The following is a 55,336-nucleotide window of genomic DNA, read 5'->3' as shown; positions in this document are numbered from 1 at the left end:
TCCCGGCCGTGCTGCGCGATGTTGCTTTCGAACCAGCCGAAGGCGCGACCGGCGAGTGCGGTGGTCTCGGCTTCGCCGTCGCTGGCGGCGCTGTCGAGGATCTGCCCGAAGCCTCGGCGCATCTGCTGGAAGAAGTCGAACGGCTGACTGGCCATGGCCCTGCCTCCCAAGGGTCGCTGAGCCCGACAGCCTAGGGATGTGCAGGGCCCGCGCATTGACCCGCATCAATGCGCCCCGGCCGCAGATCAGTCCGAAGTGATCATCACTTCGGGGTGCGCGTCGGGCTCTTCGAGGTGCATTCCGTCCTCGTCGGTGAGGCCTTCGTCGATCATGCAGATGTCGCCCTCGTCGATGACGAGTTCGAGGCGCGTGAGGCTCTGGCCCTTGGCGGGGCCGATGAAGCAGGCACCGGTCTCGATGTCGAAGAGGTCGCCGTGCGCCTTGCACTGGAGGAAGTTGCCTTCCTCGTCGAGAAAATCACCCTGACCGCCATCGAGCGGCTTGCCGTCGTGCGGGCAGGCGTTTTCGTAGGCGTGGAACTGCCCGCCCTTGCGGGTGACGAGGATCGGCCAGGGCACCATCGCGCCCTCGACCTGGCGGGCGAGGACGAAGCGGCGCACGTCTTCCTCCTGCACCTCGCGGGCTTCGCAGATCACGAAGAGATCGGGCATGTCAGTCTCCTTTCGGGGGTTGGGAACGCTGGGGGCACGCGGATCGCGCGCGCGGTGGGGGGGGGCAAAGCCGAGGGGGTGTCGCAAAGCCGACGCGAATGTCGCGCTCGAACCCCGATACACGGGCACAATCGCGACAAGGTCCATGCATTTCTCCTCGGGGGCGAGGTGCCCGCAGGTGTCCATGCAAGAAGCGGACAAGTTGCCCCGGCAAACCGGCCTTTTGCGGCAGGCATGGCAATCCGACCGGTCTTTTCAGGGATTTGGAGGTGAATGGGGGCGTTTCACGAAAGTGTCATCCACGCTTCACATGGCTGTCATGACACGGGCCCAATGCGGCGGCGCACCACAAAACCCACGTAACCGCGACTGACCTCGCTACCTGGAGACTGACCATGACGCGCCTTTCCCGCCGTATTGCAGCGGGCCTCTTTGCCGTGACCTTCGCGGGCACCGCCATCGCCGCGCAAGCTTCGAACATCACCGGAGCCGGTTCGACCTTCGTCTACCCCGTCCTGTCCAAGTGGGCGGCCGACTACAAGACGATGACCGGCGACCAGATCAACTACCAGTCGATCGGTTCGGGCGGCGGCATCGCCCAGATCAAGGCGGGCACCGTCGATTTCGGCGCGACCGACAAGCCGCTCTCGCCCGAGGAACTTGCACAGGCGGGCCTCGCCCAGTTCCCCGTCGCCATCGGCGGCGTCGTGCCGGTCGTCAATATTCAGGGCCTCAAGCCCGGCCAGTTGCGCCTCAGCGGCCCGGTCCTTGCCGATATCTACGACGGCCGGATCAAGACCTGGAACGATCCGCAGATCGCCAGGCTCAACCCCGGCCTGCACCTGCCCTCCGCGCCGATTACCCCAGTGCATCGCTCGGACGGTTCGGGCACGACCTTCAACTTCACGCACTACCTTGGCCAGGTGAACCCTGGATGGAAGGCGAGCGTGGGCGAGGGCACCTCGGTCAACTGGCCCGGCGGCAGCGTCGGGGGCAAGGGCAACGAGGGCGTGGCCACCTACGTCAAGCAGATCCCCAACGCGATCGGCTACGTCGAATACGCCTATGTGCTGCAGAACCACATGACCTACACGCTCATGCGCAACGCCGCCGGGCAGTTCGTCGCGCCCAATACGGCCTCGTTCCAGGCCGCGGCGGCGACCGCCAACTGGGCCAAGTCGAAGGACTTCTTCCTGGTCATGACCAATGCGCCGGGCGCCAAGGCCTATCCGATCACCGCCTCGACTTTCGTGCTCATGTACAAGCACCCCAAGAACCCCGCCAGCTCTGCCGCCGCGCGCACGTTCTTCCGCTGGGCGCTCGAAAAGGGCCAGAAGCAGGCGCTCAGCCTCGACTACGTGCCGCTGCCGGGCCCGCTGGTGAAGCACATCGAGGCCTACAGCGCGGCGAGCTTCAAGTAATCGTGCCGCAGCCGGGCGGGAAAGCGTGTCGCGCAGGCCCCGCCCGGCTCCGGCTCGGACAGCGAAAGCCCGACGGCTCCGGCGCGTTTTCGTGCCGGTGCAGTCGGCATTTCCGGCGTTCGGGACAAATCCCGCACGCATCCCCAACCCAGGAGAGCCTCTCTTGAAAAAGTTCATGTCCACCGCGCTGATCGGCGCCTTCCTGCTGGCCGGTTGCCAGGGCAAGTCCGATGCCGGAAGCGCGGCCATCACCGGTGCGGGCTCGACGTTCGTCTACCCGGTGCTTTCGGCCTGGTCCGCGGACTACCCGCAGGCCAAGGACGTCAAGGTCAACTACCAGTCGATCGGCTCGGGTGGCGGTATCGCGCAGATCAAGGCCGGTACGGTGGACTTCGGCGCGACCGACAAGCCGCTTGCCCCCGAGGAACTCGCCCAGGCGGGGCTCGTGCAGTTCCCGGTGATCGTCGGCGGTGTCGTGCCGGTGGTCCACATCGAGGGCATCGCCAAGGGTCAGGTCAAGCTGAGCGGCCAGGTCCTTGCCGATATCTACGCGGGCAAGGTCACCACCTGGAACGATCCGGCGATCACCGCGCTCAACCCGGGCGTGAAGCTGCCGGGCGCGAAGATCACCGCCGTGCACCGTTCGGACGGCTCGGGCACCACTTTCAACTTCACCCACTACCTCAGCCAGGTCAGTGCAAGCTGGAAGGCGGGCGCGGGCGAGGGGACATCGGTCAAGTGGCCGGGTGGCGTGGGCGGCAAGGGCAACGAGGGCGTCGCGGCCTACGTGAACCAGATCCCCAACTCGATCGGCTATGTCGAATACGCCTATGTCCTGCAGAACGACATGGCCTGGACTTACGTGCAGAACGCGGCCGGCAACTACGTCGCGCCCAGCGCCGAAAGCTTCCAGGCCGCCGCGGCCAGCGCCGACTGGGCCAATTCCAAGGACTTCTACCTGGTGATGACCAATGCACCGGGCGCCAAGGCCTATCCGATCACCGCCTCGACCTTCGTGCTGATGTACAAGCAGCCCAAGGACAAGGAGCATAGCGATGCGGCGCTGAAGTTCTTGCGCTGGGCGCTCGAGAAGGGCCAGCCCCAGGCGGCCAAGCTCGACTACGTACCGCTGCCCGCGCCCGTCGTGAAGCAGATCGAGGCGTACTGGAGCGCGAACATCAAGTGAGCGAGATGACCAGCCTTGCCGCCCCGCACGATGCGGCCCCGGTGCCGACGCAGGAGGCCGGGCCTGCCCCGGCCGCGTCGCCCCCAGCTTCGCGCGCCGCCCTTCCCGAGCGGCTCTATGGTCTGGCGACCGCCGGTGCGGCCTGGCTGGTCCTCCTCATCCTGATCGCGGTAACGCTGTCGATGGCGCTGGGCGGCAAGCTGGCCTTCCAGACGTTCGGACTCGGCTTCGTCACGAGCGCGAACTGGGATGTCGTCAATGGCCAGTTCGGGGCTTTCGTGCCGATCTACGGTACCCTGGTGACCTCGGCGATCGCGCTTGTCATCGCCGTGCCGGTCAGCATCGGCATCGCGCTGTTCCTGACCGACATCGCGCCGGTCTGGTCGCGCCAGCCGATCGCGGTGGCGATCGAACTGCTCGCCGCCGTGCCCAGCATCATCTACGGCATGTGGGGCCTGTTCCTGTTCGCACCCTTCATGGCGAGCCACGTCGAGCCCTGGGTCAACGACACGCTGGGGAGCCTGCCGCTGGTCGGACCGCTCTTTGCCGGGCCCCCGATCGGGATCGGCATGCTGACCGCGGGGATCGTGCTGGGCATCATGATCGTGCCCTTCATCGCCTCGGTCGCGCGCGACGTGCTCAACGCGGTTCCGGCTGCCTTGCGCGAATCCGCCGTGGCGCTGGGCGCCACGCGCTGGGAGATCCTGCGCCACGTGAGCCTGCCCTACACCCGCTCGGCGATCGTGGGCGCGATCTTCCTCGGCCTGGGCCGGGCGCTGGGCGAGACGATGGCGGTGACTTTCGTGCTCGGCAACGCGCACGACCTTTCCGCCTCGCTGCTGATGCCGAGCAACTCGATCGCGGCGGCCATTGCCAACGAATTTACCGAGGCGGATACCGAACTCTACCGCTCCTCGCTGATCGCGCTCGCCTTCCTGCTCTTCATCGTCACCTTCATCGTCCTTTCGCTGGCCAAGCTGATGCTGGCGCGGATGGACCGCAGCCTGGGGCGGACGCATTGACCATGAACTGGACACTCTTTCGCCGCCGCCTGGCGGACCGTATCGCGCTCGTTTGCGCGGCGCTGGCCACCGCTTTCGGCCTGTTCTTCCTGGCCTGGATCCTGTGGACCACGTTCGCCAACGGCGCGGCGGCGATCAGCCCCAGGCTGTTCACCGAAATGACCCCGCCGCCGGGCGCCGACGGGGGGCTTCTCAACGCCTTCTACGGCAGCGCGGTGATGATCGTGCTGGCCATCGCGATCGGCACCCCGATCGGTCTTGCGGCGGGTACCTATCTTGCCGAGCAGGGCCGCCACACCCGGCTTGCGAGCGCGGTGCGCTTCGTCAACGACATCCTGCTCAGTGCACCCTCGATCGTGCTCGGCCTGTTCATTTACGAACTCGTCGTCGTGCCCTCGGGTCACTTCTCGGGCTATGCGGGCAGCCTCGCGCTGGCGCTGATCCTCGTGCCGGTGGTCGTGCGCACCAGCGACGAGGCGCTGCGCCTCGTCCCCGACCGCATGCGCGAGGCCGCTTTCGCGCTCGGCCTGCCGCGCTGGAAGGTCAGCCTCCAGGTGCTCTACAAGGCCGCGCGCAGCGGCGTGATCACCGGTGTGCTGCTGGGCGTCGCGCGCATCAGCGGCGAGACCGCGCCGCTGCTCTTCACCGCGCTCAACAACCAGTTCTGGAGCGCGGACATGAACGCCCCGCTCGCCAACGTGCCGGTGGTCATCTTCCAATACGCCATGAGCCCCTACGACCAGTGGCACGCGCTGGCCTGGGCCGGAGCCCTCATCCTCACCGTTTTCGTGCTCGTCCTCAGCCTGCTCGTCAGGCTGGTCGCACGGGGGAGACATTCATGATTACCACCGATACGCGTCCCCATTTCGGCACCGACGCCGCACAGGGCCTTGCCGCAGCGCCGATCAAGATCGACGTGCGCCATCTCGATTTCCACTACGGGCAGACCCAAGCGCTCCACGGCGTGAATCTCGCGATTCCGGCGCTCGCGGTAACCGCGATCATCGGCCCTTCGGGTTGCGGCAAGTCGACCCTGCTGCGCACGCTCAACCGCATCTACGCGCTCTACCCCGAGCAGCGCGCCGAAGGCGAGATCCTTGTCGACGGGCACAACATCCTCGCGCGCGGGACCGACCTTGCCGACTTGCGCCGCCGTGTGGGCATGGTGTTCCAGAAGCCGACCCCGTTCGCTTCCACGATCCGCGCCAACATCGGCTTCGCGCTCTCGTTCTACGAGAAGCTTTCGAAGTCCGAACTCGCCGACCGCATCGAGGACGCGCTGCGCCAGGCGGCCTTGTGGGACGAGGTGAAGGACAAGCTCGACCAGAGCGCGCTCTCGCTTTCGGGTGGGCAGCAGCAGCGCCTGTGCATCGCGCGCACCATCGCGGTGCGCCCCGAGATCGTGCTGTTCGACGAGCCGACTTCGGCGCTCGACCCGATCTCGACCGCACGCATCGAGGAACTGCTCCAGGAACTGCGCGGGCGCTACACGATCGTGATCGTCACCCACAACATGCAGCAGGCCGCGCGCGTCTCGGACAAGACCGCGTTCTTCCACCTGGGCGAACTGGTCGAGTTCGACGAGACCTCGCGCATCTTCACCAGCCCCGCGGTCTCACGCACGCAGGACTATATCACCGGCCGCTACGGCTGAGGGAGCCCGGCTCATGACTTCGCCCCCCCACACGCTCAAGGCCTTCGACCAGGAGCAGAACGAGCTGCGCGCGCTGATCCGCCGGATGGGCGCACATGCCGAGGCGGCGCTGCGCGGTGCGCTGGCCTGCCTGCTCGAGGCCGACGGCGAGGGCGCGGCCCTGATCGTCGAGCGCGACCACCAGCTCGACGCGCTGGAGACCGAAGCGGAAACGCTGGTCGTCCAGATCATTGCACGCCGCGCGCCGATGGCCGACGACTTGCGCGACCTGATCGCGGCGCACAAGATCGCCGGGATCGTCGAGCGCATCGGCGACTACGCCAAGAACATCGCCAAGCGTGTGGCGATGCTGGAACACGGCGCCGAGGCGCTCCCCACCAGCCTCCTGCCCGAAATGGGCCGGGTGGCGGCCGAGCTTGTCCACGACGCACTCGAAGCCTTCATCGCGCGCGACGCGGCGCTCGCGGCGCAAGTCTGCGCGAGCGACCGGGTGGTCGACGATTACTACGATACGATGCTGCGCACGCTGCTCACCTACATGATGGAGAACCCCCAGAACATCGGGGCGGCGACGCACCTCCTGTTCGTCGCGCGCAACATCGAGCGGATCGGCGATCACGCCACCAACGTGGCCGAGATGGTCTACTTCGCCGCCACCGGCGAGCGGCTCGGCGATCGTCCTCGCGGCAAGGACGGCATGCATTTCTGACGGGCGATTCCGGCGTGTTCCGGCAAAGCGAGGCACTGCCGATCGGGTTCCTGTCATGTCGTGAAAAGACGTTGCGGATCCAGGCCATCCGCGCGGCGTGGCACCATGTCCTGCGCGAGGGTGGTGGTCGGCTTCGCGGGTCTGGCTACTGTCATCAAACCGCCATCTTGGTTTCACGCCACCGTCACGAAGCGCTCCTAACGCCGCTGCACGAGTTCCGACTGACCCGGTTCTCGCACTGACGATTAGGGAAAACAAGAATGAAGACCGCTCTCTTGCTCGGCACTATGCTGGGCACGTTGGCGCTTGGCAGCACACCTGTTCTCGCGCAGGATGCCAGCTCCGACACGACCGCCAAGATCGAAGCCCTCGAGGCCCAGGTCCAGCAACTCACCCAAAGCATCAACGAGCTCAAGACCGCCCAGGCCGCTGCGCCCGTCCCGGCTGCGGCGACGGAACCGGCATCGACGGCTAGCTCCTCGACGCCGGCTACCCCGGCCCCGACGGCTGCCTCCTCGGAGGATGGCAAGCTGCCGGGCTGGCTCGAGGGCACAACGATCGGCGGCAAGGGCTACCTCAACCTCAGCACGATCCACCAGGTGTCGGACGGCACCAAGACCGCGACCAACGGCACGCAGGCCGAACTGAAGCGGTTCTACATCTCGGTCGATCACACGTTCAGCGACATCTTCTCGGCCGATCTCACCACCGACGTGCGCTACGGCTCGAACGGCCTTACCAACGACGACAGTGTCTACGTCAAGAAGGCCTATCTCCAGGCCAGGTTCGCGCCGGAACTCTGGGTGCGCCTGGGCGCGGCGGACCTGCCCTGGGTGCCTTACGTGGAAGGTGTCTACAACTACCGCTTCGTCGAGAACACGCTGATCGACCGCACCAAGTACGGTACTTCGGCGGACTGGGGGGTGCACGTGGGCGGCACGCTTGCCCATGGGCTGGTCGGCTACCAGGTCTCGGCGGTGAGCGGCGAGGGCTACAAGACGCTCGAGCGCAAGACCGACACGATCGATCTCGAAGGCCGTCTCGACGTTCACCCGATCAAGGGCCTGGCGCTTGCCGTGGGCGGCTATGACGGAAAGCTCGGCAAGAGCAATGCGACGCTGGCCGACAGCGCGACGCCCTATCGCGCCAAGCGCTTCGACGCGCTGGCGTCCTATGTCCAGGGGCCGGTCCGTGTCGGTGTCGAGTACTTCTCGGCCTGGGACTGGGCGGTGACGAGCAAGGACCAGACCACGGGCTGGTCGGCCTTCGGCTCCTACGCCGTGAGCCCGAAGCTCGCGCTCTTCGGGCGCTACGACTGGGTCGATCCGACGCGGGATTCGGTGCCGCAGGCCAAGGAGAACTACTATGACTTCGGTGTCGACTACACCGGGGTCAAGAACATCGACATCGCCCTCGTCTACAAGCGCGACGAGGCCGACGACATCGCGATGGCGACGTCGAACGGCACCATCGGGGGAACCGACGAAGGCACCTACGACGAGTTCGGCGTCTGGACGCAGTTCAAGTTCTGAACCCAAGCCCGCTGCCGCATCTTGCCACGCGTGCGCTGTCCCTTGCGGGATGGCGCACGTTTGCGTTGGCGGCGCGCGAAGACGCTCGCTGCCCAAAGGGCACGCCTTCGCGCCAATCACCGGGCTGACCCCCCGGTGTCTGACCTTGGCGGATGCCACGGGCATCCCGCCGCCAACACATCCATGAAGCGCGGGCGGGGCACGCGGCCCGACCCGAAAACTTGCACCACTTCACGTAACATCGATCCCACCCGCCCCTGACGAAAGGAGGGTGGGGTCGCCTGGGCCCTTCCTAGGAAGAGTGGGTTACAAAAATGTGACATTCTTGGCGGTTTTGTTGCGCTTCATTTTCGAGGCGCGTGACAGCCTTCGTTCAGACACGGTAAGTATTCGAGGGTGCAAAGGGCGGCGAAACCGCAACCTGGATTGCCCTACCAATGCTCAAGCTTGGTCATATCGTTCTCACCTCGGGGAACAAGGACCACGTCGATCACATCACCGACACGTTCCTGAATCTGGGCGTCTCGGTGGTCGATCCCGCCAATCTGCTCGACCTTCAGGTCGACGATGCGACCTGGATCTTCATCGACTGGCTACTGCCCGCGATGGCGGGTGTCCTGCTCCTCTCTCTGCTGCGCCAGACCGTGTTCGGGCGCAAGGCGAAAGTGACCATGGTCCTGCCCGAGCACGACGACGCGCTGCGCGCGCGGGCGCTCGAGGCGGGCGCGGACGACTACATCGTCGGTCCGCTCAGCCCCGAGGCGCTTGCCGAACGTATCCGCGTCTACCAGGGGGCGGTCAGCCCGCCCGAAGAGCCGGTGCTCGCGATCGGCAAGATGAAGGTCGACACCAACGCCTATCTCGCGCGCTACGATGGCCGCCCGATCAAGCTCAAGGTGCTGGAATTCCGGTTGCTTGCGCACTTCTTCCGCAACCCCGACCGGGTCTTCACGCGCGCCAACCTGATCAGCGTGCTGGGCAAGGGTGAGGAAGTCCACGCCGAGCGCACCGTTGATGTTTGGATGAGCCGGTTGCGCCTCTCGTTGCAGCGCCAGGAAGTGCCGCTGGTGCCGCGCACGGTGCGCTCGGCGGGCTACATTCTCGATACGCGCTGAGCAGTCCTGCCGCGCGTCAGGCGATGGGGTGGCGCGCGGCGCCTTCCTGGAAGCGGGCAAGCAGCCAGGCGGTTGCCGGGCCCGGCGGAGTGTCGCTGCGGTAGATGCACGAGAGGCGGTAGTCGACGCCGGGATCATCGGGCATCTTGAGCTCGACCAGCGTTCCCGCGGCAAGGTCCGCCTCGATCATCGGGCGCGGCATGTTGCCCCAGCCGATCCCCTCGCGCAAAAGGGCGAGCTTGGCGCCGAGGTCGGCAAGACGCCAGGTGTGCGGGCTGACCACCGCGAATTCGCGCCCCTGCGTCAGCGGCGAGCGGTCGGTCAGCACGAGCTGGACGTGGAGGCGCCCCATGCCCGGGCTGAGGGCTCCGGCCATCGCCAGCGGGTGGTGCGGCGCGGCGACGGGGACAAGTGGCACCGATCCGATCGCCACCGTCTCGATGTCGGGCGTTTCGGCCGCGAGCGGGCCGCTGATCCCGATCTTCGCGGTGCCTTCCAGCACCAGCGCGGTCACCGCGCCGAGCGCCTCGACATGGAGGTTGAGCGTGACCGTCGGGAATTCGAGATAGAAGGCGCGCAAGGCATCGCCCAGCCACTGCGACGGCAGCATGACGTCGATCGCGAGGTCGACTTGCGCCTCCAGCCCCTCGAGCAGCCCCTTCACCCGCGCGCGCAGGCTGTTCATGCCCTGGCCGATCGCACGCGCCTCGGCCAGCACCGCGTTGCCCGCCACGGTCAGGCGCGGCTTGCGGGTGCCCTGGCGCTCGAACAAGGTCAGCCCGAGCTGGGCCTCGAAATTGGCGATGCCATAGGTAATCGCCGAAGTGGCGCGGTTGAGCGCCCGCCCCGCCCCCGCGAAACTGCCGTTCTCGACCACAGCGAGGAAGATCTTCAGCTGGTCGAAGGTGGGGGTGCCCGGTTCGGACATTTCGGATTCCTTGAATAGTCTACGCCAATTTATCCACCTTATCTTCAAAGCGGCGCGCTGCTACACAAATCCTGCGATACCGGCCGCGCCTGCGGCGGGCGCAGCACGGCAAGGAGTAAGCCCGATGGGCCTGTTGATTGACGGCACCTGGCACGACCAGTGGTACGACACCGCCTCTAGCGGCGGGCGCTTCGTGCGCAAGGACAGCGCCTTTCGCCATTGGGTGACGCGCGACGGCGCGCCCGGACCGAGCGGGGAGGGCGGCTTTGCGGCCGAAACCGGACGCTACCACCTCTACGTCAGCCTCGCCTGCCCCTGGGCGCACCGCACGCTGATCATGCGCGCGCTCAAGGGGTTGGAGGAGATGATCTCGATCTCGGTGGTCAACTGGCTGATGCTTGAACAGGGCTGGACCTTCGATCCCGCGCCCGGCGTTATCGCCGATCCGATCCACGGCGCCCACTGCCTGCACGAGGTCTACACCGCCTGCGAGCCCGCCTACACCGGGCGCGTCACGGTGCCGGTGCTGTGGGACCGGAAGACCGGCCGGATCGTCTCGAACGAATCCTCGGAAATCCTGCGCATGTTCGCCTCGGCCTTCGATGCCCTCGGTGCGAAGCCGGGCGACTACTACCCCGAACCGCTGCGCGCCGAGATCGACGCGCTTAACGCGCGCATCTACGAGACCGTCAACAACGGCGTCTACCGTGCGGGCTTCGCCACCACGCAGGAGGCCTATGCCGAGGCGATCGGCCCGCTGTTCGAAAGCCTCGAGTGGCTGGAGGAGCGGCTTTCCTCGCGCCGCTTCCTGATGGGCGAGGCGGTCACCGAGGCCGACATCCGCCTGTTCACGACGCTCGTGCGCTTCGATCCGGTCTATGTCGGCCACTTCAAGTGCAATGTGAAACGCCTTGTCGATTACCCCGGGCTGTGGCGCTACACGCGCGAGATCTACCACCTGCCGGGCGTTGCCGCGACGGTCGACATGCAGCACATCAAGGGCCACTATTACGAGAGCCACCGGGGCATCAATCCCACCGGCATCGTCCCGCTCGGGCCCGAGATCGACTTCTAGGGCTACTGCGTGGGCAGGGCGATGAATTCGAGGTCATCGCCCACCGGCAGCTTCATGCGCTGCTGGCGCCAGTCTTCCTTGGCCTGTTCGAGCCGTTCCCGCGAGGAAGAGACGAAGTTCCAGAACAGGAAGCGTTCGCCGACCGGATCGCCGCCGAGCACCATGACGGTCGAACGCGCGAGCGCGGTCACGTCGACGCCGCCGCCTGCGGCCAGCACGGCCATCTGGCCTGCCGCAAGCACCTGCCCCGCGACTTCGGCGCGGCCCGAGGCGATATAGACCGCGCGCTCGGGATATTCGCCGGTGACCGCGTGGCGCGCGCCCGGTTCCATGTCGAGATGCTGGTAGAACAGCGGCGAATGGGTGGGCACGCGGGCGACGAGGCCATCGGCTCGGCCTGCGATCAGCCGCCCGCTGAGGCCCTTGTCCTGCCATTCGGGCAAGTCCGCGCCCTCGTGGTGGTAGAAGGCGGGCGCGGTCTCCTCGGCCTCGAGGGGCAGCGCCACCCAGGCCTGGATGCCGTGCATCAGCGCCCCGTTGGCGCGCGCGTATTCGAGCCGTTCGCTATGCGTGATGCCACTGCCGGCGACCATCCAGTTGACTTCGCCCGGGCGGATTTCCTGGTGCACGCCCAGGCTGTCGCGATGGGTCAGCGCGCCGCTGTAGAGATAGGTCACCGTCGCAAGACCGATGTGCGGGTGGGGGCGCACGTCCCACTCCTTCGAAAAGCCGGGCGCCAGGTCAAGTGGTCCCATCTGGTCGAAGAAGACGAAGGGCCCGACCATCCGGCGCCTGGCGAAAGGCAGCACGCGGCCGACCTCGAAGCCGCCGCCAAGGTCCCGGATGCGCTTGTCGATGACGAGTTCGATCATGGCCAGTCTCTCCCGATGTGCGGTCCGTGCCCCACCGGCGCAGTATTCACGAGCCGGGTGCGGAGGGCCAGAGCGATCTTTCGCCGCCGCGCTGCGCGCGCGCCTGGGCATGTCCGGCGACCAGTCCGAGGGCGGACAGCGCGCCGCCGGTCATGCCCGCGACGCTGAAGGCGATCACCACCGGTTGGATCTGCTCGGCGAAAGCCGCGCGGTAGCGGGAAAGTTGTGTGTGAAGACGGACCATGGGGACCTCCCTTTCCCGCTCGGATTACGCCTGTGCGGAACTGGGAGGTATCTGTATAATTTGCTGCGAATTATTCAGATATTTCGAAAAGTCGAAGAAGCGGCTAGGCTTTGCGATTGAGCAGCGCGGCGGGCACGACGAGCGTGCTGAAACTGTCGCCCGGCAGGGTCAGGCGCACGCTCTGGCTGCCGAGGGCGATACGACGTTCCTGCGCTTCGGCCAGGTCGTTCATCATCACCACGACAAGGCTGCCGTCGGGGTTGCGAAAGGCGAACTGGAATTCGTAGCCGACCGCGCTCGAGGTCGGCAGGTAGCGGGCACCGGGATGGACGAGCGCGCTGGCGTGCCGAAGGACCCAGTAGTCGTGTGTCAGGCGCCAGCTGCGCGCCTTGGTATCGATCGCGAGGAGCGAATTCTGCGGCCAGCCCGCGCTGCTCTCGCCACCATCGTCGAGCGCCATGTTCCAGTAGGTCCACACGCTCGTCCCATTGCGCAAGTAGTGGAGCATGGTGCGCCAGTTGTAGCGCGCGTAGTTCCAGTCATTGGTGCCAAGGCCGCATTCCTGTTCGGTGCCCCAGATCGGCAGGTCGGGCCAGGTCGTGTGCAAGGTGGGCAGCGCCTCCTTGCCGGCCCATTGAACGCCGAGCCCCTTGACCACGCTGGCCGCGGCGGGATCGGCGAGGACGCGCGCGACGAGATCGGCGTTGCCGCGCTCGAGCGTTCCCAGCAGCACGTCGACCTTGCGCGGCGCCATCTCCCGCCCGAGGTGGGGCAGGAAGCGGGCGAGACCCTCGGGCGTCCACACGCAGGAGACGTAAGGCTGGGCCGAGTTCCACTCGTTCTGCGGCATGACCGCCGAGATCGCGATGCCCTCGCGGGCATAGGCATCGACATAGCGCCCGAAATAGCGCGCATAGGCGGCGAGGTATTCGGGTTTCTGGATGAAGGCGTCCTCGCCCTCGTGGCGGGTGGTCGCCTCGGTAATGGCGTTGGGTACGCGGCCCGGCCAGCCCGGCGCCATCTCGAACGCGGCGTTGGTCTTCATCCAGCGCGGCGGCGTCCAGGGTGAAGCCCATAGCCGCAAGCCCGGTTCGCGCGCCTGCGCGGCCTTGACGAAGGGTATCAGCGTATCGCGATCGGGGCCGAGGTCGAAGTGCTCCATCGCGAAATCGCCGTCGACTTCGTCGTAGCTGTAAGGCGCAAGTGCAAAGTCGCTGGCGCCTAGCGGCAGCCGGCAATGCGAGAGCCGTGCCCCCGCGCCGAACAGGGCGTCGAGCGCGCGACCGCGCTCGGCCTCGTCGAGCACGCCGAGCGCGGTCCAGCCGCGCGCCGAGAAGGCCCCGCCAAAGCCCGCCATCGTCTGCTTGGGCTTGTCGACTTCGACCGCGAAGTGAAGCGCGAAGATGTCGCCATCGGCCGGTGCGAGGACCGGATCGCTCTGGCGCGCCCAGCGCCGGGTTTGCGTCGAGGAGATCAGCGTGGGGCGATCGCCGGGGAGGGCCGTGTGCGCGGTTGTCTCGGCGAAGGCTGAGGTGGCAAGCGAGGTCTGCGCGGTGAACGCGGCGGCGCCCGTGAGCTTGAGGGCGGAACGACGGTCAAGCATCCACGAACTCTCCTGAGAGGCACAGGAGCGCACGCTAATGGTAACGTTTTCAGAAAGCAACCGGTTCGCGAGGCGACGGCTTTGCGGCGTACCGTCTCAGCAGGTCTCGATGCGCCGGGAGTCGAAGTCGCACACGGTGATGCGATCGCGGCCCGACTGCTTGGAGCGGTAGAGCTGCCGGTCGGCCTCCTCGATCCACAAGTCGCCCATGCGCGAGGGTTGGCAACGCGCACTGGCGGCGCCGATGCTCACCGTCACGATCGGGCTGACGCGCGAGCCTTCGTGCGGGATGTTGAGCGACTGGACCTGGAGCCGGATTTCCTGCGCGACCAGTTCGGCGGCGCGCGGATCGGCACCGGGCAGGATGCAGGCGAACTCCTCGCCGCCGTAGCGCGCGGAGAGATCGCTCGCGCGCTTGGCCGCGCGCATCAACGCGGCGGCGATCATCTTGATGCAGCGGTCGCCCGCCGGATGGCCGTAGGTGTCGTTGAACTGCTTGAAGAAGTCGATGTCGAGCATGATGACGCTGAGCCAGTCGCCGTCGCGTGCGAGGCGCTGCGTTTCGCGCGTGAGCGACTGCTGGAGGTAGCGCCGGTTGCTGAGGCCGGTGAGCCCGTCGGTGACCGCCATGCTGGCGAGCTGGTCGCGCAGCCGTTTGAGCTCGACGTGGTTGCCCACGCGCGCGCGCAGGATCGCGGGCTGGATCGGCTTGGTCACGTAGTCAATTGCGCCCATCGAGAGGCCGCGCATCTCGTGGTCGGTGTCGCCCAGCCCGGTGGTGAAGATCACCGGCAGGTCGGCGAGCAGCGGGTCGCCCTTCAACTGACGGCAGACCTCGAAGCCGTCGAGCCCGGGCATCAGCACGTCGAGCAGGATGAGGTCGGGCGGGGCCTCGCGGGCCAGGTCGAGCGCCTGTTGGCCCGAGGTCGCGAAGCAGACCTCGTAGTCGTCCTCGAGCACCGCGTTCATGATCTCGATGTTGGCGATCTCGTCGTCGACGATCAGGATCGTAGGTCGGCTCATCCCGTCACTCCCTCCTGCTGGCTGCGCTGCGGTGCCGGCTCGCGCAGGCTTTCGGCCATGGCGTCGAGACGCGCCAAGGCCCCTTCGTAGTCGAGCTCTTCAAGCGCGCGGCGGACCGGGTGGTCGGCGATCGCGTCCTCGGACAGGCCCGAGGCGCTGGCAAAGCGCGCGAAGGCGGCGCGCGCGCTCAGGCTTCGGCGGCGCACGCGCGCGCGCAAGTCTTCGAAGGCCGCCAGGCGCGCGTCGGGATCACCGGTCGAGAGCGGGCAGGGCGGGGCCTGCGCGGCTTCACGTCCGAGCGTGCGCAAGGCCGTGAGCGCCGGGGCCAGTTCGTGTTCGAGCTGGGAAATGGCCTCGCGCGCCTCAACCGCCTTGCCTTCGGCGAGGAGGCGTTCGATCGTGGCGGCGCAAGCCTGCACCGAAGTCAGTTCGAGCGATCCGGCGACGCCCTTGAGGCTGTGCGCATGGCGCCGGGCATCGGCGAGCCGGCCCTCGGCCAGAAGGCGGCGCAACTCGCCCCCGGCATCGGCATAGATCTCGCCGAAGGACAGCAGCAGCTTGCGCAGCAAGGCGGCCTTGCCGTTGACCCGGACCAGTGCGGCCGGGATGTCGAAGGGAGGAAGCACGGCGGGCAGGGGGCCGGGCGAGGGTGGCGGCGCGAGCGTGCCGGGTGTCGGTTTGTCCTGCGCACACGCGGCCGGCGGCGGCGCCGCCGCAAGCCAGCGCTCGAGCGTGCGCACCAGCGCAAGCGGATCGACCGGCTTGGCGATGTGGTCGTTCATGCCCACCGCGAAGCAGCGCTGGCGCTCTTCCTCGTAGGCGTGCGCGGTCATCGCGATGATGGGCAGCGCATCGCCCGGCCAGCTCTCGCGGATCACGCGGGTGGCGGCAATGCCGTCCATCTCGGGCATCTGCACGTCCATCAGGATGGCGCTGTAAGCCGCGCCCTGCGCCGCCATGCGTGCGCAGGCCTCGCGCCCGTCCTTCGCGCAGTCGACCTCGAGCCCGGCGTCGACGAGCAGGGTCACCGCGATCTCGCGGTTTATCTCGTTGTCCTCGGCAAGCAACAGGCGCCGTCCGCGCAAGTGCGAGGCGACCATCGGCACCCTCCCGGCTTCGGGCGCCGGATCGGGGACGCTCTTCTCGTTGGGCGCGAGGCGCGGCGTGAAGGCGTTCTCGATCGTCTCGAGCAGGATCGTGGGCACGATCGGCTTGGTGAGGATGCCCGCGAATTCGACACCGTGCATCGCGGTGACCAGGTTGTCGGCGCCATAGGCGGTGACGATCAGGAGCCGCGGCGGTTCGCGCCGTGCCGCTTGCGCGGCGGTCTGGATCGCGCTCGCCGTTTCCATCCCGTCGAGCCCAGGCATCTTCCAGTCGAGCAGGACGAGATCGTGCGGCGTGCCACTTTCGTGCGCGCTCGAAACCGCGCTGAGCGCCTCGGCGCCCGAGGCGACCAGTTCGACACCCATGCCCCAGCCGGCGAATATTTCCTGGAGCAACTGGCGCGAGGCAGGGTTGTCGTCCGCGGCAAGGACACGCAGGCGCCGCACGTGTTCGGGTATGGGCGGGGCTTGCTCTGCGCCATCGGGCTCGCGCGCCATCGGCAGGTGGCAGGTGAAGGTGCTGCCTTCGCCGGGGGCGCTCGTCACCGCGATCGTGCCGCCCATCTGTTCGACGATCTGCCGGCAGATGGCGAGGCCCAGTCCCGTGCCGCCGAAACGCCGGGTCGTCGAGCTGTCGGCCTGCGTGAACGAGCTGAACAGGCTCGCCTGCTGTTCGGGGGTCATGCCGATGCCGGTGTCGCTGACGCGAAGGCCAAGCGTTACGCCCTGCGCGTCCTCTCCGACAATCTCGAGCGCGACGCGCACGGTGCCGCCGGGGGCGAACTTGACCGCGTTGCTGATGAGGTTGAGCGCGATCTGGTTGAAACGCACCTCGTCGGCCACCAGCCGGGCGGGAACCTCGCGCGCGACGGAGGCCTCGAGCGAGACGTTCCGCGCCTGCGCGTCGCCCGCGACCAGCTGGAGCTGGTTCTCCAGCGCCACGCGCAGGTCGAAGGGGTGGGCCTCCAGCGTCAGCTTGCACGCCTCGTTCTTCGAAAAATCGAGGATGTCGTTGATGAGGCGCAGCAGCGAGACGCCAGCCTGGCTGATCTTGGTGACGTAATCGGACTGGCGGGTGTCGAGATCGGTGCGCGCAATGAGGTGGCAGAAGCCCAGGATCGCATTCATCGGGGTGCGGATCTCGTGGCTCATGTTGGCGAGGAACAGGCTCTTGGCGCGGTTGGCGTCCTCGGCCTCGCGCGTGCGCGCCTCGAGCGCCTCGTTCTTGGCGAGGATCTCGGCGGCCATGATCCGGTTGTGGTCGAAGCTTTCGACCAGCCGGTTGCTGAGCCACACCAGCGCGGCGGTCTGGAACAGGACGATCCCGGCGTGGAGCAGCACGCGCTCGAAGTTGCCGTCGCTGGGGAAGACGACCGAGGGGAGGAGATAGAGCAGCAGCAGGTGGTGCAGCGATATTGCCGCCGCCGCGGTGAGCGTCGCGCGCCGGTCGCACCACGCGATCGTCAGCGCGAGCATGGCGAAGAAGTACATGTGCATGTCCATCTGCCAGGGATGACCGCGCAGCAGCACCAGGAGGATCGCCGGCTCGCCCATCAGCGCCACGGCCGACAGGAAGCGGGTGGCCGGTGCGATGCCGCGCCGCCACCACATGAGATGGTAGCACAGCGCCAGGCCCGCGCCCGCCAGCATCGCCGGGTAGGCCGGATGCGCCGTAAGCAGCGAGACCACCCCGAGCAGCGGCACATGCATCCACAACAGCCAGACGAGAAAGCGACCGAAATGGTGGCGAAGATCGTCGAGCTCGATGTTCATGGCGTCGGTCCGGCCGCGGACGGGGGGCCGCATTCGAGCCAGGGCGGCACGCGCAGGACGAGGCTGGCCCCTGCCTTTCGCAGCGCGGAAGTGAAGCCGGGCCCGGGCGAGGCGGCGATGACGGTGTTGCGGAAATAGCCGGTCGCGACGAGGCGCCCCCGGGCGCTGCGCACGAGGGTTATCGCCTCGCCGCGTGTCGCCCCGACAGGTGCAATGACGAAGTACTGCCCCGAGGGCGGCGCGCTTGCCAGCCAGGCCACGGCGAGCCCCACGAGCCCGACCGTGAGCAGCGCCAGAGCGGGAAGGAAATCGGCCGCGCAGACCGTTTCCCGCCGATGCGAAGGCTGCGGGCTTGCGCGCATGGCGCCCCCCTTGCGCCGCGAGGCGCCGGGCTGGGCAGTGGAAGGATCGCTTTCTCCCTTTCGAACCATCCGCAATTCTTCGCATCGAATGATGGCGTAAAAGTTAATACCTCTTAAAATCGGATAACTATTTATAGGCGCGCGCTTATTTACGCGCCTTCTTGGGGGTATCGGGAAGGGTTTTGGTAATTTCAGTATTGTGCATGTACTTTGGCAATTGTCGAATTCACACAGTGCCTTGTGCGGAGCCGCCCGCCGACTAGGCCATGGTCGGGATGACGAAGCTCTGGTCGGTCACCGAGCCGCCCGAGGGCCAGCGCTGGGTAACTTTCTTCGTGCGGGTGTAAAAGCGCACGCCGTCCATCCCGTACTGGTCCATGTCGCCGAAGCCCGAACGCTTCCACCCGCCGAAGCTGTGGTAGGCGACCGGCACCGGGATCGGCACGTTGATGCCGACCATGCCCACCTCGACCTCGCTCGCGAAGGTGCGCGCGGCATCGCCGTTGCGGGTGAAGAGCGCGACGCCGTTGCCGTATTGGTGGCGCGAGGCGAGGTCGATCGCCTGCGCCAGCGTCTGCGCACGCACGATCTGGAGGACAGGGCCGAAAATCTCGTCCTGGTAGCTCTTCATTTGCGGGGTAACGTGGTCGAGCAGGGTGGGGCCGAGAAAATAGCCGTTCTCGTAGCCCTGCAGCGTGAAGCCGCGCCCGTCGAGGACGAGTTCGGAGCCTTCGTCCACGGCCAGCTGGATGTAGTCCTCGATCCGTGCCTTGTGCTGGGCCGAGACGACCGGGCCATAATGCGCCTCTTCGTCGCTCGATACCCCGACCTTGAGCTTGGCGATTTCCTCGACGAGCCTGGCGCGCAAGGTTTCGGCGGTCTGCTCGCCCACCGGCACGACGACCGGCAGCGCCATGCAACGCTCGCCCGCCGAGCCGTAGGCCGCGCCCAGGATGTCGGCGACGCACTGGTCGAGGTCGGCATCGGCGAGGACGATGCCGTGGTTCTTGGCGCCACCCATGCACTGCGCGCGCTTGCCCGCTGCCGCGGCGCGCTGGTAGACGTAGTTGGCGATATCGGACGAGCCCACGAAGCTGACTGCCTTGATCTCGGGATGGTCGCAGATCGCATCGACGATCGCCTTGTCACCGTGGACGACATTGAACACGCCCGCCGGGAGCCCGGCCTCGATTGCGAGTTCGGCCAGGCGCACGGGCACCGACGGGTCGCGCTCGGAGGGCTTGAGGATGAAGGCGTTGCCGCAGGCAATCGCGATCGAGGCCATCCACAAGGGGATCATCGCGGGGAAGTTGAAGGGGGTGATGCCCGCCACCACGCCCAGGGGCTGGCGCAAGGAATAGACGTCGATGCCGGGGCCTGCGCCTTGCGTGTATTCGCCTTTCAGCAGGTGCGGGATACCGCAGGCGAACTCGACCACTTCGAGCCCGCGCTGGACGTCGCCCTTGGCGTCGGAGACCACTTTGCCGTGCTCGCTGGCGAGCAGTTCGGCCAGCTCCTGCATGTTGTCCTCGATCAGCGCCTTGAACGCGAACATCACGCGCGCGCGGCGCTGGGGATTGGTTGCGGCCCATTCGCGCTGGGCGATCTTGGCAGCCGCCACCGCCTGATCGAGCGTGGCGGGTTCGGCGAGCTCGACCTCGGCCTGCACTTCGCCGGTGGTGGGGGCGTAGACCGGACCGAACCGGGCCTGCGCCGAATTCTGAGCCGAAACGGCCGCGCCGTCGATGAAATGGCGGATGCGTCGCATGGGATGGTCCTCTTCCTGGTCGTTCGTCCGGGGTCGCCGACTTGCTCTTGGTGATGGGATAGGCCATGCAAATTGGCACAGGAACCCGCTAAATTACCCATGCAGGTGTGCAAATATGTCGACACTCAACTGGGACGACCTTCGTCTTTTCCTTGCCGTGGCGCGCAGTGGGCGCCTGGCGGCGGCCGGGCGCGGCCTCGGGCTTGATCACAGCACGATAGCGCGCAGGCTCTCGGGGCTCGAGGCGGCGGTGGGCAGCCGGCTGTTCGACCGGGGCCCGCGCGGCGTGCAACTCACCGACGCGGGGCAGGGCCTGCTCGACCACGCCGAACGGATCGAGGGTGAGATCGCGGCCGCGGCGGAAAAGCTGGGCGGAGGCGATGCGCGGGTGCGCGGCGCGGTGCGGCTTGCCACACCCGAGGCCTTCGGAACCTACCTCGTCGCGCCGAGCGCCGAGCGTCTCCACCGGGCGCACCCCGAACTGCGGCTCGAACTGGCGCCCGAATCGCAGCGGGTGAGCCTGGCCAACCGCGACGCCGATATCGCGGTCTTCCTCCACCAGCCGACCTCTGGGCCGATCGTGGCGCGCCATCTCACCGATTATCGCCTGGGGCTCTATGCCTCGCACGCCTATCTCGAGCGCCACGGTCCGATCCGCCGCGACGAGCTCGCCCGGCATCCTTTCGCCTGGTACATCGATGCGCGGATCGACATTCCCGAGCTGCGCTTCCTCTCCGAAGTCTCGGCCGATGCGACACCGGTGTTCCGCTCGACCTCGATCAACGCGCAGCACGCGGCGGTTGCGGGAGGCCTGGGCCTGGGCATTCTCCACCTATTCGCCGCCGAGCGCGATCCGGCGCTGGTGCGCGTTCTGCCCGAGGCGGTCGAGATCACGCGCAGCTACTGGCTGGGCTTCCACGCCGACCACCAGCGCCTGCCACGGGTGCGCGCCGTGGTCGATTTTCTCGGCGCGCTCGTCGCGGAGAACCGCGCGCTGTTCTGAACAGGTTCAGCGCCCGGGCGAAAGGCGTCGTTTCTCGGTCACGTCGATCTGCACCACCCGCCCTTCGTGAACGGTGAGCGAAACGCTGCCGAAGCGCAGCGCCAGCAGCGCCTCGCGCACGCTGGCAAGGCTCTGGTCGAGCGTGGGGTGCGTCTCGGTGGTTCGGGCGTTTTCAAGCGTGTTCATGGAAGTCCTCCGGATTGCCGGTGAAGGCTTTCAGGCGCTGGGGGCGGACCTGGACGAGCGCGCCGACGAGCGGGGGCGTGCGCTGCGCGTCGAGATCGAATTCGATCACCTGCCCGAGGGCCTGGTGGCGGCCTTCGATGCGCCAATTGCCCCCTTTGCGGAACACGTTCTCGACGCGCACCGGCTGCCCTTCGCCCTCGACGATCTCGATGTCGTGCGGGCGCACGTGGAAACCGCCCGGCAAGTGATTGGTCTCGCCCACGAAATCGGAGACGAAGGCGCTGGCGGGTTCCATGTAGACCTGTTCGGCGGTGCCAACCTGTTCGATCAGGCCCTTGTCCATCACGACGATCCTGTCGGCAAGCTCGAGCGCTTCTTCCTGGTCGTGGGTGACGAAGATCGAGGTCAGGCCCATCTGGCGGTGAAGGTCGCGCAGCCAGCGGCGCAGCGTCTTGCGCACTTTGGCGTCGAGCGCGCCGAAAGGTTCGTCGAGCAGCAGCATCTGCGGTTCGACCGCGAGCGCGCGGGCGAGCGCGACGCGCTGGCGCTGGCCGCCCGAAAGCTGCGCGGGGTAGCGGTCGGCAAGGCCCGCGAGCTGCACCAGTTCGAGCAATTCGTGCGCGCGCGCGCGGATCGCGGCGGCGCTCGGCCGCTCGCGCCGGCTGCGCACGGAGAGCCCGAAGCCGACATTGTCCGCGATCGTCATGTGCTTGAAGAGGGCATAGTGCTGGAACACGAAGCCGACCTTGCGCTGCGCGACCTTGAGCTGGGTTACGTCCTCGCCGTTGAACAGCACGCGCCCGCTGTCGGGAAAGGCGAGCCCGGCGATAATGCGCAGCAGCGTGGTCTTGCCCGAACCGGAGGGGCCGAGCAGGGCGAGGAATTCGCCGTCGCGCACGGAAAGGTCGATGCCCTGGAGCGCGGCGTACGTGCCGTAGGTCTTGGTGATGCCTTCCAGTCGGATCATGATCCGGTTCTCCGTTCATGGGGGTGGAAACGCGCCTCGACGAGGCTCTTGAGCACAAGGGTCAGGAGCGCGAGGGCGGCGAGGAGAGAGGCCACCGCGAAGGCGGCGACGAAGTTGTATTCGTTGTAGAGGATCTCGACGTGGAGCGGCATCGTGTTGGTGAGGCCGCGCAGGTGGCCCGAGACCACCGAGACCGCGCCGAATTCGCCCATCGCGCGGGCATTGCACAAGAGCACGCCGTAGAGCAGGCCCCAGCGCACGTTGGGCAGCGTCACGCGCAGGAAGGTCTGCAGGCCCGAGGCGCCGAGCGAGAGCGCGGCTTCCTCGTCGGCGCTGCCCTGTTCGAGCATGAGCGGGATCAACTCGCGTGCGACGAAGGGGAAGGTGACGAAGACCGTCGCCAGCACGATGCCGGGCACCGCGAAGACGATCTGGATGTCATGCTCGGTCAGCCAGGGGCCGAGCCAGCCCTGCGCGCCGAACACCAGCACGTAGATGAGGCCTGCCACGACCGGCGAAACCGAGAAGGGCAGGTCGATCAGCGTGATCAGCAGGCTCTTGCCCGGAAACTCGAACTTGGTGATGGCCCAGGCCGCGACCACGCCGAAGACGAGGTTCACCGGGACCGCGATCGCAGCGACGGTGAGCGTCAGGCGAATGGCGCTCAGCGCGTCGGGCTCGACCAGCGCCAGCGCATAGGCCTCGATGCCCTTGGCGAGCGCCTCGGTGAAGACGACGACGAGCGGCAGGAACAGGAACAGCGCGAGGAAGCCCAGGGTTGCGAGGATGAGCGCGGCGCGTACGCCGCCGGAGGATACGGGTTTCATCGCGTGTACCTCCCCCGGCTCCAGGCCTGCACGAGGTTGATGACGAGCAGCATCGCGAAGGCGGCCAGCAACATGACGGTAGCGATCGCGGTGGCCCCGGCGTAGTCGTATTGCTCGAGGTGGGTGACGATCAGCAGCGGGGTGATCTCGGACTTGAAGGGCATGTTGCCCGCGATGAAGATCACCGAGCCGTACTCGCCCAGGCCCCGCGCGAAAGCCAGCGCGAAGCCGGTCAGCACCGAAGGCAGGATCGCGGGCAGGATCACGCGCGTGAAGATCTGCAGCGGACTGGCGCCGAGCGTGCCCGCGGCTTCCTCGAGCTCGCGGTCGAAGTCCTCGAGCACGGGCTCGACCGCGCGCACGATGAAGGGCAGGCCGACGAAGACGAGCGCGAGCGTGATGCCCACCGGATTGTAAGCCAGCTTGATCCCGAGCGGTTCGGTGTAGCGCCCGATCCAGCCGTTGCCCGCGTAGAGCGCGGTCAGCGCGATCCCCGCAACCGCGGTCGGCAGCGCGAAGGGCAGATCGACCATCGCGTTGACCACGCGCCGTCCGGGGAAGTCGTAGCGCACCAGCACCCAGGCGGTCATCAGGCCGAACACGGCGTTGATCAGCGCGGCGACGAACGAGGTGGCAAAGCTCACCCAGTAGGCGGCGAGCGCGCGCGGGGCGAAGGCGGCGGCGGTGAAGGCGTCCCAGCCCATTCCCGCGCTACGCAGGAACACGGTGCTGAGCGGGACGAGCACGATCAGCGAAAGCCAGACGAGCGTGAGGCCGAGCGTCAGCCCGAAGCCGGGGATGACCGATTGGCGCGCGCGCCGGCGTCTTCGCGTTGGGGGCGCGGCATAGGCCGACGCGACCGGGCGCTGGGTGCCCAGCGTGAGAGTGGTGGCGATGTCCATGTGATCAGCGCCCGGCCTGGGTGTAGATCTTGTCGAACACGCCGCCGTCGGAGAAGAAGCGCTCCTGCGCGGCCTTCCACCCGCCGAAATCGTGGTCGATCGTCACCAGCGTGAGCGTGGGGAAAGTGCTCGCGTACTTCTTGGCGACCTCAGGGTCGACCGGACGGTAGTGGTTCCTGGCGATGATCTCCTGCGCCTCGGGCGTGTAGAGGAAGTCGAGATAGGCCTTCGCGGCCTTGGTGGTGCCATGGCGCCGCGCGTTGCCGTCGACGAGCGCGACGGGCGGTTCGGCAAGGATCGAGATGGAGGGGGCGATCACATCGAACTTGCCTTCCCCCAGTTCCTTCTGTGCAAGGAAGGCCTCGTTTTCCCAGGCCAGGAGGACATCGCCGATGCCACGCTCGACAAAGGTCGTCGTCGCGCCGCGCGCGCCGCTGTCGAGCACGGGGACGTTGGCGTAGAGCCGCTTGACGTAGTCCTGCGCCGCCGCGTCCGACCCGTCGCCGTGCGTCTTGCCATAGGCCCAGGCGGCGAGGAAGTTCCACCGCGCACCGCCGCTGGTCTTGGGATTGGGAGTGATCACCGCGACCCCGGGCTTCACCAGGTCGCCCCAGTCGTGGATCCCCTTGGGGTTGCCCTTGCGCACGAGGAAGACGATCGTCGAGGCATAGGGCGTGGAATTGTGCGGCAGGCGCTTTTGCCACTGGGCGTCGAGCTTGCCGCCGCTCTTCTGCGCGATCGCGTCGATATCGTAGCCCAGCGCCAGCGTGACGACGTCGGCGTCGAGCCCGTCGATCACCGCACGGGCCTGCTTGCCCGAGCCGCCATGGCTCATGGTGATCTTCACGTCCTGCCCGCTCTGCGCCTTCCATTTGGCGGCGAAGCGCGGGTTGAGCTCTTCATAAAGCTCGCGGGTGGGGTCGTACGAGACGTTGAGCAATTCGATCGATTGCGCGTCCGCGTCCCTGGTCTTGCCCGAGCATCCGGCGAGCGCGAGGCTCGCCAGCGCGAGACTGGTCAGGAGAAGGCGTGCGGGGGCAGCGGCCGCGCCGGGGGCGCGCACCTTTCGGGTCAGAAACATCGTGCGGTCTCCAGGGCGCCTTCCCTCCGCCCGTGTGGACGGCAAGGCGCTTCGGCATCATTACCGCATAAAGCCTATCGGATTTGTAGGGAATGGCAAGCCGGAAGTGAAAGGGCTAGCCGACCCGCCGGTTTTGCGCGGCAAGCGGCAGTTCCTGCCCTTCATTCAGGGCATCGCCGATGGTGCGCGAATCGAGCACCTGGCGGCTCGCTTCGTAGGATCGCGCGAATTCGCGTCGAATCATGCAGCGCGCCTCGTTTTCGCAATCCTCGCAGCGGCGATAGGCGTTGCGCGAAAGGCATGGAAGCGGCGCCAGCGGACCGTCGAAGATGCGCAGGACTTCGCCGAAGCTGATCGTGTCGGCGGGGCGCAACATGACGTAACCCCCGGCTTTTCCGCGCCGGCTCTCGAGAATGCCCGACTTCTTGAGGTCGAGCAGGATCTGCTCGAGGAACTTGTGGGGGATCGCGTGGCGGCGTGCGATTTCGGTGCTGGTGAGCGCCTCGCCCTCGGGCTGGGCGGCGATCGCAAGAAGGGCCCGCAGCGCGTATTTGGCCTTGTTCGAAATCATCTGCGCTACGTGCCTTTTCCCTAGATAAGAGCTGGACTTTTACGCCGCCTTGCCGCGCAATTCAACCCGGCGGTCAGAGCCAGGTGCCCAGTGCCAGCAGCGCGGTAAGGAAACTGATCGCGAGGAGGCCACTGCCAAAGCGCGGGAAGTCACGGAAGCGATAGCCGCCCGCGCCCATCACCACGGCGTTGTTGTGGTGGCCGAAGGGGGTGAGGAAATCGAGCGAGGTGCCCACCGCCACCGCCACCAGCAAGGGTTCGATGGCCACGCCCGTGCGCGAGGAAATCCCGGCCGCGATCGGGCTGAGCACGACCGCGGTGGAGACATTGTCGATGAAGGGGGTGATCGCGATCGCCATGAACAGCACGAGCGCGATCACCGCAAGCGGCTGCCCGGTGGGGAGTTGCCCGGCGATCGCGTTGGCGATCACCTGGGCAGCGCCGGTGTCCTGCACCGCGACGCCCAGCGGGATCATGCAGCCCAGCAGGATCACGATCGGCCAGTTGAGCTCCTGCAGCGCGCTGCGCAAGTTGAGGCAGCGCGTCACCGCCAGCACGAAGACCACGCCGCCGAGCGCGATTTCGGCGGGCAGCGCCCCGAAGGCGGCGAGCAGGACGCCGATCGCGAAGACCACCACGCCCGTTGCCGCGCGCACGTTGAGGCGCGGGGGGCGGTGGCGGGAAAGGGGAAGGAGGCCGCATTCGCCCAACACCTCGCGCAGGGCCTCGCGCTCGCCCTCGAGGATCAGCACGTCGCCCACGCCGATCGGCAGGTCGGCGAAACTGCCCTCGACGCGGTGGCGCCGACTGGCGAGCCCGGCCACGCGCACGGCTTCCTCGGCAAAGAGTTCGACGTCGCCGATGCGCGAGCCGAGCAGGAGGCTGTCGGGCATGACGACCGCCTCGCTGCGCTCGCGCCCGGGACCGGAAGCCTGGACGGAAGCGGCCAGAACGCCGCGTGCCTCGAGCTGGTCGATGTGCGCGAAGTCGCCTTCGAGAAGGAGCCGGTCACCCGCGGCAAGGACGATGTCGGCGCGTCGGGCGAAGACGTGGGCCGCCTGGCGTACGACGCCGTGGAGCGTGAGCGCGAATGTCTGTTCCGCCTCGGGCAGGTGCTGTCCGACGAGCGGTGAGGCGGCGGGCACGACCATTTCGGCGAGAAATTCGCTGGGGCCGGCCTCGGGGGCGCTCGGCTCGGCCGAAATTTTGCCGAGCAGGCGGCGCGGGGCGAGCATGATCCAGGCGAGGCCGGCGAGCGTGACCGGGGCGCCGACCAGCGCGAGGCCGAAGAAGCCGAGGCTTCCCCCGGTCTGCGAGACCATCCAGTCGTTGACGACGAGGTTGGCCGGGGTGCCGGTGAGCGAGCACGTGCCACCCAGCAGCGTCGCGAAGGAAAGCGGCATCAGCATGCGTGCAGGCGGCACGCCAAGGCGTGCGCAGACCGAGAGCGTGACCGGGAAGAACAGTGCCAGCGCGCCGATGTTGTTCATCACTGTCGAGGCGAGCGCGGCAAGGGCGCATAGGATCGCGAGAACCGCGCGTTCACTCTGCACGCGCGCGACGATGCGGCGTGCGAACGTGTCAATCACGCGCGACTGGGCGAGGGCGGCGACCACCAGCAGGATTTCGGCGACGGTGATCACGGCCGGGTTGGCAAACCCGGAGAAAACCGACTGGACCGGCACGACGCCGAGCGCGAACCCGCAGGCGAGGCCGCCCATAGCGACGATCTCGACGCGCAGGCGCTCGGTGGCGTAGGCCGCGATCATGGCCAGAAGGATGCCGATAACGGCCCATTGCGCGAACGTCATTGCATCTCCCGAGCAGGCACGCCTGAGCCTAGCCGCTGCGAGGCGTGGTTAGCAAGCGCTTCGATCTTATACCCAATTCAACGGATGGAGTTTTGCAGGACAGCTGCTATCGCGGGGCGCCACTCGCGAAAGAAGCCTCATGGATTCGCAACTCGTCACGATCTGCCTGCTCACGTTCAGCATCAACCTGGTGGGGGCGCTGGCCTACGCGGCGCGCATCGCCGGGGTGCGCACCCGGCGGATTGCGCTGTCCTTCTCGCTTTTCAACGTGCTCGTGCTGCTCTCGCGGCTTTCGAACAGCTTTCTCGGCCCGTTCCTTGCCAAGCGGATCGAGGCCGCGCTGCTGACCGGTGCGGGGGATGGCCTGCTGCACGATTTTCGCCTGATCCTCGCCTCGGCAACGCTCGCGACGATCCTGGGCACTTTGCTCATCCCTACGACACAGCGATGGTTTTGTGGCGCAATCGGCCAATTCCAGCACCATCGCTCCTTGCTGCGGTTGCTTGGGCAGGGCGCGAGGCCCGAAGGACTTCGCCATCTGGGGCGCACGATTACGCTGCCGGGCCTGCGCCACGTGCGCGGTTTGCGCCGCCCCACCGGAGTCGGCGCGAAGATCATCGCGCTCAACGTGCTGGCCCAGGCCTTGCTCAGCGTGGGCGTCGTCGCCTCGCTTTACGCGGGTTACCTATATCCCGACTACCGTGTGACGGCCTCGCAACTTTCGGCCGTCGTCAATGGCTTCGCGACGATCCTGCTGTTCGTCATGATTGACCCGCAGCTCTCGATCATGACCGACGACGTGGTTTCCGGCACGGTCAGCGAGCCGGTGTTCCGCCGCACCATCGTGCTGCTCTCGATGAGCCGGATCGCCGGAACCGTGCTGGCGCAAGTGCTGTTCCTGCCGGCGGCCTGGCTGGTGATGGAAGTCGCGCGAATCGTCTGAGCAGGCCAGCGCTGCCGCATGACCTCGCGTATGTCCGCGACGTGACTGGGGTTGGTGTCGCCTCCACCTGGCGCTGGCACTAGGCCGTTCGTCGCGACTTTTCACGCATTTTCGCGGCTCATCGAAGGCCGGCAAAAATCACGCTTGACGTTAATCCCACTTAATAGGTAGAGATTAAGGCGTCGGATCGGGAACGGTCATCTCCCCCCGGCGTTAGCTTGGATGACCCGCGGCATTTGATCGGGAAGCAGCTTGCTCCGCGTTACCAACCGCTAAAGCGCGCGACGCTCGGGCGACAACGCCAGGTCTCGTGTTCCCCTCTTGGCATGATGAGGTGATACGATGAACAGTCATTTCGCAATTTCGCGCAGGGCAGGCCAGAAGATCGGGCTTGCCGAAACGCTCCATTCCAAGCGGTCGCGCCATGTCGCGGCGCGCCGGCCCGCAAGCGGACCCTGGCGGGTTCATGGCGCGGGCGTGGCCCTGCGCCGGTCGGCATCGCGCGAAGGCACGGTCTATCTCGGCCTCCTTTACGCTCTGCCGCTGGCGCTGGGCATGTGGATCCCGCTCGTGCTCGCGGCCAGTCATTTCGTGCGCTGAGGAGGCCGGACATGCTTCGCATCGACACCGCCTCGCCCGCGCCGGTGCTGCTCACCGTGCCGGGCATCGACAACAGCGGCGTGGGCCATTGGCAAACGCTATGGGAACACGAGCGCGACGATTGCCGCCGCGTCGAGATGGGCGAATGGCACCGTCCCAGCCCCGCGCAGTGGGTGCGCCGGCTCAACGCCGCGATCGGCGCGGCCTCGCGTCCGGTAATTCTTGTCGCGCACAGCCTGGGATGCCATGCGGTGGCCTGGTGGAACGCGCAAGGCCATTCACTGGCGGGCCGCGTCGCGGGCGCCTTGCTGGTCGCCCCGCCCGAGGTCGAGGAGCGCCCGATCGACGATCGACTAAGCGCCTTCGCCCCGCTCGCCCGCACCCGTTTCGCCTTTCCCACACTGCTGGTGGGAAGCCGCAACGACCCTTATGCAAGCTTCGGCCATTCGCGCCGGATGGCCCGCATCTGGGGTAGCCAGTTGATCGACGCCGGGCCGCTCGGCCATATCAATGCGCAGTCCGGCCTGCACGACTGGCCGCACGGCCTGTTCCTGTTGCACCGCCTGATCGATCGCATCACGCCCGCGCCCAGCCCTTTGCTGGCCAATGGGGCCGCAGCCATCCTGGCGCAGGCGGGCTTGCGCTCGAACGCGCCGCGTTAGCACCAGCCTGGCCGCTGGCGTCATGCGACGCGGCGGTGGGCCCGCGAGGCGGGAAGCGCCTCGGCGATCACCTCCAGCGCCCGCTCGCTCGTCTGCGCGACGTTGAAGCGCAGGAAGGCGTCGGCCTGCTGGCGCGGGCTGAACACGTTGCCCGGTGCCAGCACGACGTCGCGGGCAAGGCACAGGCGGGCCAGCTCGGCGCTGTCGGCTCCTTCGGGCAGTCGACACCACAAGGTAAAGCCACCCCCCGGATCGCCCTGCGGTGCGATCCCCAGGGGCCCGAGCCGCTGCGCGAGCGCGGCTCGGGCCTTTGTCAGGCGGCGGCGCAACTCGTCCATGTGACGGCGATAGCCCCCGCCCGACAGCACCCGCCCGATCACTCCGGTGGCGATCGGGCTGGGGCCGCCGAACCCGGTCGCCAGTTGCAGGTCGGCGAGCGCCTCGATCCATTCGGGGCGCGCGGCGATGTAGCCGCAGCGCAGCGCCGCCGAGAGCGTCTTCGAGAAACTGCCGATACGGATGACACCCGAGAGCCCGTCGAGCGCGGCCATCGTCGGCGTGCCGGGGGCGAAATCGGCGAAGATGTCGTCCTCGACGATGACCATGCCGTGGGCGGCGGCGATGCCGGGCAGGCGGTGCGCGGTGACGAGGTTGAGGCTGGCTCCGGTCGGATTGTGGAGGCTTGAATTGGTGATGTAGAGCCGTGGCCGCTCGGCGACGACGAGCGCTTCGAAGGTCTCGGGATCGGGGCCAGTGGGGGTGAAGGGAACGCTGATCGCCCGCACGTCGTGCGCGGCGACGAGCGCCTGGTAATTGAAGTAGCACGGATCGTCGAGCAGCACCGTGTCGCCGGGCTTCAGGAGCAGGCGACAGATCAGGTCGAGCGCCTGCGAGCCCGATTGCGTGAGCAGGATGCGCTCCGGATCGCACTCCAGCCCCTCGGCTGCAAAGCGCAGCGCGATCTGGCGACGCAGGGCCGGGTCGCCCGCGGTGGGCCCGTAGAGCACCAGGCGTTCGGGATCGCGCGCCAGTTCGCGCATCGCTTTTTGCAGCGCGGCCTGCGGCATCCAGTCGGGGGGCAGCCAGCCGCAGCCGGGCTTGTCGCGCGCCTGCGCATCGTCGAGCGACTGGCGCGAGACCCAGAACGGATCGATCGCGTGGTCGCGTGGCTCTCCGCGCGCGGCTGGGCTTTGCGGCGCGCCCGCCAGCGCGCTGACGAAGAAGCCCGAGCGGGGCACGGCCTCGATCAAGCCTTCGGCGACGAGACGGTCGTAGGCCTCGACCACGGTGGCGGGCGAGACTTCGAAGCTGGCGGCGCTCGCGCGCACCGAGGGCAGGCGGTCGCCTGCGCGCAGCAGCCGCCCCGCGATCCGGGCGCGGATCCCCTCCATGACCCGGACGGTCTGGCTCGCCTTCGTCATCTGTGTTGCTTTCTATATCAGTACAGAACCTGCGCACTGTATTGTTCTGTAGCTGGCCTGACCAGCCCTTTTCGTTAGATCGGCGCACTCGGATCAGGTTCGATCCCGAGGAATTTGCCATGTCCACGACGCCGACGGCGCCAACCAAACCTACGACCCACACGAGCTTCCGGGGCTGGGGAAGCGGGCTTCTTGCCGTTGCCATCTTCAGCGGTTCGATGCCGGCGACGCGCGTCGCGGTGCTCGGTCTTTCGCCCTGGCTCTTGACGAGCGCGCGCGCACTGATCGCGGGCCTGCTCGCCTTCGTGCTGCTCGCGAGCTATCGCCAGCCTTGGCCGAGGGCGCGCCAGTGGCACGCGCTGCTGGTGGTCGCGGCGTGCTGCGTGGTCGGCTTTCCGCTGCTTTCGGGGCTCGCGCTCCAGCACATGTCGGCGGCGCGTTCGCTGGTGTTCCTGGGGCTGCTGCCGCTCAGTACCGCGATCTTCGGGGTGGTGCGCGGGGGCGAGCGGCCTTCGGCGGCGTTCTGGGGCTTCGCGCTTCTCGGCGCGCTTGCGGTTGGCGGTTTCGCGCTCGGCCGCGACGCCGCGACCTCGGCGCTCGGCGATGGGCTGATGATCGCCGCGATCGCGGTGTGCGGCCTTGGCTATGCCGAGGGTGCGGTACTCACCCGCGCGCTGGGCGGATGGCAGGTGATCAGCTGGGCGCTGGTGCTGAGCATCCCCTTCGCGCTTGTCGGCACGGTCGCCTTCTGGCCGCTGGCGGGCCTCGGCGGGGTTGCGCCCGCGAGCTGGCTGGGGCTGGGCTATGTCTCGGTTTTCTCGATGCTGATCGGGTTCATCTTCTGGTACCGGGGACTGAGCCTTGGCGGGATTGCGCGGGTCGGGCAGCTGCAACTGCTCCAGCCGTTCCTGGGTCTCGGGCTCGCCGCCTTCCTGCTGCGCGAACACGTTGCGCCCTCGATGCTGGTGGCCACGCTCATCGTGGTGGGCTGCGTCGCGGGCGCCAAGCGCTTCGCCTAGGGGCTTGCGGACCTAAGGTGCCTCGGCGCCCGACGCGACCTCCTCGAGATGGCGCGCAAGCGCCTGGACGAGCGAGCCGGGCGGGGTTGTCGGAGGGAGCACGAGCTGCATCTCGCGCACCGCCCAGGGATCGGCGAGCGGGACGACGTCGAGGTTCATCGAGGCCGCGAATCCGCGCGCGGCGATGAGCGGCAGGATACCGTAGCCGAACCCTGCCTCGACCATCCGGCACACCCCGTCGAAGCTGCGCACGCTCATGCGCAGGCGCAGCGCGATCTCGGCGCGCGCGGCCTGCTCCATCAGCCGCCGGGTCAGCGCGGTCGCCTGCACCAGCCCGACGAACTCGCGGTCCTGCACTTCGGCGAAGGCGATCGTCTCGCGCCCCGCAAGTGCTCCGCGCGGGGCCAGCAGGGCGAGCCGGTCGCGGCGATAGGGCAGGGTGCGCAAGGGGCCCGTCGGGGTGCCGCCGATGATGATGCCGATGTCGGCCGTGCCCGCGCTCACCGCATTCACGACATCGACCGAGATGTTCTCCTCGAGGTCGAGGCGCACGTCGGGGCGCTGCGCGTGGAACGCGGCAAGGTCCGCCGGAAGGAACTGGATGATCGCGGAAGGGTTGGTCTGGAGCCGGATCGTGCCGCGCATGCCGCCCGCGAAGTCGGCCATCTCGCCCTCGATCGTGCGCACGTGTTCGAGAAGTTCGCGGGCACTGGCGAGGAGCGCGGTGCCCGCGCTGGTGAGCGCGAGGCCGTTGCGGCTGCGCTGGAACAGCTTCACCCCCATGCGCTCCTCGAGCAGCGCGATCCGCCGCGAGGCGGCGGCAAGCGCGATGTGGAAGTGCTCGGAGGCCTCGCTCAGCGTGCCCGTCTCGGCCGCGCGCACGAACAGCCGCAAGGTCGTCAGATCGCGGATCACGGTGAAAAGCGCCTCCCGTTTGATTTCGAATTTTGCGAAATCATCATTGCCCAATGGCTGATAGACATTCGTTTTCAGCGTCGCAATACCGAGACCCGAAGCGCTCCTGCCGGAGGGCTTGGTAAAGCAAAATCGAAAACGGGAGAGTTAGGTGGCCCATCACCTCGGCGCCGCGCGCCGCGTCCTTCATCGCGCCATTTCCATCGGTCTTCCCGCGCTGGCGAGTGCTGCGGCGGTCACGCTCGCGCCCACGGCCGCGCAGGCCCAGGCGATCGATGCGGGGGACTACGTTCCCGCGCCCGACGGCACCCAGCTCGGCATCGTCTACATGCAGTACGCCAATGCAGGCTCGCTCTACGCCGACGGCAAGAAGGTGGACGACAAGGCCAAGCTCGAATCGGCCGTGACGATCCTGCGCTATGTCGGCTTCACCAAGATCGCGGGGATGACGCTCGATTACCAGGTGCTCCAGCCCTTCGGCCATCTCGCGGGCGGCGGTTCGACCCGCGCGCTGGGCAAGACCACCGGCTTTGGCGACACGATCCTCGTCAGCACGCTGTGGGTCCACGAGAACCCCGAGAGCAAGACCTACATCGGGATTACGCCTTATGTCTTCGTGCCGACCGGCGAATACGACGCCGACCGCGCGCTCAACATGGGTGAGAACCGCTGGAAGGGTTCGCTCCAGGCGGTCATCTCGCAAGGGATCGGCAAGCACTTCGTCGCCGAGCTGGCGGGCGATGCGATGATCTACGGCAAGAACACCGATTACGGCGCGGCCCGCGTGACGATGACGCAGAAGCCGACCTACCGGGTCCAGGCCTTCGCGCGCTACCTCCTCGACGACACCAACGAGATCAACGCACGCCTGATGCACGTCTCGGGCGGCGAGACGAAGATCGCCGGGCTCGAGCAGGACAATGTGACCAAGACCACCTCGGTGCTGGGGACCTGGCGCCACACGCTTTCGCCCAAGTGGCAGCTGATGACCCAGGCCGGGACCGACCTCGCGGTCGAGAACGGCTTCAAGGAAGGTTTCCGCGCACAGCTGCGCATCCTGCGCGTCTTCTGATCCACCCACCTCGCGGATCGCGCCATGACTAGGCGCGGCCGCCCCTTCGACACTCGCCCGGGAGAGGCACCAGCATGAGCACTTCGATCGATTTCACGCGTCTTGCCGCCGCGCTGCGCGACCACGCGCAGGGCGGCATGGGCCGGCGCACTTTCCTCTCGCGCGCGATGGCGGCAGGCGCGGGCTTTGCCATGGCCGACGCGCTGTGGCTGGCGGGTGGCAAGGCCTGGGCGCAGTCGACGCGGACGACCGCACCGGTGGCCTCGGCGGACTACATCGTCGTCGGCGCGGGCTCGGCGGGCGCCACGCTCGCGGGCGAGCTCGCCCAGCGCAGCGGCGCTTCGGTGCTCGTCCTCGAAGGAGGGCTTTCCGACGACAGCCCGCTCATCACCGATCCCGCGCGCTGGCCCGAGGCGCTCGCCTCGCCCTTCACCAAGACTTACGCCACCACCCCGCAGGCGCATGCGCAGAGCCGCGTCGTGCCCTATCCACGCGGCGAGGGGCTGGGCGGCTGCTCGAGCGTCAACTGCATGATCTACTGCCGCGGCGCGGCGCAGGACTACGAGGACTGGGCCTATGACGGCGCCACCGGGTGGGACTGGAAGTCGGTTCTGCCCGACTACAAGGAACTCGAGGACTGGCAGGGCGGCGCGAGCGAGATGCGCGGTGCGGGGGGGCCCCTTCACGTCACCCGGCCCGATCCGGCCAAGGGCCACGAGGGTGCGGTCGCCTTCATGGAAGGTGCAAAGTCGCTGGGCTATCCCGAGACCAAGGACTTCAACAGTGGCCAGCTCGAAGGCCCGGCCTGGGTCAACTTCACCGTCCATGCGGGCAAGCGCCAGAACACCGCGGTCGCCTTCCTGCGCCCGGCGATGGAGAAGGGCGCGAAGCTCACCGTGCTGACCGAGGCCCCGGTGATGAAGCTCCTGATCGAGAAGGGGCGCTGCGTCGGCGTGGAATACCTCCACGCGGGCAAGATGACGCGGGTGCGCGCGAACAAGGAGGTGATCCTTTCGGCGGGCGCGGTGATCACGCCCAAGCTGCTCACGCTCTCAGGGATCGGCGATGCGGAGCACTTGCGCAAGCTGGGGATCACGCCGGTCGTGTCACTCTCCGGTGTCGGCCAGAACTTGCAGGACCACGTGCTGGGGGCGGGCGTCAACTTCGAGTCCAAGCACCCGGTGCCGCCCACGCAGTACAACCATTCCGAAGTCTACATGTGGTGGAAGTCGACCCCCGACCAGCCCGTGCCCGACATCAACGCGCTCTACGTCAGCGTGCCCTTCGCGACCAAGGAGCTGAACCTCCAGGCGCAGCACGGCTACGCGATCCTGTGCGGCGTGATGCGGCCCAAGTCGCGCGGCGCGGTGACGGTGACTTCGGCCGATCCGCGCGTCGATCCGCTGATCGATCCCAACTACCTCCAGGCCGGGCAGGACCTCGTCGCGCTCAAGGCGGCGACCGAACTGGCCCGCGCGATCGGCAATTCGGACGCCTACAAGGACATCCGCAAGGCCGAACTGCTGCCCGGACCCGCCGCGCAGGATCCGGTCGCCTACCGCGACTTCCTGCAAAAGTCGGTGTCGACCTACTTCCACCCGGTCGGCACCGCCAAGATGGGCACCGATGCGATGGCGGTGGTCGATCCGCAGCTCAGGGTCTACGGGGTCGAGGGCCTGCGCGTCGCCGACGCCTCGGTCATGCCCTCGATCACCACGGGCAACACCAATGCGCCTTCGATCCTGATCGGCTATCGCGGCGCGAAGATGATTGCAGCGGCGGCGTGAGGGTTTCGCTCAATCCTCGTTCGCGAGGCTGGCCATGAAGTTGCGCACCGCCGGAGGCAGCAGGCCACCCCGGCGGTGCGCCACGGCCAGTTGGGCCATTGGCGCGTCGCCCGCGATGCGCACGTAGGTGACGCCGTGGCCGTGGATCTGGCACATCGATTCGGGCACCAGCGCGACGCCGACCCCGGCCGCGACCAGGTTCACCGTCGAAGCCATCTGCGGCGCTTCCTGCGCGATGCGTGGCGAAAACCCGGCGTTGCGGCAGGCCGCGATGATGCTGTCGTAGAGCAGGCGGCCATTGGTGCGCGGATAGAGGATGAAGGGATCGCCGGCGAGCTGGACCAGCTCGATCTCGCTTTCCCCGGCCAGGCGATGGCGCGAGGGCAGGGCGACATGCAAGGGTTCGTCGGGCAGGCGCCGGCACACGAGGCCTTCGGTTTCACCCAGAGCCGGGCGCAGGAACGCAAGGTCGAGCGTCGCGTCGAGCAGGCCCTCGAGCAAGTGCGAGGTGGCGCGCTCGACAAGCGAGATGCGCAAGTCCGGATGGCGTTCGCGGAAACGGCCGATCAGCTGGGGCACCAGCGGGTTGAACGAGGCCGAGGAGGTAAATCCGATCGAAATCGTGCCGATTTCGCCGCGCGCGGCGCGCTTGGCGGCCGAGGCCGCCTGTTCGGCCGCCTGCACCGCAGCCTGCGCCAGCGGCATGAAGGCACGGCCCGCCTCGGTCAGCTCCACTCCGCGCGAAAGGCGGTGGAACAGTTGCACCCCCAGTTCGTCCTCCAGGTTGCGGATCTGCTGGCTGAGCGGGGGCTGCCCGATGCCCAGCTTGGCCGCCGCACGGGTGAAATGCAGTTCCTCGGCAATGGCGAGGGCGTAGCGAAGGTGCCTGAGTTCCATATCCAGATCTAATCGAAATGCCCATTAACCGATATTAGACGCGATGACCCAAGCCCCCTATCTCGTCTTTGCAAACGAAACAACGCTTCCGAGCAGGCCCACGGGCCCGATGCCTCGAGGGAGCGTAAAAGGAGAGTGACGTGAAGGTCGATTTCAGCCGCAACTTCATCGCCGGTGCCTGGCACGAGCCGAGCTCGCCCGCGACGCTGCCCATGATCGATCCCGCCACTGGCAAGACTTTCGGCCAGATCGCCGACAGCACCGAGGCCGATGTCGACCTGGCGGTCAAGGCCGCGCGCAAGGCCTTCGACGAGGGTGCCTGGGGCCGCACCACCGCCACCGAACGCGGCCGCATGCTGGCGCGCCTGGGCGAGCTGATCCTGGCCAACGCCGCGGAACTTTCCGCCATCGAGGCGCGCGACACCGGCAAGCCCAAGAGCGTGGCCGACGCCGACATCGTCGCGCTCGCGCGCTACTTCGAATTCTATGGCGCCGCCGCCGACAAGCACCACGGCGAGACCATCCCCTACCTCACCGGCTACCACGTCGGCGTGATCCACGAACCGCACGGCGTGACTGGCCACATCCTGCCCTGGAACTACCCCGCGCAGATGTTCGGGCGCACGCTTGCTCCCTCGCTGGCCGTCGGCAACGCCACCGTGCTCAAGCCCGCCGAGGACGCCTCGGCGAGCGCACTGAGGCTGGTCGAGCTGGCGGCCGAGGCCGGGTTTCCCGAAGGCGCCATCAATGTCGTCACGGGTCGCGGCGCGACGGCGGGTGCGGCGCTTGCCTCGCACCCCGGCGTCGACTTCATGTCGTTCACCGGTTCGCCAGAGGTCGGCCAGATCATCCAGAAGCTTTGCGCCGATCACTACATCACCTGCACGCTTGAACTGGGCGGCAAGTCGCCGCAGATCGTGTTCGCCGACGCCGATTTCGACGCGGCGATCCCGGTCATCGTCAAGGCCATCATCCAGAACAGCGGCCAGACCTGCTCGGCGGGCACACGCCTGCTGATCGAGAAGTCGGCCTATGACGCCTTCATCCCCCGCCTCGTCGAGGCCTTCAACAAGGTGCGCGTGGGTTCGCCCGAGATGGACCGCGACTGCGGCCCGATCATCACCGAGAAGCAGCAGAAGCGGGTGCAGTCGTTCCTCGACAAGGCCAAGGCCGACGGCATTCCCGTCCTCGCCGAGGGCACGATCGATCCGGGCGCGGACGCGAACGGCTTCTATGTCGTGCCGACGCTGCTCGGCCCTGCGCCGCGCGACAATGCGCTGGCGCGCGACGAAGTCTTCGGCCCGGTCCTGACGGTGCTTCCCTTCGAGGACGAGGCCGACGCGGTCCAGCTTGCCAACGACACCGATTACGGCCTTGTCGCCGCGGTCTGGACACGTGACGGCGCCCGGCAGATGCGCCTCGTCAAGAAGGTCCGCGCGGGCCAGGTCTTCGTCAACTGCTACGGCGCGGGCGCGGGCATCGAGCTGCCCTTCGGCGGCTCGGGCAAGAGCGGCCACGGGCGCGAGAAGGGATTCGCCGCGCTCCACGATTTCAGCAAGACCAAGACGATGGTGTTCAACCACGGCTGAGCCATCGCCCGTCCTTCCTCCCATCAACGTACGATAAGACACATTCGGAGAGTACCATGGATCTGAACGGCAAGACCGCCCTCATCACGGGCGCTGCCAGCGGCTTTGGCGAGGCGACCGCGCATCTTTTCGCCGCCAAGGGCGCGCGGGTCGCGATCCTCGACCTGAACCTTGAAAAGGCGCAAGCCGTGGCGGAGGCGATCGGCACCGACAAGGCGATCGCACTGCGCGCCGACGTCAGCAAGCGCGCCGACATCGAGGCCGCCGTCGCCGCGACGACCGAGGCCTTCGGCGTGCCCGACGTGGTCATCAACAACGCAGGCTACACCCACAAGAACCAGCCCGCGCTCGAAGTCGACGAGGAGACCTTCGACAGGGTGCTCTCGGTCAACATCAAGGGCATCTACCTGATGGTCCAGTCGGTCGTGCCCGCGATGCGCGACAACGGTGGGGGCGTGATCCTCAACGTCGGTTCGGTCTCGGGCATCCGGCCGCGCCCGGGCCTTAGCTGGTACGCCGGTTCCAAGGGCGCGACCAATGTCCTGTCCAAGGCGCTGGCGGTCGAATTCGCGCCGATGAACATCCGCGTCAACGCGATCGCGCCGGTCATGGGCGTGACCGGCATGCTTGAGGACTTCATGGGCATGCCCGACACGCCCGAGAACCGCGCGAAGTTCATGGCCTCGATCCCGCTCGGTCGCCTGTGCACCCCCGACGACGTGGCGCAAGCCGCGCTCTACCTTGCCACGGCCGACTACATCACCGGCGTCGAACTGCCCGTCGATGGCGGCCGCTCGGTCTGAGAACGAAGAAGGAGAGAGAACCATGCTGGAAGGTAAGGCTGCGGTCGTTCGCGAAAAGGCGGCACCGCTCACCATTGAGGACGTCACCTTCGGCGAGCCGCGCGAGGACGAGGTCCTGGTGCGCATCGTCGGCACCGGCGTGTGCCACACCGACATGGTGGTGCGCGACCAGGGCTACCCGGTCCCGCTGCCGCTGGTGATCGGCCACGAAGGCGCGGGCGTGGTCGAGAAGGTCGGTGCGGGGGTGAAGAACCTTGTCGTGGGCGACCACGTCGTGCTCGCCTTCGGGCACTGCGGCACCTGCGACAACTGCAAGTCGGGCCTGCCCGGCTATTGCACCGAGTTCTACGACCGCAACTTCAAGGGCGCGCGCATGGATGGCAGCCAGTCCATCTGCGATTGCCACGGCCACGACCTGGGCAGCGCGTTCTTCGCGCAGTCGAGCTTCGGCACGTACGCCATCGCCACCGAGCGCAACGCGGTGAAGATCCGCAAGGACGTGCCGCTCGAGATGATGGGGCCGCTCGGCTGCGGCATCTCGACCGGCGCGGGCGCGGTGCTCAATGCGCTCAAACCCCATGCCGGCTCCTCGATCGCGATCTTCGGCGCGGGCTCGGTCGGCCTTGCCGCGACGATGGCCGCCAAGGCCGTGGGTTGCACCACGATCATCGTCGTCGACCTCCACGACGAGCGCCTCGCGCTGGCGCAGGAGCTGGGCGCGACGCACACCGTCAACGGCGGCACGTGCGACGCGGTCGAGGAAATCCGCGAGCTCAGCGGTGCGGGCGGGGTGGACTTCACGCTCGAATGCACCGGCGTCGCCAAAGTGCTCGAGCAGGCGGTCGACGCGCTGCGGATCCCGGGCATGTGCGGCCTCATCGGCGCTGCAAACCTCGGCGTGCGGGCCAGCCTCGACATGAACACGCTGCTGTTCGGCCGCACCGTGCGTGGCATCATCGAGGGCGACAGCGTGCCGCAGGTCTTCATCCCCCAGCTCATCGAACTGTGGCGCCAGGGCCGTTTCCCCTTCGACAAGCTGATCAAGTTCTACGCCCTCGACGAGATCAACCAGGCGATCGCGGATTCGGAATCGGGCGCGGTCCTGAAGCCGATCGTGAAGCCTTGAGACGAGATATCTGGGAGAATTTGCATGAACGCTGAAACCAAGATCCCCACCCCCGCGACGGTGGACTTCGCAGGCCCCTACCGCCTCTCGATCGCGGGCAAGATGATCGAGACGAACGCCACCTTCGACGTCCTCAACCCGGCGACCAACGAGGTCTTCGCGCAGGCCCCCGAAGGCTCGGCCGAGCAGATGGAAGTGGCGATCGCGGCGGCCAAGGCGGCGTTCCCCGCCTGGGCCGCGCTCAGCGCCGACGAGCGCGGCGCCTACGTCGAAGCCTATGCCGACGCGCTCGAGGCGCACAAGGACGAGCTTATCACGCTGCTCACCCGCGAGCAGGGCAAGCCGCGCCACACGATGGCGACGGGCGAAGTCGAGGCCGCGATCTTCTGGGTGCGCGAAGTCGCCAAGCGCCGCCTGCCGGTCGAGACGCTCGAGGACACCGAGGATCATGTCGTCGAGGTCCACCACACCCCGCTCGGCGTCGTCGGCGCGATCACGCCCTGGAACTTCCCTGTCCTGCTCGGCCTGTGGAAGGTCGCTCCCTGCCTCGTCACCGGCAATACCATGGTGATGAAGCCCTCGCCCTATACGCCGTTGTGCACGCTGCGCTTCGGCGAGATTGCGCAAGGGGTGTTCCCGCCGGGCGTGCTCAACATCGTCTCGGGCGGCAACGCGCTTGGCGCGCAGATGACCGAGCACCCCGACATCGCCAAGATCAGCTTCACCGGTTCGACCGCGACCGGCAAGAAGGTCATGGCTTCGGGTTCCTCGAACCTCAAGCGCATCACGCTGGAACTGGGCGGCAACGACGCGGCCATCGTGCTTGCTGATGCCGACTGGCAGAGTATCGTCCCCACGCTGTTCTGGGCCGCCTTCGGCAATTCGGGCCAGTGGTGCATCGCTTCCAAGCGCATCTACGTCCACCGCTCGATCCACGCCGAATTCGTCAAGGCCTTCGTGGCCTTCGCCAAGGACATGAAGGTGGGGGACGGCATGGACCCGGCGACCGACCTTGGTCCCATCCAGAACCGCATGCAGTACGACAAGCTCAAGAGCCTTTTCGCGGACGTGAAGGACAAGGGCTACAAGGTCCCGCTCGGCGGCGAGATCGACGAGAGCCTGGCGGGCAACTTCGTGCCGGTCACCATCGTCGACAACCCGCCCGAGGACAGCCGCATCGTGCAGGAAGAGCCGTTCGGCCCGATCCTGCCGATCCTCGCCTTCGACGAGGTCGACGAAGTGGTGGCCAAGGCCAACGCCTCGCCGTTCGGCCTGGCCGGTTCGGTCTGGGGACGTGACCGCGAGGCCGCGATCGCGGTCGCCAAGCGGCTCGAGACCGGCACGGTGTGGGTCAACGAGATCCACATCCACGGCATCGACATTCCCTTCGGCGGCCACAAGCAGTCGGGCATGGGCGTCGAGAACGGGGCTGAAGGTCTGGCCGAGTTCACCAACACCAAGACGTACATGTTCCACAAGTGAACCTGCAAGGTTCGCAGTTGGTGGTCCCACCCGGATTCACCGGGGTCACCAACTGCGGACGACCGTGAAGGCCGCCGGGCTACCCGCTCTCTCCTCCTCCCAGCCCGGCGGCCTTCCTCGGGTCCAGCGCCGGCATCGTCGCTTCAGACGGTGCCGCAAGGACCCTCCTTGTCTCTTGAATCCTGGGGAGTTACCCGAAGATGCGTCCGCTTGATGGGATCACCGTCGTCAGTCTCGAACACGCGATCGCCGCGCCTTTCGCCACGCGCCAGCTGGCCGACCTGGGCGCCCGCGTCATCAAGGTCGAGCGCCCCGGCCCCGGCGATTTCGCGCGCGGCTACGACGAGCGCGTCCACGGGCTTTCCTCGCACTTCGTGTGGTGCAACCGCTCGAAGGAGAGCATCGCGCTCGACCTCAAGAGCGACGAGGGGCTCGAGGCCATGCGCCGTCTCGTCGCCAAGGCCGACGTGCTCGTGCAGAACCTTGCGCCTGGTGCCGCCGCACGCATGGGCTTTGACTATGCGAGCCTCAGCGAAGCGCACCCCGGCCTCATCGTATGCGACATCTCGGGCTACGGGCAGGACGGCCCCGACCGCGATCGCAAGGCCTATGACCTGCTGATCCAGGCCGAATCCGGCTTCCTCTCGATCACCGGCACGCCCGACGAAGTCGCCAAGGCGGGCTGCTCGATCGCCGACATCTCCGCGGGCATGTACGCCTATTCGAACATCCTCGCCGCGCTCATCGAGCGCGGGCGCACCGGGAAGGGGCGGCACATCGACGTCTCGATGCTCGAGACGATGGCGGAGTGGATGGGCTTTCCGCTCTACTACGCCTACGACGGCGCGCCGCAGGCCCCGCGCACGGGCGCCTACCACGCGACGATCTACCCTTACGGCCCGTTCCGGACCGCCGACGGCGAAGTCATGTTCGGCATCCAGAACGAGCGTGAATGGGCCTCGTTCTGCGAGAACGTGCTGGGGCAGGGCGAATTGACGCTCGACCCCCGCTTTTCGCCCAACTCGGCGCGCTCGGCCAACCGCGAGGAGCTTGCCGGGATTATCGCCGCGGTGCTGGGCGCGATGCCGACCCGCGAGGTTCTCGCCGCGCTCGACACCGCACGCATCGCCAACGCGCAAGTCAACGACATGGCCGGGCTCTGGTCGCACCGCCAGCTCGAGGCGCGCGGGCGTTGGCGCGAAGTGGCCACGCAGGCGGGGCCCGTTCCCGCGCTGCTCCCCCCCGGCCAGCGCGAAGCCTGCATGGACCCCGTCCCCGCGCCGGGCGAGCACACCGCCGCGATCCTCGCCGAGATCGGCCTTTCGCCCGCGGACCAGCAGGCATGAGTCATCCCGAAGCGGGGGCGCGGATCGCCGAAGCCCGGCATTTCCTCTTCGTTCCGGCCAACCGGCCCGAGCGTTTCGCCAATGCGGCGGGATGCGGCGCCGACCTCGCGATCCTCGACCTCGAGGACGCGGTGCCGGCGGCCGACAAAGTGGCCGCGCGCGCCAATGTGCGCGATTGGCTCGAGGCCGGCGGGCAAGCGATGGTGCGCATCAACGCGGCCGACACGCCCTGGTTCGAGGACGATCTCAAGCTGCTGGCCCATCCCGGCCTCATCGGGGTGATGCTGCCCAAGGCCGAACCCGGTGCTGCGCTGGCGCGCGTGGCGGGGCTCGCGCCCGTCCTCGCCCTCGTCGAAAGCGCTTGCGGGGTGGCCGATATGGGCCGGATCGCGCAGTGCGAGGGCGTCGTGCGCCTTGCGCTCGGCACCATCGATTTGGCACTCGACCTCGGCCTTGCGGGCGACGACCGGCTGCTCGATCCGCTGCGCCTGCAGATGACCCTTGCCAGCCGGGTCGCGCGTCTTGCCCCGCCGGTCGAGGGGGTGACCCCCGATTTTCGCGACGAGGCGGCGAACCGGGCCGCGATGGCGCATGGGCGCTCGTTCGGCTTTGCCGCCAAAATGTGCATCCATCCCATGCAGATCGCCCCGGTCGAGGCGGCATTGGCGCCGAGCGAGGCCGAGATCGAACAGGCCCGCCGCATCGTCGCAGCCGACCGCGCTTCGGCGGGCGCGGCGGTCGCGCTCGATGGTGCGATGGTCGATCGGCCGATCGTCGAGCGCGCCTACCGGCTGCTCGAAAGACTGGAAGGGCCGCGCCAGGTCGCGCCCTAGAGATACTTCGCCAGTTCGCCGAGCTTGGCCAGTTCCTCGCGCACGTCGCCGGGCAGGGGTCCGATCATGTCTTCGAGATGATGCTCGATATGGTCGGTCACGATCAGCGTCTTGGCCTTTTCGAGCGCGGCGACGACGGCCTGCATCTGCTGCGCGATCTTGAGCCCGTCGTCCCCCTCCTCGATCATGCGGATGATGCTCGAGAGATGGCCGCTCGCGCGGCGCAGGCGGTTGAGCAGGTCGGGACTGGCGGCGTGGCTCATCGTCGGGTCCTCGCGTCAGGGGAGGGTAAGGTAGCCCTGCAACGCCAGATAGGCGCCCAGGCACAGGATCAGGAGGCCGCTGGCATAGGGTGCCTTGCGCACCAGTGAACCGAAACCGCCGAAGGTCTTGCGTGCATAGCGCAAGCTGAGTGCGGCGATGACGCCCGACATCACCATGGTGAGCGCAAGGCCGACGCTGAAGCACAGCACCAGCACCGAGCCCAGCGCCACGCGCTTGAGCTGCAGGCACAGCAACAGCACCGTGATCGCGCCGGGGCAGGGGATCAGGCCTCCGGTCAGGCCGAACAGCACGATCTGCCCGGTGGTGACCGAACGCCCGGCGAAGCGGCGGCGGATGTCTTCGGCGTGCTGGCGTTCGTGCGCGTCCTGATAGCCGCCGTCGGTGAGGTCCAGGGCATGTTCGAGTTCGGGCTCGAGATGGGTGTGATGATCATGGTCGTGACCATGATGCGAATGCCCATGGGGTTCATGCTCGTGCACATGCCCATGGTGCCCGTGATCGTGATCGTGATCGTGATCGTGATCGTGATCGTGATCGTAGTGGATGCGCCAGAGCATCCAGAGCGCAACCGCGACGATCAAGAGGCCCGAGGCGAACTGGAAATAGGGCTCGATGCCTTCGGGGCTAAGCCCGTCGAACAGGTAGACACCGCCAAGCGCGACGAGCCAGACGACGGCGGTGTGCGACAGTGTCGCGGCGAGGCCCAGCAGCACCGCCTGGCGCACCGTTCCGCGCACGGCGACGATGAAGGCGGCCATCATCGTCTTCGAGTGGCCCGGCTCGAGCCCGTGGAGGGCGCCGAGCAGGATGGCGCTCGGGATGAACAGCCAGGCGTGGGCAGAGCCCTGTTGCAGCAATTGGGGAAGCGCGGTCATGGCGATTCCCTAGCGCAATTGCCATGACATTCCCATCCCCCCAGGGGGGATGGGAATGCCGTGCCGGTGTCAGGCGTAGGCGCCAGCCGAATAGGTCAACTCGTAACTGTGGCTGTAGACCTCGAGGATGTTGCCGAAGGGGTCCTCGCAATAGACCATGTGGTAGAGCTTCTCACCGGGAAAGTACTCGCGCACGGGCATGCGCCCCGACGACGCACGCCTGCGGGTGACGCCCTTCGTCGAGCAACCGCTCGAACTGGTGGTACCCGCCAGATGCACTTCGGCGCAGTGGGAAGACCTGGCGCACCTGGGCGTCATCGATCATCCCGACGGCAAGGCGATGGCGCGCCGCCTGCTGTCCTTGCGCTTTCCGCGCAGCCCCCGGAATCGCGCACATCCCCGTGCGTGGCTTCACGAATCAGATTTCGCTCATCCTCGAGCCAGTGGCGCGCGGCCCCGGGTTCACGGTGCTGTCGCGCTACGCGCGCCTCGTCTTCCACAGCCCTGAGCGCATCCGCGTCGTCGAGGCGGGCGAGCCGGTCGTCGACACCTTGTGGCTCCAGTGCCGCAGCGAATGGCCGCTCAGCGCGCAGACCCGCAGGCCGCCTAGGCACCGTCCATAGCGCCGCCCTATGGTACACTGAAAATTCGATATTTTTCCGGGGCGCCGCCGCACGCTAGGTCCTTCGCAAAAGGAACGCGCAAAGGCACTCGCACAAGCGCGCAAGGAGAGGAAGGATCCCCGATGAAGAAATGGCTTTTGAGCGCCGCGCTCGTTCTGCTGACGCCGGTAACTGCCCAGGCGCAACAAGTGGTAATCGAGGATGCGCGAAAGCCCGATTTCCAGGGTGAAATGGCGCTCTATCCCTCGTCCCAGGCGCCAGATGCCGAGCAGTGGACCCACATGGTGGTGACCATTGGGGGATCGACGATCGACAGCGTCGCGGCGCGCAACGTCACGCACCCCACGCTCATTCCCTTCCTGCCCGCTGCGGGCACCGGCACGGGTGCGGCGGTGATCGTCGCGCCCGGCGGGGCCTTCCTGTCGCTGGCGATGGACGGCGAGGGGACCAAGGTGGCGCAATGGTTCGCAAAGCACGGTGTCGCGGCCTTCGTGCTCAAGTACCGCCTCAATCCGACCCCGCGCGACAACCAGGCTTTCCTCGCGGCGCTGGGCAAGCGCTTTGCGGGCGCTGCAAACGGATCGAACCAGGACGCCAAGGAACCGCGGGCGACCGAAGATGCCCTCGCCGCGCTTGCGCTCGTGCGCGGCCGGGCCAAGGACTGGGGTATCGACCCGCACCGGGTCGGCATGATCGGCTTTTCCGCCGGCGCGCAGACGGCGAAGCTCGCCACGCTCGGTGCACCGGCGGGCGGGCGGCCGGACTTCCTGGGCTACGTCTACGGTCCGATGGAGGCGGTTGCGGTCCCCGCCGATGCCCCGCCGATGTTCGCCGCGCTCGCGATGGACGACGGCCTGTTCGGCGGCAAGGGCTTCGGGATCGTCGATGCGTGGCACAAGGCAGGGGGCAAGGTCGAACTGCACGCCTACCAGACCGGCGACCACGGCTTCGGCGCGGGGCGGCCCGGCACTACCACCATGGGCCTGCTGCCCCAGTTCCTCGACTGGCTGGAACTCAATCGCTTCGTGCCCCGCCAGCCAGACTGATCGCGCAGCGTCGAGCGCGGGAGGGCGATCGGGGCGCGGCCTTGGCGCCGAAAAACGGGGTCTGGGCGATCAAGGCCGATGATCTTTGCGGCGCGCGCGGCTAAGGGCCCAGGTTCCCTTTCCCGGCGCGGTGCTTCGGCCCGCCCATCAGCCAACAAGGACGACCATGACCGTAACCCGTATCGAAGCGGACGATCGCATGAGCCAGATCGTGATCCACGGCGAGACGATCTACCTCTCGGGCCAGTGCGAGCCCGGCGAGACCGTGGCCGAGCAGACTCGTGCGGTGCTCGCCGAGATCGAGCGGCTGCTGGCCCTTGCGGGCAGCTCGAAGGCCCATATCCTGATGGCGCAGATCTGGCTGGCGGACATGGCCGACTTTGCCGCGATGAACACGGTGTGGGACGCCTGGGTCGCCGATGGTCCCAAGCCGGCGCGTGCCACGGGCGAATCGAAGCTCGCCTCGGACGCCTACAAGATCGAGATCATCGTCACCGCCGCCAAGGCCTGACCCACCGGCCCTCCGCACGCGTGCGAGGGGCCGGTGGGTCAACGTCACGCGATGGCGGCCAGGTAGAGCGTAATCGTCACCAGCGAAAGGATCGTCGAGGCGAGGATCGTGCGCGAGGTGACCGTCGCCTCGCGCCGGTAGAATTCGGCGACCATGAAGGGCCCGGTGCCGGTCGGCAGCGCGGCGAGGAGCACTGCGGCGTGCAACAGGGCCGGGGGCAGGTGGAAAAGCCAGGCCCCGATCACCCAGGTCAGGGCCGGGTGTGCGATGAGCTTGAGAGCGGTCAGCAATGCGGTCGCACCGCGCTGGGGATCGGCGCCCTGCGCGCGTGGCTCGGCGAGGAAGAGGCCGAGCGCGACGAGCGCGCAGGGCGAGGCGGCAGCGCCCAGGAGCTTGAGGAAACTCTCGAGGGGATGGGGCAGGGCGAACCCCGAGGCCATCAGCACCCCGCCCAGCACAGGCGCGACGAGCAGCGGGTTGCGACCGAGCGATCCGGCGACCTTCACCGCCATGCGGCGCGGGTGCCGCTCGGTCTGCAGGCCGGCTTCGAGCAGGACCAGCGCGAGCGCGAAGAGCACGCAGACGGTCAGGATGGTCGCGATCAGCGTCGGCGTCAGCATGGCCTTGCCGAAGACCGCGAGGGCAAGCGGGAATCCCATGAAGCCGGTGTTCGCATAGGACGCGTTGAGACCGTCGATCGCCGCGTCGGCCAGATGGCGCGGACGGCGCAGGCGCACCAGCAAGGCCAGCGCGAAGATGGCCAGCGTCGCGAGCCCGAACGTGGCCACGAAGCGCGGTTGCCAGATCTCGTGCCACTGCGCGGTCGCGACGATGTCGATGAGCAGCGCGGGCAAGGCGAGGTAGACGACGAAGCGGTTGAGCTCGCTCGTCGCCTGCGGGCCGAACACGCCGATGCGGCGCGAGAGCCAGCCTGCGAAGATGAGGGCGAAGATCGGCAGGACCGTGCCGAGAACCGAAAGCATGGGGCAACCTCGATGGTGGAAGCGGCCCGGCTAGTCGGCTATATCGATACATTCCAATGCTATCTCATGTATCGATTGATGCAGAAAAGGTATTCATGGTCGACATCCGCCAGCTGCGCTATTTCATCACCGTCGCCGAAACGCTGCATTTTGGACGCGCCGCGCAGATCCTCCACGTCAGCCAGCCTCCGCTGAGCCGACAGGTGCAGGCGCTGGAGCGGGATCTGGGCGTCACGCTCATCGAGCGCAATTCGCGCCATGCCCGCCTGACGGCAAGCGGCGAGCGCTTTCTCGACGAGGCGCGGGGCGTGGTTGCGGCGCTGGACCAGGCCTGCCGCAACGCGCAGCTTGTCGCGGCGGGGAGCCTGGGCGAGTTGCGCATCGGTTTCATGATGCACGCCGCGCACAGCAGCCTCCCACCCATCGTCAAGCGCTTCATGGAAGAGCGCCCGGAGGTTGATCTGCAGCTGAAGGAGACGTTGCCCTCCGAAATCCTCGACCAGGTCCTGCGCGGCGATCTTGATGCCGCGATCACGTTCGGGCAGGGCGCGGTCAAGGGACTGGCGATCGAGCCGATCCTGCGCGAGCCGCTGATCCTCGCCGCGCCGGACGATCATCCCCTGGCAGGCCGTGGTCCGATCACGCCCGCGATGATCGCCGAGGAAGGCCTGATCGTCACGCCCCGGATCGTCGCCCCTCCGCTGCGCGCGGCGATCGACAGCTATTTCGCCGCCGGGCAGGCCGTGCCCCGCGTACGCCTCGAGACGCAGCTCCAGCACACGATCATCAGCCTCGTCGCGCAGGGCATCGGGATTGCCCTCGTTCCCCATTCGATGGCGAGGCTGGGGACCCGGGGCGTGCGTTTCGCTTCGCTCGACGAAGCGCCCGAAATCGAACACGCGCTGGTGTGGCGCACCGACAACCGCAACCCGGCGCTGCCCTTCTTCACCCGACTTGGCGGGCTTGGGAGGGCGTGATCCGCGCCCCTGTCCGTCCGGGCTGGACGCGTGAGCCTCAGCCGGCGAGGAAGCGGTAGCTGTCGGCAAGCGAGACGAAGCGGTCGACGGTATAGGGCGGCTCCTGCTCGACGTAGAAGTGGCGCACGCCGGCCGCGTAGGCGGCGGGAAGCACCCGGTCCCAGTCGAGCATGCCCGCGCCGACCGAAGCGGGGTCCTGGCGGAAGGCGAAGTTCGGTGTGGTCGAGGCCAGGATGTCCTTCACGTGGACCTTGTCGACCCGGCCCGTGTAGCGCGAAACGAAGGCCGCCGGATCGAGCCCTGCGGCCGCGACCCAGCCCAGGTCGATCTCGAGCCGCACGAGCCTGGGGTCGGTGCGTTCCATCAGGATGTCCCAGCCCGTGGGGCCACCCTCGATCGGTTCGAACTCGACGTTGTGGTTGTGGTAGGCAAGGCTGATGCCGTGCGGGGCGAAGGCGGCGGCGCGCGCATTGAGGAGGTCGGCGGTGCGCTCCCACAGGCCGGTGCCCTGGCTGCGCGCGGCGCGGTGGAGATAGGCGGCGAAGGGCTCGTTTTCCATGCGCGCGACGTCGCGCGGAAAGATGAACATGGGCAGGACCGCCGCGCGTGTGCCCAGTATGGACAGGTCTTCGACAAGGCGGTCGGTATCGTCCTGTGAGGAGCCGATCAGGCTGTCGCCAAGGTGGATGCTGGTGATCGCGAGGCCCGCGCCGTCGGCCGCCTCGCGCAGGGTCCTGGCGGTGTATCCGTGCAATCCGGCGAGTTCGACCGATCGGTAGCCGATCTGCGCGATCCGCGCGAAAGTACCGGCCAAGTCCTGGCGCACCAGATCATCGACCGTATAGACCTGGATGCCGACCGCAAGGCCCTTGCGGGCGAGGAAACCGTCTGCCTTCGCAGGCGCCCCGGAGCCAGAGACGGCAAGGGCGGGAACGGCCAGGGCCCCGCTCATGGCGGCGATGGCGGACAGGATCGTGCGGCGGTCACAGTGGCTCATCGGGTCCCCGATCTTGGACGCGCGCGGGCGTGTTGCGCGCGCCTTGTCTATGCGGGGTGGCGCGGGGCCCGGCAATCAAATCTTCCTCGGCTCGCATTCCGGGTCGGAAAAGGGAGGGCAAGTGCCCGTTCGTGCCCTTTGCTCAGGCGATGCGGCGCAAGTGGCGAAAGGCCGCGTAGCGGTGCACGATTTCGTGGATCAGCTGGTCGGGCGTGTAGCCGGTCACGTCATGGGGCTGGTCACCGTGCGGGCTCTGGGCCATCGCCCGGTAATGCAGCTTCTCGCCGCTCTGGGCTTTGCGCGTTTCGGCCCAGGCAAAGCTCGGGGTGCGGAAGCTGCGCAGTCGGACGCTGTAGCTGAAGGCACCGCGATCGCCGTGATCGACGGCAAGCGTGATGTGGTCAGGCTCGTGCGAGACGCGCGGCGCCAGTCCGCCACTCGTCATCTCCCGTGCGACGGCGTCGAAGGCAGGGGCGGCGGTTCCCGCGATGAAGGCGCGCACTTCGGCCTCCTTGTAGAAGTGCACGATGCTGGCGAGGCGCTGCTGCCAGCCCAGCGTGCCGTTGTCGGGCTCGGCGGCGCCGGACAGGTCGAGGCTGGTCGCGACGGCTTCGGCCTGGAGCGCGCGCAGCAGGCCATAGCAGATGAAGATCATCACCACGCAGAAGGGCAGGGCGCTGGCGATGGCCGCCGTCTGGAGCGCCTGGAGACCGCCTGCGAGAAGAAGCACGGCCGCGACCGCGCCCGCGCAGACCGCCCAGAACACGCGCTGCCAGACCGGGGTGTTCTCGGCCGCGCCGGACGTGATCATGTCGATCACGAGCGCGCCGGAATCGGCAGAGGTCACGAAGAAGGTGATGACCAGCAGCGTCGCCAGCCCCGAGGCGAGAGTGGAGAGCGGGAGGTGTTCGAGGACCTCGAACAGCGCGACCGGCAGATTGTTGGCGACCGTCGCCGCGATTGGCGCTTCGCCGCTCATGTCGAGCGCGATGGCGGTATTTCCGAATACGGTCATCCACAGGAAGGTGAAGAGGACGGGCACGAGCAGCACGCCGGTCACGAATTCGCGGATCGTGCGGCCGCGCGAAATGCGCGCGATGAACATGCCCACGAAGGGCGACCAGGCGATCCACCACCCCCAGTAGAACAGCGTCCAGTTGCCCAGCCACGGGTTCGGCTCATAGGCGTACATGCGGAAAGTACGCTGCACCACCGAACCAAGGTACGCCCCGATGTTCTGCACGTAGGCCTGCAGCAGGAAGACCGTCGATCCGGCGCAGAGCACGAAGAGCAGGAGCGCGATGGCCAGCACGATGTTCAGTTCGGACAGGCGCTTCACGCCCTTGTCGAGCCCGGCCACGACCGAGAGCGTGGCCATGCCGGTAATCGCCGCGATCAGCACGAGCTGGACCGTGCTGCTGGTGGGAACTCCGAAGAGATGGTGGAAGCCCGCATTCACCTGGAGCACGCCGAGGCCGAGCGAGGTCGCCACGCCGAACATCGTGCCCAGCACCGCGAAGATGTCGATGGCGTGGCCGATCGGGCCGTGGATGCGTCGTCCGATCAGCGGGAACAGCGCCGAGCGGATGGTCAGCGGCAATCCCCGCCGGAAGGCGAAGTAGGCCAGGGCGAGGCCGACGACGATGTAGATGGCCCAGGCGTGAAGCCCCCAATGGAAGAACGTCAGCACCAGCGCCTGCCGCGCGGCCTCGACCGTCTTGCCGTCGCCGACCGGGGGAAGTGCGTAGTGCTGGATCGGTTCGGCCACGCCGAAGAAGATGAGACCGATCCCCATGCCGGCGCTGAACAGCATGGCGAACCACGAGATGTAGCTGTATTCCGGTACGCTGTCGTCGGGGCCGAGCTTTGTGTCGCCGTAGCGGCTGAGCATCAGGTAGATCGCGAAGAGCAGGAAGCCGGCGACGCACACGATGTAGAACCAGCCGAAGTCGTGCACGATGCTGGCCTGCACCGCGGTGAACAGCGTGCCCGCACGTTCGGGAAACATCGCTCCGAAGGCCGCGAAGGCGATGATGAGGATGGCCGAGATGTAGAAGACCGGTGGATTTACGCGGATCCGGGGCGCGGTTTGCGCAAGAGCCGGTTCGTGTGCTTTCTCGTTCATCCTTGCCCCTGTCCTGCGGTCCATCCTGAGGAACTACCTGTGAAGGCAATTGTTGCGCGATGATACCCTCGCGAAGGCCCGGGGTGAAGCGCGCATATGCTTGTCGGTCCGGGTGGCCGAACACGATGGATGTGCCAAATTTTCAAGGTTTAGCGGCTCGTCGGGCGAGGGCACGCTCGCACCGCGCGCGGACGTCCTTGGCCTGCGCGGCGTATTTGCGGCGGCGCTGGTCTCGCCGCGGCCATGACGCGCTGGCCGTTGTGCGATGGAGGAGAGCCTGGCATTCTCGCGCGCATGGCCGCAACCACTGGCACCTTCGAGCAGATCGTTGCCCTCGAACCCCGGCACGCGCACCTGCTTTGCGCGGTGCGGGAACGGGTACGGGAGCTGCATCCCGGCGTCGTGGAGGTAGCTCGCCCGGGGGATCGGGCCGTCAGTTGGGGGTGGGGCCCGAAGAAGATGAGCGAAGCCTACGTGTTCGCGCTGCCCTACAAGCATCACGTCAATCTCGGCTTCTATCGGGGCGCGATCCTGCCCGACCCTCAAGGACGGCTTCAAGGCAGCGGCAAGGCGCTGCGCCATGTCTCGCTCACCCGGATCGAACAGCTGGACGACCTCGCCGTGCGTGCGCTGCTGCTGGCAGCACGCGACGAACGGCGTGAGGCGCTTGGCCAGGGCACCTGAACGCCGGCGATGCGCGCAGCCGTGAACCGGTTGTAAGCCCGCCTCGTTCCACTACCTATGATCCGTAATCAAGGAAGGACACGATGACGTTGACAGGCCGCGAGATGCGCACCCGCGTCGATCAGGATGGTACCCTGACGATTTCCCTCGAAGAGGTCGCTCTGGGCGAGCCGGGTGACGACGAAGTCATCGTGCGCGTCGAGGCCGCTCCCATCAATCCCAGCGACCTCGGGCTGCTCCTGGGACCGGCCGATATTTCGACGCTGGAGACGCTGGACGAGGGCTCCCTTCGTTTTCAGGTGCCTGAGGCCCGTTTGGCGGGCGTGCGCGGCCGGCTCGGCCAGTCGCTGGCGATCGGCAACGAGGGGGCGGGGACGGTCGTCGCTGCGGGGCGCGCGGCCAAGTCGCTCGAAGGGAAGATCGTCGGCATGATCGGCGGCGGCATGTACGCGGACTACCGAAGGATCGCGGCGCGAGATGTCATCGCCCTTCCGGACGGGGCCAGCGCGGAACAAGGCGCGGCCATGTTCGTGAACCCGCTCACGGCGCTCGGCTTCGTCGAAACCGCGCGCCGAGAGGGCCACAAGGCCATCGTCCATACCGCCGCCGCCTCGAACCTGGGGCAGATGGTGCAGAAGATCTGCCTGGCCGACGGCGTCGGGCTCGTCAATGTCGTGCGCTCGCCCGAACAGGCGCAGATCTTGCGCGACATCGGTGCACGCCATGTGGTCAACAGCCGGGAGCCCGATTTCAGCGAGCAGCTGACCGCGGCAATCCGGGAAACCGGCGCGACGATCGCGTTCGACGCGATCGGCGGCGGCACCCTGGGCAGCGAGATCCTGCGCGCGATGGAGCGCGCCGCGCTCGAAAATGCGAGCAGCTACAGCCGCTACGGCTCCGACACGTTCAAGCAGCTCTACATCTACGGCGCGCTCGATCCTGCTCCCACCACGCTCGAGCGCATGGCGTTCGGCTTTCAATGGTCCGTCGGTGGCTGGCTGCTCTTCCCATTCCTGCAAAAGGCCGGGCCCGAGGTGGCCGCCCGGCTGCGTGCACGCGTTCAGGCCGAACTCACGACGACTTTCGCCAGTCGCTATACCGAGGTCGTCGGCCTGGCACAGGCGCTCCACCCCGATGTCCTGCGCCGCTACGAGCGCAAGGCGACGGGGGAGAAGTTCCTGATCGATCCGCGCCGGGGATGACCGCCGATCGTCACCGCCTTGGTGTCCTGGAGCTGAGCGGGATTGGACTTGATCGCCCCGGTGCAGCGGCTAAGCCATCGGCATGAAGGACCAAGGTGATCCCCGCATGGGGAGTGAGACGAGGATCGGCGATGTCGCGCAGGCCGCGGGCGTTTCGATCCGCACCGTGTCGCGGGTCCTCAACAAGTCCCCCAAGGTCAACGCGGCGACGCGCGCGAAGATCGAGCAGGCCATTGCCGAGCTCAATTTCCGCCCGAGCGCGCGGGCGCGGGCGCTGGCCTTGCGCCGCTCGTTCCTGATCGGCCTCATCCACAACGATCGCAACGCGCTCGTGCTCGATGCGATCCAGCGCGGCGTCAGCGCGCTCGCCGCCGCGAACGGCTACGAGGTCATCGTCCACTCGACCCCGCTCGAGGCGGCCGAAGCGATCCGCGACGTGCTCGATTTCGTCGAACGCTCGCGCGTCGACGGCCTTGTCGTGCTGCCGCCGGTCTCGGGGGTGACAGGGCTCGGCGCGGCGCTCGCGGCGCAGCCGATCCGCGCGGTGGCGCTGTCCTCGGTGGGCCTCGAGGGGTTCAGCGAGGTCCTTATCAACGCCGAGCGCGAGGCGGGAGCCGACGTGGCGCGCTACCTGCTCGAGCTTGGCCACCGCGATCTGGGTCTCGTCAACGGACCGGCCGACACCGCCTCGGCGACCGAGCGGCGCGCCGGTTTCCTCGCCGAGGCCGCGCGCGCCGGCGCGAAGGTGCGCGAGGCGCCGGGCGACTACGATTTCGCCTCGGGGGTCGCGGCGGCGGAGCATCTCCTGGGCACGGGCGCGCGGCCGAGCGCGATCTTCGCGGCCAACGACATCATGGCCGCGGGCGTGCTCAAGGTGGCCGCGGCGCGGCGCATCGCGGTGCCCGGCGACCTCTCGGTCATCGGCTTCGACGGCAGCCTGCTGACGCGCATGCTCAGCCCTTCGCTGACCTCGGTGCTGCGCCCCTTCGGCGAGATGGCGGCGCTGGCGGCCGAGCGGCTCATCGCCCGGATCGAGGAGCGCGCGCCGCCCGAACGCCGCCTGCCCACGATGCGGATCGTGCCCGCCGAATCGACCGGCCCCGCGCCGGTTGCCTAGAGCGC

The 55,336-nt window shown here is 67.6% G+C and carries 55 protein-coding genes (1 of these 55 cut by a window edge); 29 read left to right on the top strand and 26 right to left on the bottom strand.

From position 1 onward, the window contains the following. On the bottom strand, positions 1–155 hold the start of the coding sequence (locus HT136_RS17550; RefSeq protein WP_214201126.1) for a hypothetical protein. 583 nt of this gene lie to the left of the window's left edge; the window shows 155 of its 738 coding nt (coding positions 1–155); the start codon lies at positions 153–155; the stop codon falls past the left edge of the window. A 90-nt stretch (positions 156–245) separates the two neighbouring features. Next, positions 246–671 carry a Rieske (2Fe-2S) protein gene (locus HT136_RS17545; protein WP_214201125.1) on the bottom strand — a complete coding sequence of 142 codons (426 nt, stop codon included), beginning with the start codon at positions 669–671 and terminating at the stop codon, positions 246–248. Positions 672–1,066: 395 nt separating this feature from the next. On the opposite strand from HT136_RS17545, the gene pstS (HT136_RS17540) reads away from it, so the two are divergent. The 8 genes from pstS (HT136_RS17540) to HT136_RS17505 all read left to right on the top strand — a co-directional run bounded on the left by pstS (HT136_RS17540) (position 1,067) and on the right by HT136_RS17505 (position 9,310). Continuing rightward, the gene (gene pstS / locus HT136_RS17540; RefSeq protein WP_214201124.1) at positions 1,067–2,092 is read left to right on the top strand and encodes a phosphate ABC transporter substrate-binding protein PstS; all 1,026 of its coding nucleotides are present in this window, start codon (positions 1,067–1,069) and stop codon (positions 2,090–2,092) included. Positions 2,093–2,255: 163 nt separating this feature from the next. Then, positions 2,256–3,278 (top strand): phosphate ABC transporter substrate-binding protein PstS, encoded by a 1,023-nt coding sequence (gene pstS, locus HT136_RS17535; protein WP_214201123.1) that lies wholly within the window; start codon positions 2,256–2,258, stop codon positions 3,276–3,278. A 5-nt stretch (positions 3,279–3,283) separates the two neighbouring features. Then, complete coding sequence (gene pstC / locus HT136_RS17530; protein WP_246543872.1) at positions 3,284–4,300, top strand: phosphate ABC transporter permease subunit PstC; 1,017 nt, start codon at positions 3,284–3,286, stop codon at positions 4,298–4,300. A 2-nt stretch (positions 4,301–4,302) separates the two neighbouring features. Continuing rightward, positions 4,303–5,142, top strand: coding sequence for a phosphate ABC transporter permease PstA (gene pstA, locus HT136_RS17525; protein WP_214201121.1), 840 nt, complete (start codon positions 4,303–4,305; stop codon positions 5,140–5,142). Then, the gene (pstB, locus tag HT136_RS17520) at positions 5,139–5,954 is read left to right on the top strand and encodes a phosphate ABC transporter ATP-binding protein PstB (protein WP_214201120.1); all 816 of its coding nucleotides are present in this window, start codon (positions 5,139–5,141) and stop codon (positions 5,952–5,954) included. Before pstA ends, pstB begins: the two co-directional genes overlap by 4 nt. A 13-nt stretch (positions 5,955–5,967) precedes the next feature. Next, on the top strand, positions 5,968–6,663 hold the full coding sequence (phoU, locus tag HT136_RS17515; protein WP_214201119.1) for a phosphate signaling complex protein PhoU: 696 nt from the start codon (positions 5,968–5,970) through the stop codon (positions 6,661–6,663). A gap of 260 nt (positions 6,664–6,923) precedes the next feature. Then, positions 6,924–8,195, top strand: a complete 1,272-nt coding sequence (locus tag HT136_RS17510; RefSeq protein ID WP_214201118.1) for a hypothetical protein — start codon at positions 6,924–6,926, stop codon at positions 8,193–8,195. A 437-nt stretch (positions 8,196–8,632) separates the two neighbouring features. Next, positions 8,633–9,310 carry a response regulator transcription factor gene (locus HT136_RS17505; protein WP_214201117.1) on the top strand — a complete coding sequence of 226 codons (678 nt, stop codon included), beginning with the start codon at positions 8,633–8,635 and terminating at the stop codon, positions 9,308–9,310. Between the two features lie 16 nt (positions 9,311–9,326). Here HT136_RS17505 and HT136_RS17500 read toward each other — a convergent pair whose 3' ends face one another. Next, positions 9,327–10,238, bottom strand: a complete 912-nt coding sequence (locus HT136_RS17500; RefSeq protein ID WP_214201116.1) for a LysR family transcriptional regulator — start codon at positions 10,236–10,238, stop codon at positions 9,327–9,329. 124 nt (positions 10,239–10,362) lie between these two features. Here HT136_RS17500 and HT136_RS17495 point away from each other — a divergent pair, with 124 nt between their 5' ends. Further along, entirely contained in the window at positions 10,363–11,313 is a 951-nt protein-coding gene (locus tag HT136_RS17495) for a glutathione S-transferase family protein (protein ID WP_214201115.1), read from the top strand. A gap of 2 nt (positions 11,314–11,315) precedes the next feature. Here HT136_RS17495 and HT136_RS17490 read toward each other — a convergent pair whose 3' ends face one another. The 7 genes from HT136_RS17490 to HT136_RS17460 all read right to left on the bottom strand — a co-directional run bounded on the left by HT136_RS17490 (position 11,316) and on the right by HT136_RS17460 (position 20,064). Next, the gene (locus tag HT136_RS17490) at positions 11,316–12,185 is read right to left on the bottom strand and encodes a pirin family protein (RefSeq protein ID WP_214201114.1); all 870 of its coding nucleotides are present in this window, start codon (positions 12,183–12,185) and stop codon (positions 11,316–11,318) included. 46 nt (positions 12,186–12,231) lie between these two features. Beyond that, the gene (locus tag HT136_RS17485) at positions 12,232–12,429 is read right to left on the bottom strand and encodes a hypothetical protein (protein WP_214201113.1); all 198 of its coding nucleotides are present in this window, start codon (positions 12,427–12,429) and stop codon (positions 12,232–12,234) included. 103 nt (positions 12,430–12,532) lie between these two features. Further along, complete coding sequence (locus HT136_RS17480; RefSeq protein WP_214201112.1) at positions 12,533–14,032, bottom strand: glycoside hydrolase family 30 protein; 1,500 nt, start codon at positions 14,030–14,032, stop codon at positions 12,533–12,535. A 96-nt stretch (positions 14,033–14,128) separates the two neighbouring features. Beyond that, positions 14,129–15,055, bottom strand: a complete 927-nt coding sequence (locus HT136_RS17475) for a diguanylate cyclase (RefSeq protein WP_214201111.1) — start codon at positions 15,053–15,055, stop codon at positions 14,129–14,131. Further along, the gene (locus HT136_RS17470; RefSeq protein ID WP_214201110.1) at positions 15,052–17,934 is read right to left on the bottom strand and encodes a hybrid sensor histidine kinase/response regulator; all 2,883 of its coding nucleotides are present in this window, start codon (positions 17,932–17,934) and stop codon (positions 15,052–15,054) included. The genes HT136_RS17475 and HT136_RS17470 overlap by 4 nt, the downstream gene beginning before the upstream one ends. After that, positions 17,931–18,296, bottom strand: a complete 366-nt coding sequence (locus HT136_RS17465; RefSeq protein ID WP_214201109.1) for a hypothetical protein — start codon at positions 18,294–18,296, stop codon at positions 17,931–17,933. Before HT136_RS17465 ends, HT136_RS17470 begins: the two co-directional genes overlap by 4 nt. Before the next feature lie 259 nt (positions 18,297–18,555). Beyond that, entirely contained in the window at positions 18,556–20,064 is a 1,509-nt protein-coding gene (locus HT136_RS17460) for a CoA-acylating methylmalonate-semialdehyde dehydrogenase (protein ID WP_214201108.1), read from the bottom strand. 115 nt (positions 20,065–20,179) lie between these two features. On the opposite strand from HT136_RS17460, the gene HT136_RS17455 reads away from it, so the two are divergent. Continuing rightward, entirely contained in the window at positions 20,180–21,067 is an 888-nt protein-coding gene (locus tag HT136_RS17455) for a LysR family transcriptional regulator (protein WP_214201107.1), read from the top strand. Positions 21,068–21,073: 6 nt separating this feature from the next. Here the strand turns inward: HT136_RS17455 and HT136_RS17450 are convergent, their stop codons facing one another. The 7 genes from HT136_RS17450 to HT136_RS17420 form a co-directional block, all read right to left on the bottom strand. Continuing rightward, complete coding sequence (locus HT136_RS17450; protein WP_214201106.1) at positions 21,074–21,253, bottom strand: YezD family protein; 180 nt, start codon at positions 21,251–21,253, stop codon at positions 21,074–21,076. Further along, positions 21,240–22,220 (bottom strand): sulfate/molybdate ABC transporter ATP-binding protein, encoded by a 981-nt coding sequence (locus tag HT136_RS17445; RefSeq protein ID WP_214201105.1) that lies wholly within the window; start codon positions 22,218–22,220, stop codon positions 21,240–21,242. The genes HT136_RS17450 and HT136_RS17445 overlap by 14 nt, the downstream gene beginning before the upstream one ends. Continuing rightward, on the bottom strand, positions 22,217–23,047 hold the full coding sequence (gene cysW, locus HT136_RS17440) for a sulfate ABC transporter permease subunit CysW (RefSeq protein ID WP_214201104.1): 831 nt from the start codon (positions 23,045–23,047) through the stop codon (positions 22,217–22,219). Before cysW ends, HT136_RS17445 begins: the two co-directional genes overlap by 4 nt. Next, entirely contained in the window at positions 23,044–23,949 is a 906-nt protein-coding gene (gene cysT, locus HT136_RS17435) for a sulfate ABC transporter permease subunit CysT (RefSeq protein ID WP_214201103.1), read from the bottom strand. The genes cysW and cysT overlap by 4 nt, the downstream gene beginning before the upstream one ends. Before the next feature lie 4 nt (positions 23,950–23,953). Further along, the gene (locus tag HT136_RS17430; RefSeq protein WP_214201102.1) at positions 23,954–25,030 is read right to left on the bottom strand and encodes a sulfate ABC transporter substrate-binding protein; all 1,077 of its coding nucleotides are present in this window, start codon (positions 25,028–25,030) and stop codon (positions 23,954–23,956) included. A 115-nt stretch (positions 25,031–25,145) separates the two neighbouring features. Further along, positions 25,146–25,601, bottom strand: coding sequence for an RrF2 family transcriptional regulator (locus HT136_RS17425; RefSeq protein ID WP_214201101.1), 456 nt, complete (start codon positions 25,599–25,601; stop codon positions 25,146–25,148). A 73-nt stretch (positions 25,602–25,674) separates the two neighbouring features. After that, positions 25,675–27,411, bottom strand: a complete 1,737-nt coding sequence (locus HT136_RS17420) for an SLC13 family permease (RefSeq protein ID WP_214201100.1) — start codon at positions 27,409–27,411, stop codon at positions 25,675–25,677. Between the two features lie 139 nt (positions 27,412–27,550). On the opposite strand from HT136_RS17420, the gene HT136_RS17415 reads away from it, so the two are divergent. The 3 genes from HT136_RS17415 to HT136_RS17405 all read left to right on the top strand — a co-directional run bounded on the left by HT136_RS17415 (position 27,551) and on the right by HT136_RS17405 (position 29,616). Continuing rightward, positions 27,551–28,354, top strand: a complete 804-nt coding sequence (locus HT136_RS17415) for a lipid II flippase Amj family protein (RefSeq protein WP_214201099.1) — start codon at positions 27,551–27,553, stop codon at positions 28,352–28,354. Between the two features lie 342 nt (positions 28,355–28,696). Then, positions 28,697–28,954, top strand: a complete 258-nt coding sequence (locus HT136_RS17410) for a hypothetical protein (protein ID WP_214201098.1) — start codon at positions 28,697–28,699, stop codon at positions 28,952–28,954. A gap of 11 nt (positions 28,955–28,965) precedes the next feature. Beyond that, positions 28,966–29,616 carry an RBBP9/YdeN family alpha/beta hydrolase gene (locus tag HT136_RS17405; protein ID WP_214201097.1) on the top strand — a complete coding sequence of 217 codons (651 nt, stop codon included), beginning with the start codon at positions 28,966–28,968 and terminating at the stop codon, positions 29,614–29,616. A gap of 20 nt (positions 29,617–29,636) precedes the next feature. On the opposite strand, the gene HT136_RS17400 is transcribed toward HT136_RS17405, so the two are convergent. Further along, entirely contained in the window at positions 29,637–31,037 is a 1,401-nt protein-coding gene (locus HT136_RS17400) for an aminotransferase-like domain-containing protein (protein ID WP_214201096.1), read from the bottom strand. 119 nt (positions 31,038–31,156) lie between these two features. On the opposite strand from HT136_RS17400, the gene HT136_RS17395 reads away from it, so the two are divergent. Next, positions 31,157–32,056, top strand: a complete 900-nt coding sequence (locus HT136_RS17395; RefSeq protein ID WP_214201095.1) for a DMT family transporter — start codon at positions 31,157–31,159, stop codon at positions 32,054–32,056. A 12-nt stretch (positions 32,057–32,068) separates the two neighbouring features. On the opposite strand, the gene HT136_RS17390 is transcribed toward HT136_RS17395, so the two are convergent. Further along, complete coding sequence (locus HT136_RS17390) at positions 32,069–32,971, bottom strand: LysR substrate-binding domain-containing protein (RefSeq protein ID WP_214201094.1); 903 nt, start codon at positions 32,969–32,971, stop codon at positions 32,069–32,071. Positions 32,972–33,122: 151 nt separating this feature from the next. Between HT136_RS17390 and HT136_RS17385 the strand changes: the two genes are divergently transcribed. Further along, the gene (locus HT136_RS17385; RefSeq protein ID WP_214201093.1) at positions 33,123–34,043 is read left to right on the top strand and encodes a transporter; all 921 of its coding nucleotides are present in this window, start codon (positions 33,123–33,125) and stop codon (positions 34,041–34,043) included. Positions 34,044–34,117: 74 nt separating this feature from the next. Continuing rightward, positions 34,118–35,830 (top strand): GMC family oxidoreductase, encoded by a 1,713-nt coding sequence (locus HT136_RS17380; protein WP_214201092.1) that lies wholly within the window; start codon positions 34,118–34,120, stop codon positions 35,828–35,830. A 9-nt stretch (positions 35,831–35,839) separates the two neighbouring features. Here HT136_RS17380 and HT136_RS17375 read toward each other — a convergent pair whose 3' ends face one another. Then, complete coding sequence (locus HT136_RS17375) at positions 35,840–36,727, bottom strand: LysR family transcriptional regulator (RefSeq protein ID WP_214201091.1); 888 nt, start codon at positions 36,725–36,727, stop codon at positions 35,840–35,842. Positions 36,728–36,867: 140 nt separating this feature from the next. Here HT136_RS17375 and HT136_RS17370 point away from each other — a divergent pair, with 140 nt between their 5' ends. The 6 genes from HT136_RS17370 (at position 36,868) to HT136_RS17345 (ending at position 43,906) form a co-directional block, all read left to right on the top strand. Beyond that, on the top strand, positions 36,868–38,316 hold the full coding sequence (locus tag HT136_RS17370) for an aldehyde dehydrogenase family protein (protein WP_214201090.1): 1,449 nt from the start codon (positions 36,868–36,870) through the stop codon (positions 38,314–38,316). Positions 38,317–38,372: 56 nt separating this feature from the next. Further along, a complete protein-coding gene (locus HT136_RS17365) occupies positions 38,373–39,119 on the top strand; it encodes a glucose 1-dehydrogenase (RefSeq protein ID WP_214201089.1) in 747 nt (248 codons plus the stop codon). A gap of 22 nt (positions 39,120–39,141) precedes the next feature. Continuing rightward, positions 39,142–40,245, top strand: a complete 1,104-nt coding sequence (locus HT136_RS17360) for an NAD(P)-dependent alcohol dehydrogenase (RefSeq protein ID WP_214201088.1) — start codon at positions 39,142–39,144, stop codon at positions 40,243–40,245. Between the two features lie 24 nt (positions 40,246–40,269). Then, entirely contained in the window at positions 40,270–41,727 is a 1,458-nt protein-coding gene (locus tag HT136_RS17355) for an aldehyde dehydrogenase family protein (RefSeq protein ID WP_246543859.1), read from the top strand. Between the two features lie 200 nt (positions 41,728–41,927). Continuing rightward, entirely contained in the window at positions 41,928–43,073 is a 1,146-nt protein-coding gene (locus HT136_RS17350) for a CaiB/BaiF CoA transferase family protein (RefSeq protein ID WP_214201087.1), read from the top strand. Continuing rightward, positions 43,070–43,906, top strand: coding sequence for an HpcH/HpaI aldolase/citrate lyase family protein (locus HT136_RS17345; RefSeq protein WP_214201086.1), 837 nt, complete (start codon positions 43,070–43,072; stop codon positions 43,904–43,906). Before HT136_RS17350 ends, HT136_RS17345 begins: the two co-directional genes overlap by 4 nt. Here the strand turns inward: HT136_RS17345 and HT136_RS17340 are convergent. From HT136_RS17340 to HT136_RS17330, 3 genes are all read right to left on the bottom strand, one after another. Continuing rightward, the gene (locus HT136_RS17340) at positions 43,903–44,169 is read right to left on the bottom strand and encodes a metal-sensing transcriptional repressor (RefSeq protein WP_214201085.1); all 267 of its coding nucleotides are present in this window, start codon (positions 44,167–44,169) and stop codon (positions 43,903–43,905) included. The genes HT136_RS17345 and HT136_RS17340 overlap by 4 nt on opposite strands. A 15-nt stretch (positions 44,170–44,184) precedes the next feature. After that, positions 44,185–45,066: a nickel/cobalt efflux transporter gene (locus tag HT136_RS17335; RefSeq protein ID WP_214201084.1), complete on the bottom strand. Its 882-nt coding sequence runs from the start codon at positions 45,064–45,066 to the stop codon at positions 44,185–44,187. Positions 45,067–45,135: 69 nt separating this feature from the next. Next, positions 45,136–45,384, bottom strand: a complete 249-nt coding sequence (locus tag HT136_RS17330; RefSeq protein WP_214201083.1) for a VOC family protein — start codon at positions 45,382–45,384, stop codon at positions 45,136–45,138. An 83-nt stretch (positions 45,385–45,467) separates the two neighbouring features. Here HT136_RS17330 and HT136_RS17325 point away from each other — a divergent pair, with 83 nt between their 5' ends. The 3 genes from HT136_RS17325 to HT136_RS17315 all read left to right on the top strand — a co-directional run bounded on the left by HT136_RS17325 (position 45,468) and on the right by HT136_RS17315 (position 47,246). After that, positions 45,468–45,689: a hypothetical protein gene (locus HT136_RS17325; RefSeq protein WP_214201082.1), complete on the top strand. Its 222-nt coding sequence runs from the start codon at positions 45,468–45,470 to the stop codon at positions 45,687–45,689. A 122-nt stretch (positions 45,690–45,811) separates the two neighbouring features. Further along, positions 45,812–46,735, top strand: a complete 924-nt coding sequence (locus HT136_RS17320) for an alpha/beta hydrolase (protein WP_214201081.1) — start codon at positions 45,812–45,814, stop codon at positions 46,733–46,735. A gap of 166 nt (positions 46,736–46,901) precedes the next feature. Further along, positions 46,902–47,246: a RidA family protein gene (locus HT136_RS17315; protein WP_214201080.1), complete on the top strand. Its 345-nt coding sequence runs from the start codon at positions 46,902–46,904 to the stop codon at positions 47,244–47,246. Positions 47,247–47,290: 44 nt separating this feature from the next. Here the strand turns inward: HT136_RS17315 and HT136_RS17310 are convergent, their stop codons facing one another. Continuing rightward, a complete protein-coding gene (locus HT136_RS17310) occupies positions 47,291–48,229 on the bottom strand; it encodes an AEC family transporter (RefSeq protein ID WP_214201079.1) in 939 nt (312 codons plus the stop codon). A 95-nt stretch (positions 48,230–48,324) separates the two neighbouring features. On the opposite strand from HT136_RS17310, the gene HT136_RS17305 reads away from it, so the two are divergent. Further along, complete coding sequence (locus HT136_RS17305) at positions 48,325–49,206, top strand: LysR family transcriptional regulator (RefSeq protein WP_214201078.1); 882 nt, start codon at positions 48,325–48,327, stop codon at positions 49,204–49,206. Between the two features lie 37 nt (positions 49,207–49,243). Here the strand turns inward: HT136_RS17305 and HT136_RS17300 are convergent, their stop codons facing one another. Continuing rightward, the gene (locus tag HT136_RS17300) at positions 49,244–50,203 is read right to left on the bottom strand and encodes a sugar phosphate isomerase/epimerase family protein (protein ID WP_214201077.1); all 960 of its coding nucleotides are present in this window, start codon (positions 50,201–50,203) and stop codon (positions 49,244–49,246) included. Between the two features lie 142 nt (positions 50,204–50,345). Then, complete coding sequence (locus tag HT136_RS17295; RefSeq protein ID WP_214201076.1) at positions 50,346–52,328, bottom strand: BCCT family transporter; 1,983 nt, start codon at positions 52,326–52,328, stop codon at positions 50,346–50,348. Between the two features lie 243 nt (positions 52,329–52,571). Here HT136_RS17295 and HT136_RS17290 point away from each other — a divergent pair, with 243 nt between their 5' ends. From HT136_RS17290 to HT136_RS17280, 3 genes are all read left to right on the top strand, one after another. After that, positions 52,572–53,012, top strand: a complete 441-nt coding sequence (locus tag HT136_RS17290) for a DUF1801 domain-containing protein (protein WP_343222229.1) — start codon at positions 52,572–52,574, stop codon at positions 53,010–53,012. A gap of 83 nt (positions 53,013–53,095) precedes the next feature. Continuing rightward, positions 53,096–54,214, top strand: a complete 1,119-nt coding sequence (locus HT136_RS17285) for a zinc-binding dehydrogenase (protein ID WP_214201074.1) — start codon at positions 53,096–53,098, stop codon at positions 54,212–54,214. A 106-nt stretch (positions 54,215–54,320) separates the two neighbouring features. Further along, on the top strand, positions 54,321–55,331 hold the full coding sequence (locus HT136_RS17280) for a LacI family DNA-binding transcriptional regulator (protein WP_246543858.1): 1,011 nt from the start codon (positions 54,321–54,323) through the stop codon (positions 55,329–55,331). Positions 55,332–55,336: the final 5 nt, after the last annotated feature.

The organism is Novosphingobium profundi, assembly GCF_018491765.1.
Lineage (GTDB): Bacteria > Pseudomonadota > Alphaproteobacteria > Sphingomonadales > Sphingomonadaceae > Novosphingobium > Novosphingobium profundi.
Note: the sequence above shows the minus strand (reverse complement) of the source record. Positions and strands in the feature narration are given on the sequence as shown.

Bases quoted from the DNA above. Each gene is read 5' to 3' on its own strand.
- HT136_RS17545 (WP_214201125.1), bottom strand. From the start codon at position 671: ATGCCCGATCTCTTCGTGATCTGCGAAGCCCGCGAGGTGCAGGAGGAA.
- pstS (WP_214201124.1), top strand. From the start codon at position 1,067: ATGACGCGCCTTTCCCGCCGTATTGCAGCGGGCCTCTTTGCCGTGACC.
- pstC (WP_246543872.1), top strand. From the start codon at position 3,284: ATGACCAGCCTTGCCGCCCCGCACGATGCGGCCCCGGTGCCGACGCAG.
- pstA (WP_214201121.1), top strand. From the start codon at position 4,303: ATGAACTGGACACTCTTTCGCCGCCGCCTGGCGGACCGTATCGCGCTC.
- pstB (WP_214201120.1), top strand. From the start codon at position 5,139: ATGATTACCACCGATACGCGTCCCCATTTCGGCACCGACGCCGCACAG.
- phoU (WP_214201119.1), top strand. From the start codon at position 5,968: ATGACTTCGCCCCCCCACACGCTCAAGGCCTTCGACCAGGAGCAGAAC.
- HT136_RS17510 (WP_214201118.1), top strand. From the start codon at position 6,924: ATGAAGACCGCTCTCTTGCTCGGCACTATGCTGGGCACGTTGGCGCTT.
- HT136_RS17505 (WP_214201117.1), top strand. From the start codon at position 8,633: ATGCTCAAGCTTGGTCATATCGTTCTCACCTCGGGGAACAAGGACCAC.
- HT136_RS17500 (WP_214201116.1), bottom strand. From the start codon at position 10,238: ATGTCCGAACCGGGCACCCCCACCTTCGACCAGCTGAAGATCTTCCTC.
- HT136_RS17495 (WP_214201115.1), top strand. From the start codon at position 10,363: ATGGGCCTGTTGATTGACGGCACCTGGCACGACCAGTGGTACGACACC.
- HT136_RS17490 (WP_214201114.1), bottom strand. From the start codon at position 12,185: ATGATCGAACTCGTCATCGACAAGCGCATCCGGGACCTTGGCGGCGGC.
- HT136_RS17485 (WP_214201113.1), bottom strand. From the start codon at position 12,429: ATGGTCCGTCTTCACACACAACTTTCCCGCTACCGCGCGGCTTTCGCC.
- HT136_RS17480 (WP_214201112.1), bottom strand. From the start codon at position 14,032: ATGCTTGACCGTCGTTCCGCCCTCAAGCTCACGGGCGCCGCCGCGTTC.
- HT136_RS17475 (WP_214201111.1), bottom strand. From the start codon at position 15,055: ATGAGCCGACCTACGATCCTGATCGTCGACGACGAGATCGCCAACATC.
- HT136_RS17470 (WP_214201110.1), bottom strand. From the start codon at position 17,934: ATGAACATCGAGCTCGACGATCTTCGCCACCATTTCGGTCGCTTTCTC.
- HT136_RS17465 (WP_214201109.1), bottom strand. From the start codon at position 18,296: ATGCGCGCAAGCCCGCAGCCTTCGCATCGGCGGGAAACGGTCTGCGCG.
- HT136_RS17460 (WP_214201108.1), bottom strand. From the start codon at position 20,064: ATGCGACGCATCCGCCATTTCATCGACGGCGCGGCCGTTTCGGCTCAG.
- HT136_RS17455 (WP_214201107.1), top strand. From the start codon at position 20,180: ATGTCGACACTCAACTGGGACGACCTTCGTCTTTTCCTTGCCGTGGCG.
- HT136_RS17450 (WP_214201106.1), bottom strand. From the start codon at position 21,253: ATGAACACGCTTGAAAACGCCCGAACCACCGAGACGCACCCCACGCTC.
- HT136_RS17445 (WP_214201105.1), bottom strand. From the start codon at position 22,220: ATGATCCGACTGGAAGGCATCACCAAGACCTACGGCACGTACGCCGCG.
- cysW (WP_214201104.1), bottom strand. From the start codon at position 23,047: ATGAAACCCGTATCCTCCGGCGGCGTACGCGCCGCGCTCATCCTCGCA.
- cysT (WP_214201103.1), bottom strand. From the start codon at position 23,949: ATGGACATCGCCACCACTCTCACGCTGGGCACCCAGCGCCCGGTCGCG.
- HT136_RS17430 (WP_214201102.1), bottom strand. From the start codon at position 25,030: ATGTTTCTGACCCGAAAGGTGCGCGCCCCCGGCGCGGCCGCTGCCCCC.
- HT136_RS17425 (WP_214201101.1), bottom strand. From the start codon at position 25,601: ATGATTTCGAACAAGGCCAAATACGCGCTGCGGGCCCTTCTTGCGATC.
- HT136_RS17420 (WP_214201100.1), bottom strand. From the start codon at position 27,411: ATGACGTTCGCGCAATGGGCCGTTATCGGCATCCTTCTGGCCATGATC.
- HT136_RS17415 (WP_214201099.1), top strand. From the start codon at position 27,551: ATGGATTCGCAACTCGTCACGATCTGCCTGCTCACGTTCAGCATCAAC.
- HT136_RS17410 (WP_214201098.1), top strand. From the start codon at position 28,697: ATGAACAGTCATTTCGCAATTTCGCGCAGGGCAGGCCAGAAGATCGGG.
- HT136_RS17405 (WP_214201097.1), top strand. From the start codon at position 28,966: ATGCTTCGCATCGACACCGCCTCGCCCGCGCCGGTGCTGCTCACCGTG.
- HT136_RS17400 (WP_214201096.1), bottom strand. From the start codon at position 31,037: ATGACGAAGGCGAGCCAGACCGTCCGGGTCATGGAGGGGATCCGCGCC.
- HT136_RS17395 (WP_214201095.1), top strand. From the start codon at position 31,157: ATGTCCACGACGCCGACGGCGCCAACCAAACCTACGACCCACACGAGC.
- HT136_RS17380 (WP_214201092.1), top strand. From the start codon at position 34,118: ATGAGCACTTCGATCGATTTCACGCGTCTTGCCGCCGCGCTGCGCGAC.
- HT136_RS17375 (WP_214201091.1), bottom strand. From the start codon at position 36,727: ATGGAACTCAGGCACCTTCGCTACGCCCTCGCCATTGCCGAGGAACTG.
- HT136_RS17365 (WP_214201089.1), top strand. From the start codon at position 38,373: ATGGATCTGAACGGCAAGACCGCCCTCATCACGGGCGCTGCCAGCGGC.
- HT136_RS17360 (WP_214201088.1), top strand. From the start codon at position 39,142: ATGCTGGAAGGTAAGGCTGCGGTCGTTCGCGAAAAGGCGGCACCGCTC.
- HT136_RS17355 (WP_246543859.1), top strand. From the start codon at position 40,270: ATGAACGCTGAAACCAAGATCCCCACCCCCGCGACGGTGGACTTCGCA.
- HT136_RS17350 (WP_214201087.1), top strand. From the start codon at position 41,928: ATGCGTCCGCTTGATGGGATCACCGTCGTCAGTCTCGAACACGCGATC.
- HT136_RS17345 (WP_214201086.1), top strand. From the start codon at position 43,070: ATGAGTCATCCCGAAGCGGGGGCGCGGATCGCCGAAGCCCGGCATTTC.
- HT136_RS17340 (WP_214201085.1), bottom strand. From the start codon at position 44,169: ATGAGCCACGCCGCCAGTCCCGACCTGCTCAACCGCCTGCGCCGCGCG.
- HT136_RS17335 (WP_214201084.1), bottom strand. From the start codon at position 45,066: ATGACCGCGCTTCCCCAATTGCTGCAACAGGGCTCTGCCCACGCCTGG.
- HT136_RS17330 (WP_214201083.1), bottom strand. From the start codon at position 45,384: ATGACGCCCAGGTGCGCCAGGTCTTCCCACTGCGCCGAAGTGCATCTG.
- HT136_RS17320 (WP_214201081.1), top strand. From the start codon at position 45,812: ATGAAGAAATGGCTTTTGAGCGCCGCGCTCGTTCTGCTGACGCCGGTA.
- HT136_RS17315 (WP_214201080.1), top strand. From the start codon at position 46,902: ATGACCGTAACCCGTATCGAAGCGGACGATCGCATGAGCCAGATCGTG.
- HT136_RS17310 (WP_214201079.1), bottom strand. From the start codon at position 48,229: ATGCTTTCGGTTCTCGGCACGGTCCTGCCGATCTTCGCCCTCATCTTC.
- HT136_RS17305 (WP_214201078.1), top strand. From the start codon at position 48,325: ATGGTCGACATCCGCCAGCTGCGCTATTTCATCACCGTCGCCGAAACG.
- HT136_RS17300 (WP_214201077.1), bottom strand. From the start codon at position 50,203: ATGAGCCACTGTGACCGCCGCACGATCCTGTCCGCCATCGCCGCCATG.
- HT136_RS17295 (WP_214201076.1), bottom strand. From the start codon at position 52,328: ATGAACGAGAAAGCACACGAACCGGCTCTTGCGCAAACCGCGCCCCGG.
- HT136_RS17290 (WP_343222229.1), top strand. From the start codon at position 52,572: ATGACGCGCTGGCCGTTGTGCGATGGAGGAGAGCCTGGCATTCTCGCG.
- HT136_RS17285 (WP_214201074.1), top strand. From the start codon at position 53,096: ATGACGTTGACAGGCCGCGAGATGCGCACCCGCGTCGATCAGGATGGT.
- HT136_RS17280 (WP_246543858.1), top strand. From the start codon at position 54,321: ATGGGGAGTGAGACGAGGATCGGCGATGTCGCGCAGGCCGCGGGCGTT.